The sequence below is a fragment of the Nocardioides alcanivorans genome (assembly GCF_021555175.1).
GTDB classification, from domain to species: Bacteria; Actinomycetota; Actinomycetes; order Propionibacteriales; family Nocardioidaceae; genus Nocardioides; species Nocardioides alcanivorans.
This window is the reverse complement of the sequence record NZ_JAKGRW010000049.1, coordinates 1-55182: the sequence shown is the minus strand read 5'-3', so window position 1 is coordinate 55182 and position 55182 is coordinate 1. Positions and strand designations below refer to the sequence as shown.

The 55182-nt window shown below is 65.7% G+C and carries 59 protein-coding genes and 8 pseudogenes (1 of these 67 only partly in view); 39 read left to right on the top strand and 28 right to left on the bottom strand.

Annotated elements, in window-relative coordinates:
* The 12 genes and pseudogenes from L1066_RS21195 to L1066_RS21140 all read left to right on the top strand — a co-directional run.
* Positions 1 to 1004, top strand: the 3' portion of a protein-coding gene (locus L1066_RS21195; RefSeq protein WP_207082389.1) for a CaiB/BaiF CoA transferase family protein. It extends 82 nt beyond the left edge of the window; 1004 of the gene's 1086 nt are visible here — the last part of the coding sequence; the start codon falls outside the window, past its left edge; the stop codon is at positions 1002 to 1004.
* Positions 1001 to 1741, top strand: a complete 741-nt coding sequence (locus L1066_RS21190) for an SDR family oxidoreductase (protein ID WP_006901473.1) — start codon at positions 1001 to 1003, stop codon at positions 1739 to 1741. Before L1066_RS21195 ends, L1066_RS21190 begins: the two co-directional genes overlap by 4 nt.
* Entirely contained in the window at positions 1738 to 2223 is a 486-nt protein-coding gene (locus tag L1066_RS21185; RefSeq protein ID WP_006901472.1) for a MaoC/PaaZ C-terminal domain-containing protein, read from the top strand. The genes L1066_RS21190 and L1066_RS21185 overlap by 4 nt, the downstream gene beginning before the upstream one ends.
* The gene (locus tag L1066_RS21180) at positions 2220 to 3365 is read left to right on the top strand and encodes an acyl-CoA dehydrogenase family protein (RefSeq protein WP_207082386.1); all 1146 of its coding nucleotides are present in this window, start codon (positions 2220 to 2222) and stop codon (positions 3363 to 3365) included. The genes L1066_RS21185 and L1066_RS21180 overlap by 4 nt, the downstream gene beginning before the upstream one ends.
* A gap of 21 nt (positions 3366 to 3386) precedes the next feature.
* Positions 3387 to 4553: a thiolase family protein gene (locus L1066_RS21175; RefSeq protein WP_207082385.1), complete on the top strand. Its 1167-nt coding sequence runs from the start codon at positions 3387 to 3389 to the stop codon at positions 4551 to 4553.
* A gap of 59 nt (positions 4554 to 4612) precedes the next feature.
* Positions 4613 to 4924 carry a citrate synthase family protein gene (locus tag L1066_RS21170; protein ID WP_235738372.1) on the top strand — a complete coding sequence of 104 codons (312 nt, stop codon included), beginning with the start codon at positions 4613 to 4615 and terminating at the stop codon, positions 4922 to 4924.
* Entirely contained in the window at positions 4867 to 5391 is a 525-nt protein-coding gene (locus L1066_RS21165) for a citryl-CoA lyase (RefSeq protein WP_235738362.1), read from the top strand. The genes L1066_RS21170 and L1066_RS21165 overlap by 58 nt, the downstream gene beginning before the upstream one ends.
* A gap of 2 nt (positions 5392 to 5393) precedes the next feature.
* Positions 5394 to 6161 carry an enoyl-CoA hydratase-related protein gene (locus L1066_RS21160; protein WP_204144776.1) on the top strand — a complete coding sequence of 256 codons (768 nt, stop codon included), beginning with the start codon at positions 5394 to 5396 and terminating at the stop codon, positions 6159 to 6161.
* A gap of 132 nt (positions 6162 to 6293) precedes the next feature.
* Positions 6294 to 7802 carry a class I adenylate-forming enzyme family protein gene (locus L1066_RS21155; protein ID WP_235738418.1) on the top strand — a complete coding sequence of 503 codons (1509 nt, stop codon included), beginning with the start codon at positions 6294 to 6296 and terminating at the stop codon, positions 7800 to 7802.
* A gap of 174 nt (positions 7803 to 7976) precedes the next feature.
* A pseudogene (locus L1066_RS21150) lies at positions 7977 to 8384 on the top strand (transglutaminase-like domain-containing protein); the annotation flags it as partial.
* A gap of 286 nt (positions 8385 to 8670) precedes the next feature.
* Positions 8671 to 9108, top strand: coding sequence for a TetR-type transcription factor C-terminal domain-containing protein (locus L1066_RS21145; protein ID WP_242532477.1), 438 nt, complete (start codon positions 8671 to 8673; stop codon positions 9106 to 9108).
* A gap of 5 nt (positions 9109 to 9113) precedes the next feature.
* The gene (locus L1066_RS21140; protein ID WP_051997242.1) at positions 9114 to 9593 is read left to right on the top strand and encodes a PaaI family thioesterase; all 480 of its coding nucleotides are present in this window, start codon (positions 9114 to 9116) and stop codon (positions 9591 to 9593) included.
* A gap of 363 nt (positions 9594 to 9956) precedes the next feature.
* Here L1066_RS21140 and L1066_RS21135 read toward each other — a convergent pair whose 3' ends face one another.
* The 3 genes and pseudogenes from L1066_RS21135 to L1066_RS21125 form a co-directional block, all read right to left on the bottom strand.
* Positions 9957 to 10424: an ATP-binding protein gene (locus tag L1066_RS21135; RefSeq protein ID WP_312008415.1), complete on the bottom strand. Its 468-nt coding sequence runs from the start codon at positions 10422 to 10424 to the stop codon at positions 9957 to 9959.
* Between the two features lie 288 nt (positions 10425 to 10712).
* A pseudogene (locus L1066_RS21130) lies at positions 10713 to 11782 on the bottom strand (IS110 family RNA-guided transposase).
* A 313-nt stretch (positions 11783 to 12095) separates the two neighbouring features.
* A pseudogene (locus L1066_RS21125) lies at positions 12096 to 13304 on the bottom strand (ISL3 family transposase); the annotation flags it as partial.
* A gap of 236 nt (positions 13305 to 13540) precedes the next feature.
* Between L1066_RS21125 and L1066_RS21120 the strand changes: the two are divergent.
* The 4 genes and pseudogenes from L1066_RS21120 (at position 13541) to L1066_RS21105 (ending at position 16373) form a co-directional block, all read left to right on the top strand.
* Entirely contained in the window at positions 13541 to 14974 is a 1434-nt protein-coding gene (locus L1066_RS21120; protein ID WP_207082367.1) for an IS1380 family transposase, read from the top strand.
* Positions 14934 to 15419 carry a hotdog domain-containing protein gene (locus tag L1066_RS26200; RefSeq protein ID WP_249225133.1) on the top strand — a complete coding sequence of 162 codons (486 nt, stop codon included), beginning with the start codon at positions 14934 to 14936 and terminating at the stop codon, positions 15417 to 15419. The genes L1066_RS21120 and L1066_RS26200 overlap by 41 nt, the downstream gene beginning before the upstream one ends.
* Before the next feature lie 73 nt (positions 15420 to 15492).
* Positions 15493 to 15864, top strand: a pseudogene (locus L1066_RS28070) (BtrH N-terminal domain-containing protein); the annotation flags it as partial.
* A gap of 68 nt (positions 15865 to 15932) precedes the next feature.
* Positions 15933 to 16373, top strand: coding sequence for a DUF4872 domain-containing protein (locus tag L1066_RS21105; protein WP_235738356.1), 441 nt, complete (start codon positions 15933 to 15935; stop codon positions 16371 to 16373).
* A gap of 226 nt (positions 16374 to 16599) precedes the next feature.
* Here the strand turns inward: L1066_RS21105 and L1066_RS21095 are convergent, their stop codons facing one another.
* From L1066_RS21095 to L1066_RS21085, 3 genes are all read right to left on the bottom strand, one after another.
* Positions 16600 to 17847: an IS256 family transposase gene (locus L1066_RS21095; protein ID WP_235738352.1), complete on the bottom strand. Its 1248-nt coding sequence runs from the start codon at positions 17845 to 17847 to the stop codon at positions 16600 to 16602.
* Positions 17848 to 19224: 1377 nt separating this feature from the next.
* Positions 19225 to 21285 (bottom strand): MMPL family transporter, encoded by a 2061-nt coding sequence (locus L1066_RS28065; protein ID WP_235738350.1) that lies wholly within the window; start codon positions 21283 to 21285, stop codon positions 19225 to 19227.
* Between the two features lie 253 nt (positions 21286 to 21538).
* Complete coding sequence (locus L1066_RS21085; RefSeq protein WP_166196708.1) at positions 21539 to 22141, bottom strand: TetR/AcrR family transcriptional regulator; 603 nt, start codon at positions 22139 to 22141, stop codon at positions 21539 to 21541.
* Between the two features lie 185 nt (positions 22142 to 22326).
* On the opposite strand from L1066_RS21085, the gene L1066_RS21080 reads away from it, so the two are divergent.
* Positions 22327 to 22785: a MarR family winged helix-turn-helix transcriptional regulator gene (locus tag L1066_RS21080; protein ID WP_207082368.1), complete on the top strand. Its 459-nt coding sequence runs from the start codon at positions 22327 to 22329 to the stop codon at positions 22783 to 22785.
* Here L1066_RS21080 and L1066_RS21075 read toward each other — a convergent pair.
* The 3 genes from L1066_RS21075 to L1066_RS21065 are packed head-to-tail and all read right to left on the bottom strand — an operon-like array spanning position 22757 to position 24874.
* Entirely contained in the window at positions 22757 to 23434 is a 678-nt protein-coding gene (locus L1066_RS21075; RefSeq protein WP_166196712.1) for a hypothetical protein, read from the bottom strand. The genes L1066_RS21080 and L1066_RS21075 overlap by 29 nt on opposite strands.
* Before the next feature lie 38 nt (positions 23435 to 23472).
* Positions 23473 to 24651 (bottom strand): cytochrome P450, encoded by a 1179-nt coding sequence (locus L1066_RS21070; protein WP_166196714.1) that lies wholly within the window; start codon positions 24649 to 24651, stop codon positions 23473 to 23475.
* 22 nt (positions 24652 to 24673) lie between these two features.
* Positions 24674 to 24874 carry an MMPL family transporter gene (locus tag L1066_RS21065; RefSeq protein ID WP_235738417.1) on the bottom strand — a complete coding sequence of 67 codons (201 nt, stop codon included), beginning with the start codon at positions 24872 to 24874 and terminating at the stop codon, positions 24674 to 24676.
* A 142-nt stretch (positions 24875 to 25016) separates the two neighbouring features.
* On the opposite strand from L1066_RS21065, the gene L1066_RS21060 reads away from it, so the two are divergent.
* On the top strand, positions 25017 to 25637 hold the full coding sequence (locus L1066_RS21060) for a TetR/AcrR family transcriptional regulator (RefSeq protein WP_166196716.1): 621 nt from the start codon (positions 25017 to 25019) through the stop codon (positions 25635 to 25637).
* Between the two features lie 190 nt (positions 25638 to 25827).
* Here L1066_RS21060 and L1066_RS27110 read toward each other — a convergent pair whose 3' ends face one another.
* The 4 genes from L1066_RS27110 to L1066_RS21045 are packed head-to-tail and all read right to left on the bottom strand — an operon-like array spanning position 25828 to position 28581.
* On the bottom strand, positions 25828 to 25959 hold the full coding sequence (locus L1066_RS27110) for a hypothetical protein (RefSeq protein ID WP_283095549.1): 132 nt from the start codon (positions 25957 to 25959) through the stop codon (positions 25828 to 25830).
* A complete protein-coding gene (locus tag L1066_RS21055; protein ID WP_235738345.1) occupies positions 25956 to 27257 on the bottom strand; it encodes an argonaute/piwi family protein in 1302 nt (433 codons plus the stop codon). Before L1066_RS21055 ends, L1066_RS27110 begins: the two co-directional genes overlap by 4 nt.
* On the bottom strand, positions 27254 to 27889 hold the full coding sequence (locus tag L1066_RS21050) for a hypothetical protein (protein WP_235738335.1): 636 nt from the start codon (positions 27887 to 27889) through the stop codon (positions 27254 to 27256). Before L1066_RS21050 ends, L1066_RS21055 begins: the two co-directional genes overlap by 4 nt.
* A gap of 38 nt (positions 27890 to 27927) precedes the next feature.
* Complete coding sequence (locus L1066_RS21045; RefSeq protein ID WP_235738333.1) at positions 27928 to 28581, bottom strand: DUF4365 domain-containing protein; 654 nt, start codon at positions 28579 to 28581, stop codon at positions 27928 to 27930.
* Positions 28582 to 28878: 297 nt separating this feature from the next.
* On the opposite strand from L1066_RS21045, the gene L1066_RS21040 reads away from it, so the two are divergent.
* From L1066_RS21040 to nhaA, 3 genes are all read left to right on the top strand, one after another.
* Entirely contained in the window at positions 28879 to 29319 is a 441-nt protein-coding gene (locus L1066_RS21040) for a helix-turn-helix domain-containing protein (protein WP_235738331.1), read from the top strand.
* Positions 29320 to 29643: 324 nt separating this feature from the next.
* Positions 29644 to 29991, top strand: a complete 348-nt coding sequence (locus L1066_RS21035) for an SAF domain-containing protein (protein ID WP_235738329.1) — start codon at positions 29644 to 29646, stop codon at positions 29989 to 29991.
* A 370-nt stretch (positions 29992 to 30361) separates the two neighbouring features.
* Entirely contained in the window at positions 30362 to 31720 is a 1359-nt protein-coding gene (nhaA, locus tag L1066_RS21030; RefSeq protein ID WP_235738328.1) for a Na+/H+ antiporter NhaA, read from the top strand.
* 69 nt (positions 31721 to 31789) lie between these two features.
* Here the strand turns inward: nhaA and L1066_RS21025 are convergent, their stop codons facing one another.
* On the bottom strand, positions 31790 to 33226 hold the full coding sequence (locus L1066_RS21025) for a SulP family inorganic anion transporter (RefSeq protein ID WP_235738326.1): 1437 nt from the start codon (positions 33224 to 33226) through the stop codon (positions 31790 to 31792).
* A gap of 288 nt (positions 33227 to 33514) precedes the next feature.
* Here L1066_RS21025 and L1066_RS21020 point away from each other — a divergent pair, with 288 nt between their 5' ends.
* From L1066_RS21020 to L1066_RS21000, 5 genes are all read left to right on the top strand, one after another.
* A complete protein-coding gene (locus L1066_RS21020) occupies positions 33515 to 33916 on the top strand; it encodes a helix-turn-helix domain-containing protein (protein ID WP_235738324.1) in 402 nt (133 codons plus the stop codon).
* A gap of 354 nt (positions 33917 to 34270) precedes the next feature.
* Complete coding sequence (locus L1066_RS21015; RefSeq protein WP_235738322.1) at positions 34271 to 34705, top strand: RpiB/LacA/LacB family sugar-phosphate isomerase; 435 nt, start codon at positions 34271 to 34273, stop codon at positions 34703 to 34705.
* 143 nt (positions 34706 to 34848) lie between these two features.
* Positions 34849 to 35733 carry a formate transporter FocA gene (focA, locus tag L1066_RS21010; protein WP_235738320.1) on the top strand — a complete coding sequence of 295 codons (885 nt, stop codon included), beginning with the start codon at positions 34849 to 34851 and terminating at the stop codon, positions 35731 to 35733.
* Between the two features lie 30 nt (positions 35734 to 35763).
* Positions 35764 to 37290 (top strand): molybdopterin-dependent oxidoreductase, encoded by a 1527-nt coding sequence (locus L1066_RS21005; RefSeq protein ID WP_235738299.1) that lies wholly within the window; start codon positions 35764 to 35766, stop codon positions 37288 to 37290.
* A 7-nt stretch (positions 37291 to 37297) separates the two neighbouring features.
* Entirely contained in the window at positions 37298 to 37546 is a 249-nt protein-coding gene (locus L1066_RS21000) for a hypothetical protein (RefSeq protein WP_235738297.1), read from the top strand.
* On the opposite strand, the gene L1066_RS28945 is transcribed toward L1066_RS21000, so the two are convergent.
* From L1066_RS28945 to L1066_RS20985, 4 genes and pseudogenes are all read right to left on the bottom strand, one after another.
* The gene (locus L1066_RS28945; protein WP_376707712.1) at positions 37543 to 37782 is read right to left on the bottom strand and encodes a cupin domain-containing protein; all 240 of its coding nucleotides are present in this window, start codon (positions 37780 to 37782) and stop codon (positions 37543 to 37545) included. The genes L1066_RS21000 and L1066_RS28945 overlap by 4 nt on opposite strands.
* 276 nt (positions 37783 to 38058) lie before the next feature.
* Positions 38059 to 38424, bottom strand: coding sequence for an integrase core domain-containing protein (locus tag L1066_RS20995; RefSeq protein WP_512699731.1), 366 nt, complete (start codon positions 38422 to 38424; stop codon positions 38059 to 38061).
* A complete protein-coding gene (locus L1066_RS20990) occupies positions 38409 to 39518 on the bottom strand; it encodes an IS110 family RNA-guided transposase (protein ID WP_235734917.1) in 1110 nt (369 codons plus the stop codon). The genes L1066_RS20995 and L1066_RS20990 overlap by 16 nt, the downstream gene beginning before the upstream one ends.
* 231 nt (positions 39519 to 39749) lie before the next feature.
* Positions 39750 to 39863 (bottom strand): annotated as a pseudogene (locus L1066_RS20985) (IS3-like element IS1141 family transposase); the annotation flags it as partial.
* A gap of 364 nt (positions 39864 to 40227) precedes the next feature.
* Here L1066_RS20985 and L1066_RS20980 point away from each other — a divergent pair.
* The 4 genes from L1066_RS20980 to L1066_RS20970 all read left to right on the top strand — a co-directional run bounded on the left by L1066_RS20980 (position 40228) and on the right by L1066_RS20970 (position 44245).
* Complete coding sequence (locus L1066_RS20980; protein ID WP_235738295.1) at positions 40228 to 42210, top strand: heavy metal translocating P-type ATPase; 1983 nt, start codon at positions 40228 to 40230, stop codon at positions 42208 to 42210.
* An 80-nt stretch (positions 42211 to 42290) separates the two neighbouring features.
* Positions 42291 to 42737 carry a DUF6153 family protein gene (locus L1066_RS28940; RefSeq protein ID WP_376707711.1) on the top strand — a complete coding sequence of 149 codons (447 nt, stop codon included), beginning with the start codon at positions 42291 to 42293 and terminating at the stop codon, positions 42735 to 42737.
* 86 nt (positions 42738 to 42823) lie between these two features.
* A complete protein-coding gene (locus tag L1066_RS20975) occupies positions 42824 to 43420 on the top strand; it encodes a DUF305 domain-containing protein (protein WP_067434640.1) in 597 nt (198 codons plus the stop codon).
* Between the two features lie 69 nt (positions 43421 to 43489).
* Positions 43490 to 44245, top strand: a complete 756-nt coding sequence (locus L1066_RS20970; protein ID WP_235738293.1) for a F510_1955 family glycosylhydrolase — start codon at positions 43490 to 43492, stop codon at positions 44243 to 44245.
* Positions 44246 to 44282: 37 nt separating this feature from the next.
* Here L1066_RS20970 and L1066_RS28060 read toward each other — a convergent pair whose 3' ends face one another.
* A complete protein-coding gene (locus L1066_RS28060; RefSeq protein ID WP_235738291.1) occupies positions 44283 to 44651 on the bottom strand; it encodes a hypothetical protein in 369 nt (122 codons plus the stop codon).
* A gap of 13 nt (positions 44652 to 44664) precedes the next feature.
* On the opposite strand from L1066_RS28060, the gene L1066_RS27105 reads away from it, so the two are divergent.
* Entirely contained in the window at positions 44665 to 45195 is a 531-nt protein-coding gene (locus L1066_RS27105; protein ID WP_312008399.1) for a DUF3152 domain-containing protein, read from the top strand.
* Between the two features lie 27 nt (positions 45196 to 45222).
* Positions 45223 to 45849 carry a CueP family metal-binding protein gene (locus tag L1066_RS20955; RefSeq protein ID WP_235738280.1) on the top strand — a complete coding sequence of 209 codons (627 nt, stop codon included), beginning with the start codon at positions 45223 to 45225 and terminating at the stop codon, positions 45847 to 45849.
* A gap of 318 nt (positions 45850 to 46167) precedes the next feature.
* On the opposite strand, the gene L1066_RS20950 is transcribed toward L1066_RS20955, so the two are convergent.
* Positions 46168 to 46500 (bottom strand): hypothetical protein, encoded by a 333-nt coding sequence (locus L1066_RS20950; protein ID WP_235738278.1) that lies wholly within the window; start codon positions 46498 to 46500, stop codon positions 46168 to 46170.
* 369 nt (positions 46501 to 46869) lie between these two features.
* Here L1066_RS20950 and L1066_RS20945 point away from each other — a divergent pair, with 369 nt between their 5' ends.
* Together L1066_RS20945 and L1066_RS20940 are read left to right on the top strand one after the other, a co-directional pair.
* Entirely contained in the window at positions 46870 to 47325 is a 456-nt protein-coding gene (locus L1066_RS20945) for a helix-turn-helix domain-containing protein (protein WP_235738276.1), read from the top strand.
* Between the two features lies 1 nt (position 47326).
* Entirely contained in the window at positions 47327 to 47878 is a 552-nt protein-coding gene (locus L1066_RS20940; RefSeq protein WP_235738274.1) for a PIN domain-containing protein, read from the top strand.
* Positions 47879 to 48186: 308 nt separating this feature from the next.
* Here L1066_RS20940 and L1066_RS20935 read toward each other — a convergent pair.
* From L1066_RS20935 to L1066_RS20900, 8 genes and pseudogenes are all read right to left on the bottom strand, one after another.
* Positions 48187 to 48390 (bottom strand): annotated as a pseudogene (locus L1066_RS20935) (integrase core domain-containing protein); the annotation flags it as partial.
* A gap of 26 nt (positions 48391 to 48416) precedes the next feature.
* A complete protein-coding gene (locus L1066_RS20930) occupies positions 48417 to 49562 on the bottom strand; it encodes an IS110 family RNA-guided transposase (protein WP_235735621.1) in 1146 nt (381 codons plus the stop codon).
* A 96-nt stretch (positions 49563 to 49658) separates the two neighbouring features.
* Positions 49659 to 50471, bottom strand: coding sequence for an IS3 family transposase (locus L1066_RS20925; protein ID WP_235738416.1), 813 nt, complete (start codon positions 50469 to 50471; stop codon positions 49659 to 49661).
* A pseudogene (locus L1066_RS20920) lies at positions 50468 to 50725 on the bottom strand (hypothetical protein); the annotation flags it as partial. The gene L1066_RS20925 and the pseudogene L1066_RS20920, both read right to left, overlap by 4 nt.
* A gap of 373 nt (positions 50726 to 51098) precedes the next feature.
* Complete coding sequence (locus tag L1066_RS20915; protein WP_235738266.1) at positions 51099 to 51470, bottom strand: transcriptional repressor; 372 nt, start codon at positions 51468 to 51470, stop codon at positions 51099 to 51101.
* Between the two features lie 183 nt (positions 51471 to 51653).
* Positions 51654 to 52001: an alpha/beta fold hydrolase gene (locus L1066_RS20910; RefSeq protein WP_235738264.1), complete on the bottom strand. Its 348-nt coding sequence runs from the start codon at positions 51999 to 52001 to the stop codon at positions 51654 to 51656.
* Positions 51998 to 52570 carry an alpha/beta fold hydrolase gene (locus L1066_RS20905; RefSeq protein WP_235738261.1) on the bottom strand — a complete coding sequence of 191 codons (573 nt, stop codon included), beginning with the start codon at positions 52568 to 52570 and terminating at the stop codon, positions 51998 to 52000. Before L1066_RS20905 ends, L1066_RS20910 begins: the two co-directional genes overlap by 4 nt.
* A gap of 97 nt (positions 52571 to 52667) precedes the next feature.
* A complete protein-coding gene (locus L1066_RS20900) occupies positions 52668 to 53303 on the bottom strand; it encodes a TetR/AcrR family transcriptional regulator (RefSeq protein WP_235738259.1) in 636 nt (211 codons plus the stop codon).
* A gap of 81 nt (positions 53304 to 53384) precedes the next feature.
* Here L1066_RS20900 and L1066_RS20895 point away from each other — a divergent pair, with 81 nt between their 5' ends.
* From L1066_RS20895 to L1066_RS27095, 5 genes and pseudogenes are all read left to right on the top strand, one after another.
* Positions 53385 to 53525: a hypothetical protein gene (locus tag L1066_RS20895; RefSeq protein ID WP_235738252.1), complete on the top strand. Its 141-nt coding sequence runs from the start codon at positions 53385 to 53387 to the stop codon at positions 53523 to 53525.
* Complete coding sequence (locus L1066_RS20890) at positions 53522 to 54352, top strand: amidohydrolase family protein (RefSeq protein WP_235738250.1); 831 nt, start codon at positions 53522 to 53524, stop codon at positions 54350 to 54352. The genes L1066_RS20895 and L1066_RS20890 overlap by 4 nt, the downstream gene beginning before the upstream one ends.
* Positions 54349 to 54528, top strand: coding sequence for an SDR family NAD(P)-dependent oxidoreductase (locus L1066_RS20885; RefSeq protein WP_235738249.1), 180 nt, complete (start codon positions 54349 to 54351; stop codon positions 54526 to 54528). The genes L1066_RS20890 and L1066_RS20885 overlap by 4 nt, the downstream gene beginning before the upstream one ends.
* A 154-nt stretch (positions 54529 to 54682) precedes the next feature.
* A pseudogene (locus L1066_RS28935) lies at positions 54683 to 54907 on the top strand (SDR family oxidoreductase); the annotation flags it as partial.
* On the top strand, positions 54883 to 55182 hold a 300-nt coding region (locus tag L1066_RS27095; protein WP_312008442.1), incomplete at its 3' end, for an SDR family oxidoreductase. The pseudogene L1066_RS28935 and the gene L1066_RS27095, both read left to right, overlap by 25 nt.

The following is a 55182-nucleotide window of genomic DNA, read 5'->3' as shown; positions in this document are numbered from 1 at the left end:
CCTCCATGCTCGCGGATCTCGGCGCGGATGTCGTGCACGTGCAGCCTCCCGGCGGTGACCCCCTGCAGGACATGATGCCGGGCGCCTACCGCGTCGTCGGTCGGGGGAAAAGGGTCGTGCGACTGGACCTGAAGTCGGAGGAGGGTCGTGGCCGTCTCCTCGACCTGCTCAGGGACTGCGACGTCCTCGTCGAGGGCTTCCGACCCGGAACGCTGCAACGGCTGAGGTTCGCCCCCGACTCGATAATGGCGACCTTTCCCCGGCTGATCGTGTGCTCCCTCAACGGCTATGGCAGCCAAGGCCCCTACCGCGACCGCCCCGGGCACGACCTGAACTACCTGGCAGCCAGTGGTCTGCTGTCGATGAGCGGCGAGCCGAGCGGGAGACCGTATCCGGGTGGAGGTGTACCCGTCGCGGACCTCGCGGGCAGCCTCTTCGCGACGCAGGGCATTCTGGCGGCGCTGCTGCTCCGCCAGCAGACAGGCGTCGGCTCCATGTTCGACGTGCCGCTGGCAGCCGCGGCGCTGAAGTTGTCCGAGCCGAGGATGGCCGAGTACGACGAGCGGGGCGGACCGTCCAAGGCTGAGCTGATGTCCCGGGGTGCCTATGACGTCTTCCGATGCCGAGATGGGTCCTGGCTGGCCGTGGCCTGCATGGAAGACCGCTTCTGGCGAGGCCTCTGCCGGGTGCTGGGTCGCGAGGACTGGCTGGAGCGCGAGGAGTACTCCAGCTACAGCGGCCGCTGCCACCACGCCGAGCGACTAAACGCGGACCTGGCCGACGAGTTCGCCCGGGCGGACCGTGAGACATGGGTGGAACGCTGCGTGGCCGCGGACCTGCCCGTTAACGCCGTCCTGGACTTCGGTGAGGTCGGCGACGACGTACACATGCGGCAATGGCTCGACCGGGTGCCGAACGGGAGCGGGCGGTCGGTCCGGCTTCCTTATGCCGGCCTCGTAGCCCGGCCCACAACGACGACTCAAGATGCAGGGAGAACAAGATGACGAACTCGCGTGTGGCACTGGTGACCGGTGGTGCGGGTGGTCTCGGCCGCGAGATCGGCCGGCGGCTGGCGGCCAGCGGCCACCGGGTGGTGCTGGTCGACATCGACGAGGAGGCTGTCACCACGGCGGCCCATGAGCTGGCCGCTGACGGCCTCCTAGTGGAGCCAGCCGTCGCTGACGTCACCGACCGTCGTCAGGTGGACGGACTCGTGGCCGAGATCGGTGCGAGCGGCGGAGCCGTCGACGTGCTGGTGAACAATGCAGGCTTTCCCATCGACGCGCCGTTGGTGAAGATGACCGACGAGGACTTCCGTCGAGTCGTCGACGTCTGTCTGTTCGGGACCTTCGTGTGCTCGCGAGCCGTCGTTCCGGGCATGATCGAACGCTCTCAGGGGCGCATCGTCAACGTGGCGTCTCGGGCCTACCTGGGCAATCCCGGACAGGCGAACTACGCGGCGGCCAAGGCTGGCGTCGTCGGTCTGACCCGGGCCTTGGCCAAGGAGCTGGGCAAGCGCGGGATCACCGTGAACGCCGTTGCTCCGGGTTTGATCGACACTCCTGCGGTGCAGCGCCACCCGAAGCACGACCTGCTCGTGGAGCTGGCCGGGAAGCACAACTCGGTGCCCCGGCTCGGGGTCCCCCAAGACGTGGCGTCTGCCATCGCTTTCCTTGCTTCCGACGAGGCCTCGTTCATCACCGGCGACGTGATTCACGTGTCGGGCGGGCGGTACACATGATGGAACAGGCTGGTGGCCGGTTGACCGACCTGGCTGTGGGAACCACCACGACCTCCCCGCGCCGTACGGTGACCGAGGCCGACGTCGTCGGCTTCGCCGGTCTGTCCGGCGACTTCAACGCCTTGCACACCGACGAGGTGGCAGCCTCTGCGACGCCGTTCGGCACCCGGATCGCGCACGGGCTGCTCGGTGCCGCGATCGCCTCGGGCCTGTTCACCCGAACTGCCCTGTCGACCTCCCTGCAGGAGTCGCTCGTTGCCCTGCTCGGCGTCGACTGCCGTTTCGTCAACCCCCTGCGGATCGGCGACACCGTGCACGTCGAGGCCGAGATCATCGAGCTGCGCCCGACCAGCGACCCTTGCCGAGGAGTCGTGATCGTGGAGCGTCGGCTCGTCAACCACGAGGGTGCCGTGGTCCAGGTGATCACCACCCCCATGCTCATCGACACCACCCATCCCGATCAAGGAGACACCCCCACATGACCATGCTGACTGAAGAAGAGCTGGACCTGCAGCGTTCCGTCCGTTCCTTCCTCGACGCCAAGGTCGCTCCGCTCGTCGCCGAGCACGAGCAGGCCCGGACGTTCCCTTGGGAGATCCTGCCCTCGCTGCATGAGTTCGGCTACGTCGGTGGCCTGGTGAGTCCCGACGACGGGGGCGACGACCTCAGCTACTCGATGCTCGCCATCTTGATGGAGGAGGCCGGCCGGTGCTGGGGGTCGCTGCGCACTACGCTGAACATCCTCACCATCGTTCCGTACCTGATCTCCGCGTTCGGCACCGAGGAGCAGAAGAGCCGCTTCCTGCCCGACCTCCTCTCCGGACGGCGCCGTGCGTGGTTCGCGATGACCGAGCCGGACGCAGGATCCGACGCCGGGTCGCTGCGGACCCGTGCGAGCAAGGAGGGCGACTCCTGGGTGCTGCAGGGCCGCAAAATCTACATCACGAACGCGCTCCACGCCGATGTCGGCATCGTCATGGCCACGGTCGACCCGGAGGCCGGACCCAAGGGGATCACTGCCTTCCTCGTCGACGGCACGGAGTCCGACTACGCCGTCCACGACATTCCGCACATGCCGGTCAGGGGCACGAGCAGCTGTGAGCTCGTGTTTGACGACACGCGCATCCCCGAGCACAACGTCCTGGGCGAGGTGGGCCGGGGACTGTCGACGGCCATGAAGGCGATCAACGTCGGCAGGCTGAACATGGCCATGGGCGCGGTCGGCCTGAGCCAGGCGGCCCTCGAGGAGTCGATCAAGTTCGCCACCACCCGCCAGCAGTTCGGTCGACCCCTGGGTGGGTTCCAACTGGTGCAGGAGATGGTCGTCGAGATCGCCACCCTGACGCAGACCAGCCGACTCCTCGGCATGCACGCCGCCCGCGCCCTGGACGCGGGCGACTCCGCGAGGCAGGAGTGCTCGATGGCGAAGTACTACTGCGGCGAGTCCGCGAACAAGGCCGCCTCGCTGGCACTGCAGGTGCACGGTGGAGCCGGCCTGATGGAGGAATCACCCGTGGAGCGGATCTTCCGCGACGCTCGCGAAGCGACGATCCCCGAGGGCACCTCACAGATCCAAATCCTCCAGATGGGCCGTGCCCTGCTGGGCCAGTCGGCCCTGCGATGAACGATCACCAGGAGACAGCTCATGACTGACGCCTACATCCTCGGCACGGTGCGCAGCCCCCTGGGCAGACGTGACGGCGCACTTGCCGACACCCGCCCCGACGAACTGCTGGCACTGACCCTTCGCGAGCTGGTCGACCGGCACGCGGTCGATCCTCGTGAGATAGAGGACGTCCTGGTGGGTTGCGTCAACGCTGTCGGCGAGCAAGGACGCAACGTCGGAAGGTTGGCGGTCCTCGCCGCCGGCTTCCCCGAGGAGGTCCCCGCAGTAACCATGAACCGCATGTGCGGTTCGAGTCAGCAAGCACTCAACTTCGCCGCCCAGGCCGTGATGTCTGGCCAGCAGTCGCTCGTGCTGGCAGCCGGCGTGGAATCCATGAGCCGCGTCCCGCTGGGATCGGACGCCGCCGGAGTCGACCCCTCCCCGGCCGTCACCGAGCGCTACGAGCTCGTGAACCAGGGCCTCGCGGCAGAGATGATCGCCCGCCGCTGGTCGCTCACCCGCGAGGAACTCGACGAGTTCAGCGTCGAGAGTCATCGTCGAGCCGCTCGCGCATGGGACAGTGGCGTCTTAGCGGAGGAGGTTTTCGGCGTCATGAGTCAGCCGGCCGAGCACCTGCTGGGCCGCGACGGCGGTCCGGTCGTCCTCGACCGGGACGAGGGCATCCGGCCTGACACGAGCGTCGAGGCACTCGCCCGACTCCGGCCCGCGTACACCGAGGACGGCCTCATCCACGCCGGGAACTCCAGCCAGATCACCGACGGGGCGTCGGCGGTCCTCATCGGGGACGCAGATGCGGCACAACGGCTGGGTCTGGAACCACAGGCGCGGATCCTGGCCACCCAGGTGGTCGGGGTGGACCCGGTAATGATGCTGCACGGCGTCATCGATGCAACCAGACGGGTGCTGGACCGGGTGCGCCTGGAGGCCTCCGAGATCGACCTCTACGAAGTCAACGAGGCGTTCGCCAGCGTCGTACTGGCCTGGCAGCGAGAGCTGCGGGTCCCTCTGGAGCGGGTCAACGTCAACGGCGGGGCGATCGCCCTGGGTCATCCCACCGGCTGCTCCGGCACCCGCCTGATGACCACTCTGGTGCACGAGATGCAGCGGCGAGGCGTCCGCTACGGCCTCCAGACCATGTGCATCGGACAGGGCATGGCGACGGCAACGGTCATCGAGGCCATTTGACGAGTACGCGCGAGGCCTTCGTGGCATCGCGTCCCCTGGCAACAATCCAAGGAGAAGCAGTGACAGACCCTGGCATCGGTACCCAGATCGCCACCTCAACGGTCGATCAGATCTACATCCGCGGGCGCAGCCTGGTCGACGACCTGATGGGGTCTACCGACTTCACCAGCATGGTGTTTTTCCACCTGAGGGGCCGGCTCCCCACCGAGGGCGAGAAGGCGGTGGTGAACGCATGTCTGGTTGGGGTGATGGAGCACGGGCTGACTCCCAGCTCGATCGCGGCCCGACTGATCTACTCCAGCTCCCCGAAGCGATGCAGGCGGCCGTCGCCGGTGGACTGCTCGGGGCCGGCAGCGCCTTCCTTGGGGTGATGGAGGAGTCGGCCCAGATGCTGCAGGAGGGCCGGGACCTGGTGCGGCGGGGCGAGACCACGGCCGAGGAGTTCGCCCGCGACCGGCTCTCCGAGCTGCTCGCGGCGGGCCGTCCGATCCCGGGCTTCGGCCACCACATCCATCGCCCGGACGACCCCCGCACCCCGAAGCTCCTCGAGATCGCCGAAGAGCATGGTGTGAGCGGCGAGCACGCGGAGCTCTTGAAGGCACTCAGCCGCGTCATGGACGAGCTCAAAGGCCGGCACGTCACGGTGAACGCCACGGGTGCCGTGGCAGCGGTCCTGTCCGACATCGGTTTCTCCTACCGGATCGTGCGCGGCTTTGCCCTCATCGGTCGCTGCGCCGGCCTGGTCGGCCACATCGCCGAGGAGCAGGAAACACCTCTCGGGCGGGTGCTGTGGGACATGGCTGACGAGCACGTCCCCTACCTGGGCGAGGGGGTGTGAGAATGGCCGAGGCGCTGCGCTACGAGCGCGACGAGCACGGGATCGGCTGGATCACTATCGATCGACCGGACGCCGCCAATGCATTGGACAGCACCGCGCGAGCCGCGCTGTGGACATGCTTTCGCCAGTTCCGGGACGATGAGGCTGCCGGAGTTGCCGTGATCACAGGAACCGGGGACAAGGCCTTCTGCGCCGGGGGCGACCTCAAGGAGATGTCCTCCTCTCAACTAGGTGTTCCCCCAGCGGACTTCCTCCCGCAGCTCAACCGCAACTTCCAGCTGGACAAGCCGGTCATCGCCGCAGTCAACGGCGTCGCCCTCGGTGGCGGCTTCCTCCTCGCCCAGATGGCTGACCTGTGTGTCGCGGCTGACCATGCGAAGTTCGCCATCAGCGAGGCGAAGTGGGGCCGCGGAGCACCCTGGGCTGCTCCGCTGCCATGGCTCATCCCGCCCCGTGTGGCCTTGGAGATGCTGATGACCGGAGACAGCATCTCCGCGGCGCGGGCCTACGAGTTGGGGCTGGTCAACAAGGTGGTGCCGTCCGTCGAGCTCCGAGCCACCGCGGTCGAGCTGGCCCGGTCAATCCTCGCCAACGCACCACTCACCGTGCGGGCCAGCAGACAGATGGTGCACGCGGCGGCCGAGCCCTCCCTCGCCTACAGCTTTGCGCGAGCCGAGCAGCTGTTCGAGGGCGTCTATCTCAGCGCGGACGCCCAGGAGGGTCCGCGCGCGTTCCTGGAGCGACGTCCCCCGCAGTGGTCGGGCAAGTAACAATCCCAGTTAGGAGAAACCCATGTATCAAGAAGCACTCGGTCAGACCGTCAACCGGACCTTCGACTACACATGCGACGAGGGGGAGACCGGGAGGCTCTCGTCTACCATGGCCCCGACGTTGAGGAGCGCCTGAGCTACTTCCAACTCCGGCGTAGGGTGGCCGCCCTTACCGACGGCTTGCAGCAAGCAGGGGTCCGTAAGGGCGACCGAGTGGCCTTCCTCCTGGGCGTCACCACCGAGTGGGCGACAGTCTTCTACGCAGCGATGCGCCTGGGGGCCATCGCGGTTCCGCTCAACCTCGTCTGGACCGCCCGCGAGATCGAGGAAGGACTGTCTCTCACCGAGGCGAACGTACTGATCGCCACCGACTCCTTCCGCGGTCGCAACTACCTGCACGAACTCCAGGAGCATCTGCCGGGTCTCAACGCCTCCAAGCCCGGTGAGCTGTCGATCGAGACCCTTCCGCACCTGCGCAGCGTCATCGCCGAGAGTCGCAGCGGGCAACGCTATGCATTCGCCGGCGACCTCGGCGATATCGCCCGTAGCGGTGAGAACTACTCCGCCGAGGGCTTCGCCGCCCTGAGCGCGGAAGTCCGGCCGGACGACTTCTCGATCATGCTACTGACCTCCGGCACGACCAGTTTCCCCAAACCGGTCCTGCACACCCATCAGAGCCTGATGGTGGGGGTGGCCGGGTACGCCGACGGCATCGAGACTGAGTCCGCGGACAAGATGCTGATCGTCGCGCCGAACTACCACGTCGCCGGCTATCTCACGCTGCTCATGCCGCACCTGCGGGGTGCCGCCGTGCACCTCATGGAGTTCTACGACGTCGGCCTGGCACTCAAGGTAATCGAACGTGAGCGCATCTCGATGATGTTCGGATTCGATGTCCATTACCTGATGATGAACCGGCATCCCCACTTCGCTATGCACGACATCTCCAGTCTCACCAAGACCATGATCGGGTCCTCGCCGGGGTCCTACGACGAGATCAAGAGTATGGGGATCACCCACCACGGGAACATCTACGGCTCCAGCGAGTACGTCGCCTCGCAAGCATACCTGCCCTACCGGGACCGCCACGACGAGTCAGTCATGCGACTCTCCCACGGCCGGCCGATGCTGGGCACAGACCTGGTGATCAAGGACCCGGCCACCAACCGCGTTCTCGGGCCCGACCAGCCGGGCGAGATTTGCTTCAAGGGTCCGGCGCTGTTCAGCGGTTACTACAACATGCCCGAGGAGACAGCAAAGTCGTTCGACACCGACGGCTACTTCCACAGCGGCGATTACGGTTGGGTCGACCAGCGCGGGTACGTGTACTACCGCGGTCGCTTCAAGGAAACGATCAAGAGTGGCGGGGAGAACGTCAGCGCCCAGGAGGTCGAGCTCTTCTTGCAGATGGAGCTTCCGTGGATCCTCAAGGCGATGGTGGTCGCCGTGCCCGATCCCAAGTGGGGGAGGCAGTCACGGCCGTTGTCCAACTCAAGCCGGAAGTCGACGTTGACGAGGAGGGAATTCGCGAGGCCTGCCGAGGCAAGCTGGCCGGCTACAAGATCCCGAAGCACGTCATCTTCGTCTCCGACGAGGACTGGGTGGCGACGCCGACCGGCAAGTTCGATCGCGATGCCATGACCAGCCTGGCGCTTCGCAGAATGGAAATCCAGGAGCCGTCACAATGATCGGAGGCACCGTGTCCCCTGCGGGCACAACTAAACCGTGCGTTAGGCGCCCGCCGCGGTCATCCGGTTCGGCCCGGTCTGATCGTTCCGTTCCGGTTGACGCTCTGCTGGGCATTTTGAGGCGTCGATGACGCCGACAGCGGGGTCGTGTCTGGAGCCGACCTACTTCCTCGATCACGACCACCCGACAGTCCGCGACTTCACGCACGACGTAATCGCGTCCGCGGCGAACCCACGAGAGCGTGCCACCATGCTCTTCGCCGCGGTGCGGGACCGCATCTGGTACGACCCATACTCGGTGTCCCGAGTCCCCGAACACTACCGCGCCAGCGAAGTCCTCAAGGTTGAACGCGCCTACTGCATTCCCAAGGCAGTGCTCCTGACCGCAGTACTGCGCGCTGCTGGCCTCCCTGCCCGAGTCGGCTTCGCCGACGTGCGCAACCACCTGCAGACCGACACATTGCGCGCGTTAATGGGAGGGACCGACCTGTTCGTCTACCACGGCTACTCCAGCGTCTACCTCGACGGACGATGGTGGAAGGCGACGCCCGCCTTCAACGTCGAGCTTTGTGCGCGCTTCGACGTACCCCCAATCGACTTCGACGGACGGAGCGACGCGCTCATGCACGCCTTCACCGCGGACGGCACTCGGCACATGGAGTACGTACGGGACCACGGCACCTTCGACGACCTGCCCCTGGACCGCATCCTGGCGGCGCTCGACCAGGCTTACGGACCTATCGTCACCGCCGCCGCGGGGTTGACGACGCCTTCTCCCGCCGCCAACCCGGAACCACCCGTCCACCCAAGACGGGACGCGCATGATGGTCGGGGCCGGGGGTGTTGCGGTAGCGAGCTCCGAGAACGCGCGAACCCGGCTCGAGGCGGCTGTGCTGGCGCACCTGGGCGTGATGCTCGAGCACCCGTCCTTGTGTCGGGCACTGGTCGGCGACCTCGGACGCGCGACCCGGCTGCCCGAGTTGGCGGCGGCACTGCGGACTGCCTTCTACGAACCGATCGAGCAAGTATTGGCTGAGGGTGTCTCCGACGGGTCGCTGCGCCAGGTCGCCGATCCGGGCGCCGTGGCCTTGAGCGTCTTCGGTGCCATCACCGTCGCTGGCCTCAGGGCGGCCGTGGAGGGGCCGTCCGCCGACCGATCCGCCGACGCAACGCGTTTCTCTGCCGCGGTCAGCGAGCTGGTCCTCGACGGTCTCGCGACACCTGGCAGTCGTGTTCAGCGGCGGGGTGACCCGCTGTGAGCAGCATGGAGGAGCTCCTCGCTAGCTGGAAGGAGAAGTTCCGGCCGCACGCTGATGGTGCTCAGCTTCCGCCGCACCACACCCACTGCCTCGCCTGTGGACCCGACAACCCGCACGGCCACCACCTCGCCGTCCGTCGTCGAGGCGAGGAGGTGCACGCGACCCACGTCTTCGATGAACGTCACGTGGGCGCACCCGGGATCGCCCACGGCGGTGCCGTAGCAACCGTTTTCGACGACCTCTTCGGGTTCCTGCTCTACCTCACGGGCGGTCCTGCGGTGACCCGGAAACTCGAGGTGCTCTACGACTCACCGGTCATCCTCGGCAGCACCTACGATCTCGCGGCCAGGATCACCCGGACAGAAGGGCGCAAGTTCTTCATGGAAGCCGACATGAAGCAGCTCGGTGGGTCACGTGTCGCCTCCGCCTCGGCCCTGTTCCTTTCGGTGGAGGTGACCCACTTCAACCAGGGCATGCCGCGATGACGAGGACAGCGTCGGGCGCTGTGTGCTTCCGACGCCCGTGTTCGGAAGTCCGCGGTCCCGTGTGTGCCGATCCCGGCGGCGGGTTTCCGGGAGTCTGAGCAGCGGCTGGTGCACCTGAGCGGCACGGCAGTCCGACAACGCGCCTAGCGCGGGCACGAGGGCCTGCCCCGCCTCGGTCGGGGCATACTCGACCAGAGATACTCATCCACGACGACGAACCGGGCGGCGTCGGCGCCGGCCAGCACCCACGCCTCGTCTTGCTCCACGAGCCGAAGATCAAGGGAGTGTCCGAGAAACGGTGTAAACGCTCCCCGAATGTTGGGCCGGTTCTGCTCTTTGAAAGTTAGGCCACTTCGGTGTTGGTCATTGTGCCGTGTTCTCGGCTCGTGCTGAGGGAAGTGTCGCGATGCCGGTGTCTTTGAGCCGGTAGGAGCTGCCTTTCAGGGTGAGGACGTCGGCGTGGTGGACGATGCGGACGATCATGGCTGCGGCGACGACCTGGTCGCCGAACACGTCGCCCCATCGGGCGAAGGGCAGGTTGCTGGTCAGGATCAGTGAGGCGTGTTCGTAGCGTGAGGAGACGAGCTGGAAGAAGAGGTTCGCGGCGTCTTGCTCGAAGGGGATGTAGCCGACCTCGTCGACGATGATCAGGCCGTAGCGGCGTAGCCGAGCGAGTTCGTTGCTGAGTCGTCCGGCGGCGTGTGCTTCTTGGAGTCGGGTGACCCGGTCGGTGGCTGTCGCGAACAGCACTCGGTGTCCGGCGTGGGCGGCCTTGATCCCCAGTCCGATGGCCAGGTGGGTCTTCCCGGTGCCGGGCGCGCCGAGGAGCACCAGGTTCTGGGTGAGTATGACAACCCCATTTGGCCCACTGTGCTGTTTTGATTTGGCCCCACCCTCCGGGTTGATGGTCGGTGCCCGGGTTGGCCACCGGGTCAGGTGGAGGCGGGCTCCTTTCTGGCTCGGGTGGTGGCGTTGAGGGCTCTTCACAATCCAGGGTGTAGTTGGGGTCTGAAGCCTCCGGACTCGAGCAGGCAGCGGGCGATGTAGTTGGTGAGGTTGCGGAACCCGAGGGCTGAGCCGCGGAGGTGCTCGAGTCGTCCGTTGAATCTCCTATGTTTGTCAAGCGGCTGTCGGTAGGGCTGTCGCGGCGTTGAGTTGGCGGTAGATCTGGCGGGAGAGGTAGCGCTTGAGCGAGCGTCGAATCTCGCGCAGGGTGCGTCCTTCCGCGATGCGCTTCTCGACGTAGACGCGGGTGTCGGGGTCCATGCGCATGCGGGTGATCACGGCCATGTGTAGGGCACGGTTGAGACGCCGGTCTCCTCCGCGGTTGATGCGGTGGCGAACGGTGTTGCCGGACGAGGCGGGAATCGGGTTGACACCGGCGAGGCTTGCGAACGCGGCTTCGGAGCGGACGCGTCCGGGGTGTGACCATGCGGCGAACGCGATAGCTGCTGTGACTGGCCCGATGCCGGGCTTGTCGAGCAGCCCTGCTGCGGGGCTCGTCTTGAGTAGGGCGGTCATCTGGCGAGTGACGGCGGACAGTTCCTCGTCCGCTGCGCGTACCCGCTTGGCCAGTCTGACGGCTTCGGCGCGAGCGATGCCGGTGGCAAGTTCTTCGGTACGGCTCCGCCATGCCGCGATGGCAGTGATCTGGCTGGCGTTGATGGTGCCGCGGGCGTCTACGCCAAGATCGACCACGCGGAGGAGCGCGAGAAGGGCGTTGATCGCCGCCGTGCGTTCGTTGTTGATGTGGTCGCGGGAGGCGATGAGGACACGGAGCGCAGCGCGCACGCCGTCGTCGCTACGGGGCCGACGCAGCTGAGCATCCTCGAGTGGCAAGACCGCTTGCGCGATGCGGCGCGCGTCAAGGAGGTCGGACTTGCCGATGCCGCGGTTGGCACGCGCATTCATCCTGGCGGCCTCGACCACGAAGTATCCGGCGTCGGCCGCGGCACGGGCGAGTCGGGCGCCGTAGGTGCCGACGCCTTCGATGGCCCACAGGGTGGCAAGGTCGGCTCCCGTGCGGCGGGCGACCCAGGCGATGGCACGCTGAAGCCAGCGGCCGTTGCTGGGAACTGGCCCTCGTCGAGGACCTCGCCGGTCGGGCAGGCAAGGATCGCAAGGGCATGGGTTCGGGCATGGGCATCCACGCCGATGACGAATGGACGGGTGTGCGCGACGATCGACATGGTGGTCGACGTTCCTTCCTTGTAACGGGATCTGATGTGTCGGTCGCCAAGCGGCCGGCACCGGTCCGGGTAGAGGTCACGTCGGGGCATATCTGTGATGGGTCACGACGCCGATGAGCCGTTTGGGGTCGGACAGTCTCCTGATCAGGTCACCGAGGTGGGCCGGATGGTGCCGGCCGCGCTTCCCAGCGTGGACAATTCAACGGAAGAGCACCGCAGTAGCGGGCCAATTGCTTCGAGAGTCACACGCAGGTCAGCACGACCGGAACCATCCTGACCAGCCGGTCCCGGACCAGCCATCACTAGACTCACAGATCGCCTCGGTCGGGCCGTTGGACGTGCCGGGTCGGTCGAAGTAGGCGAGCACGTCGTCGGCTCGCTTCTTCAGGGTCCGTCCCAGGGTGATGATCTCGCTCAGCGCGGCCGGGACACCGCTGGTGACCGACTCGATCAGCTTGCTCATCAGCTCGCGTGCCTTGGGGCGGTCGGGTTCGCGGTAGGCGGCGATCATCCGCTGGTAGATGCCCCAGGTGGCCTCGACCTCGACGTGCTCCTCGGCCGCGAACAGCGCGGCGAGTCGGTCCTTCTGCTTGTCTGTCAGCAACCCGGAGCCGGTGTGCAGCGTGCGACGTGCGGAGTAGAGCGGGTCGCCCTTGTGGCCACGGTGACCATGAACAGCCTGCTGGACCCGACGCCGGCAACGGTCCAGAGCGTCGCCGGCCAAGCGCACCACATGAAAAGGGTCCATCACCGCGACCGCGTCGGGGAGCTCCTCGGCAGTGGCGCTCTTGAAGCCGCTGAACCCGTCCATCGCGACGACCTCCACGCCCTGGCGCCAGGCCTCGGGACGCTCTGCGAGCCAGGTCTTGAAGACCTGCTTGGAGCGGCCCTCGACCATGTCCAACAGCCGGGCTGGGCCGGTGCCCTCACGGATCCCGGTCAGGTCGATGATCACGGTGACGTACTTGTCACCGCGGCGGGTGTGGCGCCACACCCGCTCGTCGACGCCGAGGACCTTGACGCCGTCGAACCTGGTGGTGTCGTCGATCAGGACCCGCTTGCCCTCGGCCAGGACGGCGTCGTTGGCGGTGTTCCACGCGACTCCGAGCCCTTCAGCGACCCGAGCGACGGTGAGGTGGGCGAGCACGATGCCTTCGAGTGCCCACCGCAGCCCACGACGCGAGAGCTTCGAGCGGGCCTCGGCCACGGAGGAGGTGTCTTGGCGCCACACGTGCCCGCAGTCGCCGCACCGGTAGCGGCGGATCGTGACCAACAGCGTCGTTGGGCGCCACCCGAGTGGTTCATGGGCCAGCTGCCGGGTGACGGTGTCGCGCGGGGCGCCTTCGCAGCCGCAGCGACGACACCACTGGTCGGGTGCGACGACGCGACAGGCCAGCACCGCCCGGTCGGGCTCGAGGCGCTGGCCGGTGACGACGAGGCCGAGCTCGTCGAGACGGCAGAAGGTGGACAGATCGGGGTGGGCGAACGCAACTGAGCGCTCGCCGACGGTAGCGTCGGGCACGTCGAGGTCTTCCAGATGGCTGGCGTAGGAACCGCCATCTTCGGGAGACCTCGACGCCTATCCCGGGACCGACGCGCCAACGCGACCTACACCCTCAACTGTGATGAGCCCCTTAACCCGGATCCACCGATGAACTTGGTCTGGTGAGCGCGCCGTAAACGAGAATGCCCTTGTGTAGCGGGAGAATCGGAGTTCTTGAGGCAACGATTCGACCGAACACAAGGGACATCTCTGAGGTGAAACTCTCTCACACGTCGCGGGCGACGTCGGCGGTCTTCGATGATCCGAATCTCGTGTCGGCCGGTGGTCTGGTTCCGGTGCTCGCGTTGGCCGAGTCCGCTGGGCTGCGTGATCTGGCGGATCAGCACTTGACGGTGCCGGGCGACAAGGGCGCGAACGCCGGGTTGAAGGTCGCCTCGCTGGTCGGTGGGATGGTCGCTGGTGCCGATTCGATCGATGACATGGCGCTGTTGCGTCACGGCGGCATGGGGAGGGTATTCGCCCGCGCCTACGCGCCTTCGACGTTGGGTTCCTTCCTGCGGGCGTTCACCTTCGGGCACGTGCGTCAGCTCGACGCGATCGCGTCGAGGTTCCTCATCGCGCTGGCAGGACTCACCGAGCTGTTGCGTCCGTCAGCCGAGGTGAGCCCGGATGCAGACGCGAGTGCTGACTACGCGTTGCTCGATGTCGACGACACGATCATCGAGGTCCATGGCCACGCCAAGCAGGGCGCCGGGTTCGGCTACTCAGGTGTCCGTGGCCTCAACGCCCTGCTCGCCACCCTCACCATCGCCGGCGCCGTCCCGGTGATCGTGGCCCAACGGCTCCGCAAGGGCTCGACTGGGTCACCACGCGGTGCGAAGCGACTGGTCGGCGATGCGGTGCGGACCGCCCGACGACTGCTCGACAAGTCCCACCCGGTCCTAGTGCGGATGGATTCGGCGTTCTACGGCCGCGGACCAGTTCACGCCGCCCTCAAGGGTGGGGCCGCGGTGTCGGTGACCGTGCGGATGGACAAGCGGGTCAAGGCCGCCATCGCCACCATCGACGACGATGCGTGGACCACCATCGAGTACACCGATGCCGTCTTCGACGAAGCCAGTGGCCGGTGGGTCTCACGGGCCGAGGTCGCCGAGATCGGTTTCACCGCGTTTGCCGCCCAGAAGAAGACCGACCACGTGCCGGGCCGGCTGGTGGTCCGGCGGATCCCGGACTTCAACGCCGAGAAGAACAAGGCAGCCGGCCAAGACACCCTGTTCGACACCTGGCGGTTCCATGCGTTCTTCACCACCACCGACGCCGACGTGCTCGACACCGTCGCCGCCGATGCGATCCACCGCCATCACGCGGTCATCGAGCAGGTCCACGCTGACCTCAAACACGCAGCGTTGGCGCACCTGCCGTCCGGGGTGTTCACTGCCAACGCGGCCTGGTTGGTGCTCGCCGTGATGGCGTTCAACCTCACCCGAGCCGCCGCCAGCCTCACCGACCCGCAGATCGCGAAGGCCACCACCGCCACGATCCGTCGCAAGCTGATCACCGTGCCAGCACGGGTCGCGACCTCAGCACGACGGGTCACTCTGCATCTGCCACAAGCCTGGCCCTGGGAGACCGCCTGGACTGCCTTGTTTGACCGAGTCAGCGACCCGCCACCCGCCCTCGCGGCCTGACCAACCAGCAGCCACAGCTGCGCGACGAGGAACAACGTGGAACACCCCGGACAGTGAGGTCCGGCAGATCATCGCGCCCCGGCGCCCTCACCCGGCGACGACCACCATCACCTCATCCCGGCCATGCCGATCGGTGGATCCGGGCTTAGTTGGCGGCCCGGCGGTGACTCGACGCCTCGAGATCGAGTACCTGCAGCCTGTCCTCTTGGACGTCACCTATCGGTTGGAAGCCCACCTCACCGGTCGCGATGGGCGTCGACTTCAGGTTGAAGCCACCATCACCGACCCGGAGGGGCAGAGGGTGCTCACCTCGACCGCCATGTTCGTGCTCGTTGACGTCGCCCACTTCGCTGCTGCGTACGCACGGAGCCTGGAGAGCGCCATCACCAAGACCGCCGAGGAGACCGGCGGTCCGAGAGGCGTTGAGAGAGAGCCGAGGCCGTGATCGTTCAGCGAGCAGAGGTTGACTGCTACCGATCACCGTCCGACACGCAGGCTCGGATGCGAAAGACGGCTTCATGACTACTAGTCATGCCGCCGCACAGGTGTCGCCCTACCCGCATCGGATCGGTGGGCACTGTGGGTCCGGCGCTCTGCGAGACCTGCTGGAGTGGGCCGGACTCGGATGGGACGGCCCTCCCAGCGAAGGTCTGGTGTTCGCTCTCGGCGGCGCGCTCGGTCTCTCCTATGTGCGCTCGGTAGGCCTTTTCCCACCCCTGTACCTGGTTGGCCGTGGCGGAGAGCTCGAGCTGGATCTGCCTCGTCGGCTTGGCGCAGCGGCCGAGCAGCGGGTTACTGATGATCCCGCCGAGGGGTGGAGCTGGGTACGCGCCGAGATCGAGGGCGGTCGTCCAGTCATGCTCTGGGCTGACATTGCCGAGCTGCCATATCTGCGCGTCAAACTTTCGATGAGCCGCCACGACATCGTGGTCATCGGGTTCGATGACCATGCGCTCTGGTGGTCGACAACGATCGCGAAGACGTCCAGGAGGTCCCCTACGAGGCCCTTGCGCGGGCCCGCAGTTCCACGTCGTTCCCGCAACCGACGCGACACACGCTGTATGACATCAGGTGGCCCGCCGAGCTGCCGGATCTGGCGTCCGCGGCGGCTGAGGCATTCGCCCAGTCAGCCCAAGCGGTGAGCAATCCCACCAGCGCCACCAGAGTCTTCGACGAGCTACCCTCAGAACCGGGTGACGCCGCCGGTCTGATGGTCCGCAGCGCAGGAGTCGCCGCAGCGCATGCCTTTGCCACGGACATTGCGGGCTGGGAGCGCCACGACGACGAGGAACTCGAAATCATGTTGTTCAGCCTCGGCGCGTTCATCGAGAAGGCAGGCACAGGCGGCGGCCTCTTCCGCCGGCTGCTGGCCCAGGGGCTTTCGAGATCGCCCAGATGACCGGGGATGAAGCAACCACCTCATCGGCGCGGTCAGCCAGCCGAGCCGCAGAGGCCTGGACGACGGTGGCCCGTTCGGCCACCGCCCGGGATAAGCCGGCACGCAGTCGAGTTCGCGACGCCGCGCAGTCGGCCTTGGCCCTTCCGGAGCTCGAGGCCATGCTGACCCAAGACCTCCACGGGTCAAGTCCCAGGTAGTGGTGTAGCGCTGCGTTCCTCCTGTTTGGTCATGCGGTGAGGGAGGGCAGCTGATCAGCTCCGATCTCGGTTTCGGTGTTGGGGACGACGGTGACGCGGCAGCGGGCGAGGACCTCGAGGCCGAGGTAGCGGCGGCCTTCGGCCCATTCGTCGGTCTGCTCGGCCAGGACCGCGCCGACGAGTCGCACGATGGCCTCGCGGGTGGGGAAGATGCCGACGGCGTCGGTGCGTCGGCGGATCTCGCGATTGAGGCGTTCGGCGGGGTTGTTGGACCAGATCTGGGTCCAGACGTCTTTGGGGAACTCGGTGAAGGCCAGGATGTCGGCGCGGGCGGTGTCGAGGTGGGTGTGGACCTCGGGGAGCTTGCCGTCGACGTAGTCGAGAAGCCGGTCGAACTGGGCGTGCACCGAGGGTCGGTCGGGCTGGTCGTAGACGCTGTGCAGCATCGCCTTGACCGCTGGCCACATGCTCTTGGGTGTCACGCTCATGAGGTTCGCTGAGTAGTGCGTCCGGCATCGTTGCCAGGCGGCGCCGGGCAAGTTCGCCGCGACCGCCTCGACCAGCCCGGCGTGGGCGTCGCTGGTGACCAGCCGGACCCCGGCCAGGCCGCGGGCTGTGAGGTCGGCGAAGAACTCGTTCCACGCAGCTCCGGTCTCACTGGTGGCCACTCGCATGCCGAGGACCTCGCGGTGCCCGTCGCCGTTGACCCCGGTCGCTAGGAGCACCACGGCGTTGATCACCCGTCCGCCTTCGCGGACCTTCATCGTCAATGCGTCGGCGGCCACGAACGTGAACGGTCCGACGGCGTCGAGGGGCCGGTGGCGGAACTGCTCGACGTGCTCATCGAGCTCGGCCGCCATCCGCGAGACCTGAGACTTGGACAGCGAGTCGATGCCGAGGGTCTTGACCAGCTTGTCCATCCGCCGGGTGGACACCCCGGCGAGGTAGCAGTCCGCGACCACGGTGATCAGCGCGGCCTCCGCGCGCTTGCGGCGCTCGAGCAGCCACTCGGGGAAGTAGGTGCCCTTGCGCAGCTTCGGGATCGCGACGTCGATCGAGCCGACCCGGGTGTCCAGGTCGCGATGCCGGTAGCCGTTGCGCTGCGCGGTTCGACCCGGCGAGACCCGGCCGTACTCGGCCCCCACCACAGCATCGGCGTCGGCTGAAAGCAGGGCGTTGATCATCGTCTGCAGCAGCGAACGCATCAGATCCGGACTCGCCTCAGCGAGGGCTTCGCTGAGCAGGCGTGCAGGGTCGACAATGTGTGGTGCGGTCATCGTGATGACTCCGTTCGAGGGTTCTGTGAGAGGTTCACTCGAAGGATCACGCGGTGGCCGCGTCTGCCTCTGCCGTACACGCCGGCGACGACCTCAGCGACCGCGCTACACCACTATCGGGGACTCAACTCCTCCACGGCGCTGCGGCGTCACTTCGAACCTGAGGGTGCACGGCATCAGTCGTCCAAACTTCACCTGCTCTATCTGAGGCGTCCCCATTTCTGACTCCCACTTCAGTGGGTAGCGCTCGTTTTGACGTCGAACATCAACCCGGCTCAGGCGCCGCTGCATCTGCGATGTCGAGGAGCGCATGGCCTCGATTCTGCGGGGCCAAATCGATGTTCCCGGTTGTTTGGCGCCGAGACAGCGCACGTTGGTGAGACAGCTCGACTGGGGAGTTCGTGGGGGTGGTGGGGTGGGGGGTTGAATCCTTGGTGACCTGCGGATGGAGGCCCGCCGACGAAGGCGCTCCGCCTCTCAGAGTTGGGCCACCGATGCCTGAGCTTTGTACTAGCGACGGCGCTCGCCTTGCTCCGCCAAGCGACTGCAAGGCGTCGTTCTCTCGGCGGCGGGCTCGGTCGGTCGGGGTGTTCGTCCTGGTCGATCATATTGGCGTCTGGCTCTGCTGCCTGGCAGCGGCCGTGGGTAGCGCTCAGTGCCGCCAAACTACCCTTTTCCCCCTATGTATTTCGGCGTACTCTGACCTCAACCCCTGCGTGCATGGTGATCATGAACCACCGGGTTCGGCCGCTAGGGCTGGAGGTGGGTGGAGTGAGATATTGGGATCCGAACGGGCCAGCTTGGCAACATCTGGGGAACGCCCTATGGGATGTGCTGGCAGTCGTGTGGTGGACGTTAGTGGGCGGCCTCGTCGCTGCCGGTGCATGCTGGTACGTGGGGGAGTCCATCTATGGTGAGTGGGCTCGCGTACACCCCCGGCCACGCCTCCGGTTTTTGGCCGAACGAAAGCTCCGTCGAGATCTCGCCCGGGGGCTTGCTGATCTTGAGGAATACTTGCGCGAACACGATCCAGCACAGGTGAACGGAAAGCCGGCACGTCATGGCCGGTCGCGCAATTGGAGACGCCACGGGCGGCGCCGACCTTGAGGCGGCCTCCGATATTTCGGACACTAACCGGGCCGGAAAGTCCAGGTTGTCCGCTGGGTGAAGGGTCTGTTCCCTCCGGCAGATGAGGTCGACGCGCATCACGGGGTGGCGAAGAGATCGCAGCCTCTTGCTCCGCGGCCTTCTCCGCGCAGCGGATCCTGGAGCGCGAACCCGGCCGAAGCACGACGCACCTTTGGCGGTCTGTTCTCCATCAGCCTGGGATCTTGATGTCCTATCGGTCAGTGACTCCGGCCTGCTCGTCGAGCATGGTCAGGAGCTTGTCGCCCTCGATGTCGAGGTCCGGCAGTAGCCGGTCGAGCCAGGGGGAAGCCACCATGCTCTGTCGTCGAAGACGGCCATGAGCGCCGGTACGAGGGTCAACCGGACGATGAATGCGTCGATCAGGATGCCGGCGGCGAGTGCGAAGCCGACCTGCTTGATCATGATGTCGTGGCTGAAGATGAAGCCGGAGAACACCGCGACCATGATGATGGCGGCTGCGACGACGACCCGGCTGGCGTGGTCGAAGCCGTGGACGACGCTTGGTCGCGCTGCCTGGCCGTGGATGTGTGCCTCGCGCATCGAGGAGACCAGGAAGACCTCGTAGTCCATGGCGAGTCCGTAGAGGATGCCGGTCACGATGATCGGCATGAAGCTCATGAGCGGACCGCCGGTGTCGAAGCCGAAGAGTTCGCTGACCCAGCCCCACTGGAAGACTGCGGTGGTGGCACCGAAGGTGGCCAGGATGCTGAGCAGGAAGCCGGCTGTGGCCTTGATCGGGACGACCACCGAGCGGAAAACGACCATCAGAATCAGGACGGAAAGCACGATGATGATGCCGAGGTAGAGCGGAAGCACGCTGGCGATCTTGTCGGACATGTCGATTCCGATGGCGGTGAAGCCGGTCACGCCCAACTGCACCTGGTTGTCCTGGGCGATCGCGCTGTCGCGCTCGCGAAGTGACTTCACGAGGTCGCTGGTCGCCTCGTCGCTGGGGCCTGAGGTGGGGATGATGCTGAACACGGCGAGGTCGCCGGCCTCGTTGATGCCGACGGGGGTGGCCAGCACGATGTCGTCTCGGTCCTGGAACCCAGTGATCAGTTTCGCGGTCAGCTCGGGGGTGACACGTCCTGCGGTGCCGGTGGGCTCTGCGGTGACTAGGAGGGGGCCGTTGAATCCCTCACCGAAGCCTTGGGAGACGGCCTCGTAGCTCTGCCGAGCGGCGGTGTCCTGGTTCGCGGTCGCGCCGGAGGGGATGCCCAGGTTCATGCTGGCTGCGGGGATCGCCATCACGCCGAGGATCGCGACCACGCCGGCGATGACGGGCCACCTGAACCTGATCACAGTCTTCACCCAGTGGTCGGCGACGCTGTGCGACTCCGCGTCCTCCTTGGCGCGGCGCCGGCCTCGGGCCTTGTCCGAGCAGATCCGCTCCCCGACTAGGCCTAGCAGCGCGGGCAGCAGGCTGAGGGCGATGAGCACTGCCAGGGCCACCGTGGACGCAGCGACCAGGGCCATAGTCGACAACGTCGCGATGCCGATGACGGTCAGGGCGGTCAGCGCGATGAGGACGGTCAGGCCGGCGAAGAACACGGCGCTGCCCGCAGTGCCGACTGCTCTGCCGGCTGCCTCCCGGGCGGTGAGCCCTCGGTCGAGGATCAGCCGTCGCTGCCGGTTGACGACGAAGAGCGCGTAATCGATGCCGACCGCGAGGCCGACCATGAGACCCAGGACGGGGGTGGCGGAGTTCATCTCGACGACCGTCGAGAGCGCGTAGGCGCCACCCACGCCGATTCCGACCCCGACGAGCGCTGTGATCAGGGGCAGGCCGGCCGCGATCAGGGAACCCAGGGTGAGCACCAGCACGAGGGCAGCGACGGCGAGACCGATCACCTCGCCGATGCCGACGGGGATCTCGAGTGCCTTGAGCGAGTCGCTCGGGAGAACGGTGATCCCCGTTCCCTGCTCGGCGCGCTCTACCACCTCGACCACCGAGGAGACGTCGTCATCGGTCAACGAGGTCGAGGCGACCGTGAACTGGAACTGGAACAAGGCGACCTGTCCGTCCGAGGACACCAGCACGCCAGGCACTGGGGCCCCGTCCACCACGAGCGGCTGATACGGGGGCGCCTGCTGGTCCGACCCGGCTTGGGGATCGACCGGTGCATTCTTTCGCGGAGTGTCCGCTGGGTCCTCTTCAGCGCCACCCAGCGCGGCGTCGAGGGGGTTGACGACCTTCTCGAGGTCGTAGACGTCGCCGACGGTGCCGCTGATGACCGCGAGTCGCTCTGGAGTGTCGAGGCGCTCACCGTCCGGTGCAGTGAAGACCACGCTGGCCTGACCCCCGAGGCCTCAGGGAGCTCATCGGCCACGCGGTCGAGCACGGTCTGGGCCTGGGTGCCCTCGATCTTCATCTCGGAGCTGACGCTCACGCCGTTGATTGCCACGGCACCGACGACCGCGGCGAGGACCGCGACCCAGCCCGCGATGAAGAGCCACGGCCTGCCGAACGCGGTTTGTCCGAGCCGGTACAAGATGGTGGACATGGGTCGGGTTCTCCTTGGGGGCGAGAAGCGGCGGGCGTCTAGAGGCCGTGGCGCAGGTAGTCGAAGGTGAGGTCGAGGAACGAGCTGTAGTCCATCGACGTAGGGGTGGCGTCGCTCTCGCCGTCCAGGTGCACGTCGAGAGTTCCTTCCAGGGCAGCCATGACAGCGCCGTACACGGCGCCGAACAGCAGAGGTACGTAGACGGCGGGGTACCGGTCCCCGGCTGCCGACCCCAAGAGTTCCTGGGCAGTGTGGCGCATGCGTTGCTGAACGCCTAGGACGTAGGGCTCCAGGGTCGGGTACTCCCGCGCCATCGCCATCAGCTCGCGCATCCTCACCAACGTGTCCGCAGTGAGCTGATCCTTCATGACGGCCAGGAGGGCATCGAGCAACGGCAGATCCGCGGGCAGGCCGGCCAGGATCGCGCTGGCGTCCTCGACACCACCGAACGCGACTGACGCGACTGCCTCCTCCTTGCAGGAGAAGTGGTTCGCAAACGTGCGACGCGAGTAGCCAGCACGCTGCACGAGATCCGCGGTGACGAACCCGAACAGCCCGCGCTCACGGGTCAGCTCGAAGGCGGCTTGGGCGAGCGCCCGTCCCGTCGCCTCGCGCTTGAGGTCCCGCAACCCACGATCCATGCCCTGAGTATGACGCCTGTTGCCCAATGAGCAACATTGCCTATTGAGCAGTTAGATACCCATTGTTGCCGCTGGCCCAGCAGTTGTCCGTCGAGGGCAGGCCGGTAGCGTGACGCAACATATGGTCGCCGATCGCCCTCGGCGCCGGTGTTGTCAATGAGTGGCCATGGACTACGGGAGCTCGTATGGGTGCTGGTGGTGAAGTGGTCGCCGCGGACAGCGGAAGCCAGTTTGCTGATGCGGTGCTGGCTCTGCTCGCGGTCGCGCGGCGGACCAGGGGACGCCTGCAGCCGCTCTTCGAAGACGTCACCGTGCCGCAGTTGGTCTTGCTGGATGCTGTGCAGATCTGCGGTCTTGAGGGCATCGGCGCCATTTCGACGTACACGCTGTTGAGCCAGCCGACGGTGACCCAACAGGCGGCCAGCCTGGAAAGCGCAGGTCTGCTGCGCCGCATCCCGGCTGAGGACGACCGCCGCCGGCGCGTGCTCACGCTCACCGAGCGAGGTGAGCAACTTCTGGCCGCCAAGCGCGGCCTTGTCGCCGACCGACTCTCGGTGGCCTGGAGATCTCTCACGGCTGAGGAGCAAGCCATCGCGGTTCCACTGCTGCGCCACATCACGGATCTCGTGGCGGAACTGACCTGACTGAGTCCAATGGCGACTGGGTGGGCGTCGTGTGTCGAACCGACCCAGAGTCCTGCGGGCTCGCCGTCGCTCCGGCAGAACCGGATGGGCGAGCGGAATCGGTAGAGGCTTTGGGGAGCACTCGCCCGACGAGATGAGCCATCAGTGTGCCGAGCAATGATGGCGCCAGAGACTTGTTGGCTGGGCTCTGTTCCGTGAGGTTGCGTCGTCGCGCCTCAAGTTCGAGGCGCTGGCCGACCCGAGCTCCTAGCTCGTCGATGCCGCTGGCCAGTCCGGCTGCGATGGCCATGGCAGCCCAGTCGTTACGAGCGGTGGCCAGCACGGCGTGGGCAATGACGTCGGTGGGCGGGTCCTCCGCCATCTCGTCTATGACTTTGCGTACGCCCGAGTAGGTCCGGGAGGCGTGCCGCCAGGCTTCGATGACGGCCTCCCTGCGGTCTTCAGGGTCGTCGACGAGGCCGCGTTCTAGGGATGCCACGAGACGGGTGTGCCAGCGGAGCAGGAGCGCGTTCGCGAGGTCCTCCACATTGTTGAAGTAGGTGTCGGTGCCTTCGATGTTGGTGGGGATGTGCCCATCGTTTCGGGTGAGGATGGCCTCGATCAGATTGTGGAGGACTGTTGCGCGGCTCGGCTTGGGTCGGTCCTTCACGGGTACTCCTTCGTGGGACTGGATGGTGAGTGGCTGACCTACTGAATGGGTAGCGATGCGAACCCGCGGATCGGGCCTGAGCGGAGTCGGACCGCGGAGTCGATGTCGACATCCCAGTCACGGCGGCGGGTGAGGAGTGCTCGCAGAGCGATGCGTGCTTCGAGGCGGGCCAGGGATGCGCCGAGACAGAAGTGGATGCCGCGCCCGAACGCGACTTGTCGTTCGGGGCCACGGTGGATGTCGAAGTGGTCTGCGTCGGGAAACGCGTGGTCGTCGCGGTTGGCTGAGCCGAAGAGCAGCAGCACGGTGTCGCCGGCTGCCATAGCCTGACCGTGCAGATCGACCTGTCGGGTCAGGGTGCGTGCCAGGCCCTGGACCGGTGAGTCGTAGCGAAGCAGCTCTTCGACGGCTGCTGGCACGAGTTCGGGCTCGTCGGCCAGAGCGCGTCGGTCCTCAGGGTGTTGGGCGAGGATGACAGCGCTGTTGGACAGCAGGTTGGTCGTCGTTTCGTGCCCGGCGACGAGCAGCAGCAGGCAGAACCCGAGAAGTTCTTCCTCGGTGAGGTGCTCGCCGTCCACCTCGGCTTGGACGAGCGCTGTCATGAGGTCGTCTTGTGGGTGCGCGCGTCGGTCAGCGAGGAATGCGGAGAAGTACTCGTAGAGGGCTGCAGCGGCGTCCAGCCCGGCGCCGAATTCGCCTCGCACCGGGTTGGACTGGATCAGGGTGGTGGACCAGGTCCGAAAGCGGTCGCGGTCTTCACGCGGCACGCCGAGCATGTCGGCGATCACGATCGCGGGCAGAGGTCCGGAGAACTCAGAGACGAAGTCCCAGGGGCCGGTCTCGGGGGTTGTGTCCAGGAGGTCGTCGACAAGGGTCTGGATGTGTCCTTCGAGCCCTGCGATGCGACGCGGGGTAAAGGCCTTGCTGACGAGTTGGCGCAGCTGCGTGTGCCGGGGTGGGTCGCTCATGATGAGCATGGGCAGGAACAGCTCGGTCATGTCCACGCCGGGTGGGGTGGGGAAGATGCCGGACGCCGAGGAGTACGTCGTTGGGTCGGCCAGGGCCGCCGAGACGTCCTCGTGCCTGCTGAGCACCCAGGTGCTTGCCTCCGGCGACCAGTGCGCCGGGGCGTGATCGCGAAGCTGCCGATAGACGGGGTAGGGATCCTCCATCACTGTGGGGTCGAACGGGCTGTAGGTGAGCTGCTGGCTAGTCATGACTTCTCTCTGGTCATCGGGTTCACGGGTGCCTGGGAGGTGTTGGGGCTGGCTCTACGGCTGCCGGGGCGTGAGCCGGCCGGGGGTGTGGCCACCAGCTGCCCTCCTCGAACAGCGCGGCGCAAGCCGGGACGACGAGAGTGCGCACGACGAACGTGTCGAGAAGGAGCCCGGCCGCGACAGCGAAGCCGGTCTGGGCGAGCGCCTCGACCGGTGAGAACAGCAGTCCCGGCCCGATCGTCTCGACTCACTGAACACAACCGATCGTCTAGATCACTGGTTTGTACTTCCAGTACAACATACGATGTGCACGACGTCGATACCGCACGGCCGCACCGGCGGGCGGCAGAGAACAGAGGTGCGTGATGAGGAAGCTGCCGGCGAAGCTGGCCAGCCAGTTGTACGGCGCGGCCGAGCTGATCGCGGAGCGCGGTCTGGACGGCACCAAGATCGAAGACATCGCCGAGGCCACCGGCATCCCGAAGGCCACGATCTACTACCACCTCGACGGCAAGAACGCCGTGCTGGAGTTTCTCCTCAGCGACCTGCTGGACATGATCGCCGGCGCCGTCGGCGTTGCCGTCTTGAGCGCCGAGGATGCGCGGACTCGACTCGAGGCCGCTGTCGTGGCGCAGCTGGGGGTAATGCTCGAGCACCCGTTCCTGTGTCGGGCACTGGTCGGCGACCTTGGGCGCGCGACTCGGCTGCCCGAGCTGGCGCTGGCATTGCGGGCTGCGTTCTACGAACCGATCGAGCAGTTGTTGGCCGACGGCGTGGCTGATGGGTCGCTACGCCAGGTCCCCAACCCGGGCGCCGTGGCCTTGAGCGTCTTCGGTGCCATCACGGTCGCCGGCCTCACTGCGGCGGTGGAGGGGCCATCTGACGACCCGTCCGCAGACGCAGTGCGCTTGTCTGCGTCGATCAGCGAGTTGATCTTCGACGGCCTGGCGACGCGTCCCCGTCGCGCTGACGACAAGCCCCAGTGACCAACCGGAGTGATCTCCGCACGTTATCGACAGCGGAAGCGGCTTCCGTGCGCTCCGGCCGGAAGGGCTTTCCAGGCAATGACCGGGCCTTCGTGCAGGACAGGTGCGGGCGCGCATGCTGGTCGGGGGACTTGTCCATGCGAGTCGCGGAAGCGACCAGGTCAAACCGAGCTACGAGCACCGAGCCGAGTCACATGTAGTAGGCGTATCGCGGCGCCGGGCGTTCGTTCGGGCCGAGGTGCTTCAGGATCCGGCCGGTCGAGTCAGCTGTGCGCAGCGTGATGGGCACCCGTCCGTCGAGTTGGGTGGCGTTCCAGTTCATCTTGGAGAGCGCGAGCAGCTCAGTCGCGATCTCGGCCGCGCTCGACTGCACTTCGACAAGGCGGAAGGGGAGTGCCGACGGCACGTACATCCCTGGGTAAGTCCGGTAGAACGGAACGCTCCCACGGGTGTAGAGCAGGTGCCGGGTGTCAGTGAGCGACAGGAGCGTGCCTCGTAGGGTCGTCTGCTCGCCTTGCCGAAACAGCCGGGGGAGTCCTCGCGTGGGATCCAGACGAGTTCGAGCATGGCCAGGCGCTCCGCCTCGGCGGCAGCCCGGAAGCCCTCCAACTCTTCAGGCGTGAACGAAGAGGTCTTGTGCAGCATGACGCGTGCGGGTGCCGTCTTGTGCTCGATGCGGTAACGGGCCAGCGACTGCTCAAGGAGGTCCTTGGCGTCGTCGCCGGTGAGGTGTGGCTGTCGGTCGTCCTTCGACTGAGTGGCCTGGGTGCCACGGACGATCACGCCGTCGCCGCGCTCGTTGAAAACCTGCGCCACGCTCGTCTGCAGTGTTTCGTTGTCGGTGCTCCGGTAGAAGGCGACGCCGACGTAGCAGGTCGTGAGGTCCCGGACGTGGCGGGTCATCCGCCATGGCACGCCGCCGGCCTTGTAGTACAGCGCCGTGTGCAGGTTCCAGGCCTTGGTTGCCTCGTCCTGCTGGCGTCGCCTGTCGCGGCCCTTCGGCTTGTAGGTCGGGTCCCAGGTCTCGCGCCGGATAATTTGGATGGGACGACTACCGCTCAGCGAGCGTGCCTTCAGCAGTTCGTGGAAGTCGAAGCCGATAGACGCAGCTTTTGGTTGCTCCCACGGTCGGTCAGGGTTGGTCTTCGGCTCCTCGCGTTCCGGCAGATCGTCGGGACGGCAGACGATGATCACGTCGCAGTTGGGTTCCTCATCGAGCGTTCTCAGCTCGGCCTCGTACAGTTCGACGCCCTTCTGCACAGCCTGCAGCGGACTCAGCGTTGCGATGTTCTCCAGGGCTCGTTTGTCGAGTGTGCGCTCCAGCCGCCCGTTCCAGATGATCGTCGAGCGGAAGCCGACGCTGGTGTGAAACCCAGGAAACGGCAAATAGAGGTGCGATAGCGGGCTTTCTTTGGGTGCAATTGGTTCGCGGCAGCGGTCGAGCCATGCCTTGACCCCACCGATGGCCGCCTTGGTGCCGACGATGCCGATCTGGATCGTCCGAACTCCCGTATTGCTCAGGTCGGCCGGACCGTAGTTGTTGATGCCGCTACGTGGGTCGATGTGGCGGCTGCCGTTGCCGAATTCCAGGTCCGGTTCTTCGATGAACGTGAGTTTCATGCCGTCTCCGCCAGCTCCCCGTCAGCCAGAGGATCGGTCGGGTCCGACGCCTCTGCCGCTCGCTTCCACTTCGCCTCGTCGATGCCGCGGTCGGTGTCGAAGGTGACGAGTTTGCCGAAGTCGAGGATGCGCTCGTTCTGGCTGAACAAGCTGTCATGGCCGCCCTCGCGACCGGCGAGGATGGCGGCCCACATGCGGGTCTCGCCGAGCACAGCGGGGTTACGTTCGAGCCGCTTGATGCCGCTCAGGTACTGGGCTGTGAACCGTGACTCGCGGTAGCCGTCGATCGAGTAGTAGTAGTCGGGCGTCAGGGCGCAGAACCACTCGTCGTCGAGGTTGAGGAACTGCCACTTGAGGCCGGCGTGCTTGTAGTAGCTGACCTGCAATGGGTTGGTCTTCTTGGCGTGCGGCTTGAAGACGGAGCGCCAATGGGTGCCGCTGGTGTTCCAGCTCCGTTGCGACAGGTCGTCGGTGGCGCGGAAGTAGAGCATGTGGCGCTTGCCGTGGAAGGCGCAGTCATCGCGGAGGTCTTGCCGGAAGGCGTTGTTGAGCAAGCGCACCAGTATTCGCTCGCTGTCCGGGCTGCCGTGGAGCAGTTCGCCGGTGGCCTCGATCGTCGGGTCACCGTTCACCGCGCCCGCCAGCGCGGTGTCCTCGACGGGGCTCCACGTCAGCAGCCGGCCGCCGAAGAGGGTGAAGTCGTCTCGGATGTCGAGGCTGCTCTCGCGCTGTAGGTCGTAGACCTTCCGGGGAGTGTGACCGCGGCGTCGTATGCCCAGAACACGTCGGGCATCGTCACAGGCAGCAGGTTCGACTCCAGGGTTTCATCACGCAGATCAGCGACGGGCGTGTGCGCGCGGCCGTGAGGATCCGCAACCGCGAACAGCCGGTCGGAGACGTCCCCTTCAAGGGACATGGTGATCTTGTTGAAGTCCACACGTCCGCTGGCGCGACGGGCGGGATCCGCGAAGTAGGACTGGATGTGCGCCCACCAGGCTTCGCCCCGCTTGGGGTGTGAGCAGACCAGCAGGACGGGCATTGAAGACTTCATCCAGTAGTCCAGGTCGCGCTCGTCGCAGTCGTAGTGGAACCGGTCGGCGGTTTCACCGGGGAAGTCGTTGTCGCTGGCCTTGCTTTGCACCTGGAGGTGGCAGTTGCTGACTTCGCCCGTCGCAGGGTCGCGCAGCTCGATCGTGCCATCGATCCCGGCGTCGACTGTGCGCTCGTGCCAGACGTGATCCATGGCGCTGACCCGCTGGTGGATAAGGGCAATACCAGCATCGCCGATGTGCGCGCTGCGGCTGACCTGCTTACCGCTTCCCACCCGGTCACCTCGCTTCTGCCGAGGAATCTGGAGAGCCTCGGCTCTTTGAGGGTACGAGTCGCCACCGACAGTACGAGGCAGGCGCGGTTCAGAGGCGGTGCTACCTGCGGGCGTCCGGATTTGATGAGGCCCACGCCTTTCGAGAGGACCGGTAGGCATCGTCGTTGTCTCGCTCCACCTCAAGTCAGCGGCGTGTCCCAGCGCCCTCTGCCCAGCGCGGGTATCACGTAGGTCGCTCAACTTGTAGGGAGATTCGCGGCGGGGGCTCCCGCTTGCTCCGACTAGTGTCTGTCAGCGATGGTTTCCGGAATCGACCCCTCAGTGCTGCGCGCCGCTCGCGAGAAGGCGGGCCTGACCCAGCATGAGTTGGCGCGTCTAGTTGGTGCCGCCGGTGGGGAGCGCATATCTCGTTGGGAGCTGGGCGCGTCGGTTCCTCGGCCGGGCTTCTTGGTCAAGCTTGCTAGAGCGCTCGACATCCCGACCCTTCGTCTAATTCACATGGAGGGTGAGGTTCCTGATCTCAGAGCACTGCGTTTGAAGGCGGGGCTGACGGTGCCCGAGTTGGCTGCGGCCGTCAACGTGGCTGTGCCGACCTACTACGCCTGGGAGCAAGGCCGTTGGACCCGACTCCCAGCAGCCAGGCAGCTTGAGAGTCTCGCGCGTGGGTTGGGGGACACAGTCGACGTCGTCGCCGCGGCCTTCCAGGAAGCCCGGCAGCAGCGTCTGCGGCGCGGGTAGGTCTAGCGCCGTAGACGGGCGCGCCTGGCGCCGAGTTGACCGTAATCCACAGGGAGATATTCCTCCCGAAAAGTCCGCATGATTTGTGGTCCCATTGACCTGGATGTTCGGTGCGTGCGAGCGCTCTGTCCCATCGGGGGATTGGGCCACGCAACCACTTCCGGTCAGGACTCGGGCGATGACATCTCGGAATCGGTCAGCTGTGGATAGCGATTCGCTCGATAGAAATGCACTAGTGTTTTTCTATCGAGTCGGGCTCGCGATGACCGCTCCCGGCACGTCTTGACACGTAGGTGATCGAGACAAGAGAGGACTCGGGGATCCATGTCGATGAACACTGCTCAACAAGCACGGGACGAGGTTGGCGCCAGTATCAAGGCACCTCCCGACCACAACCATTTCCCACTACTGAGGCGCCGCCGCAGGCGTTGGGTCCTGGCACTCTGCGCGGCTCTTGTCGCTGCCGGCGGCCTGGGGACCGCGTTCGCGTTCACCTCGGTTAACGACACCCAAGAGGTCCTGGTCGTCAGCAACGACATCAAGCGTGGCGAGACCATCGAGGCCGGCGACCTCGCCGTCGTGCGGGTCAGCGTCGACCCGGCGTTGACGTCCTCGGAATGGTCCTCGGCCTCGCCCGTGGCATTTACACGCTTGTCCAAGCCACTGCCGTAACCGATCGATGGGGCCCGACGGCCTACGGCAGACTCAACGGCATCCTCACCGCACCCGCTTTGGCCGCATCCGCTGTTGCACCGTTCGCGGGCGCAGCGCTGGCGCACCTACTGGGTTCGTACGCCGATGCGTTCCTGGTGCTCGCCGGGCTGGCCGCGGTGGCAGCGGTACTGATGTTCGGGGCGATGCCGAGACGACAAATTCCACGGATTCACTCGGACTACGCGGTGTAGCCTCGCCTCGGCGCGAGACCGGCGGCCACCGCCTGCCCCACAACGAGGCGACCGACGACGGGAAGGTACGGTAACTTCTTGGTGTGTCGGGAAGTCTGGTCGACGGTCCTTTTGTCGACAGTTCCCGGAGCATGCCCATGACCAGCCCCAAGAGCCATTCGCCACGTCCACGCGGCGACCGAACCTTTCCGTCACGTGGCAGTTATCGTGAGGCGTTACGGATCGGCGAGCTCCTCCGCAAGGAATCTGTGGGTGGGTTGCTCTTGGTCGCTTTGGCTGCCGTCGCGATCGTGTGGGCGAATTCTCCGTGGGCGGAGAGTTACTTCGCGTTGCGGGACTTTCAGGTCGGCTACGCCGGATGGCATCTCGATCTGAGTTTGGGTGGTTGGGCGGCCGACGGGCTGCTCGCGATCTTCTTCTTCCTGGTCGGGTTGGAACTCAAGCATGAGTTCGTCGCCGGTGACCTGCGGCAGGTGCGGACGGCGATCGTGCCGATTGCTGCGGCGGTCGGCGGCGTGGTGGTCCCTGGGTTGTTCTATCTCTTGATCGTCGGGCGCGACAGCGCACTGCGCGACGGCTGGGCGATTCCGACGGCGACCGATATTGCGTTCGCGGTGGCGGTGCTCGCGTTGATTGGCTCACACCTGCCGAGTGCGCTGCGGATCTTCCTTCTGACACTCGCGGTGGTCGATGACCTCATCGCGATCACGATCATCGCGATCTTCTACACCGACGCCATCGATTGGGTTCCCCTGGCCGTCGCCTTTGGCGCCATCATCGTTTACGGCGTCACGGCGCAACTCTCACGACGCTTCTTCAGAATCCACCCTGCGGCCGCCTGGATGATCCTGTTGCCGCTCGGTGCGATTGCCTGGGCGTTCATGCACGCCTCGGGGGTCCATGCGACTATCGCTGGAGTTCTCCTTGGATTCACCATCCCGGTCGTGCACCGCAAGGCCGATCGTGCACCCGAAGATGGGCCCGGCTTGGCGGAACTGTTCGAGCACCGCTTCCGGCCCTTGTCGACAGGTTTCGCGGTCCCGGTCTTCGCGTTCTTCTCCGCAGGGGTGGCCGTTGGCGGAATGGACGGGTTGGGTTCGGCGCTGACAGATCCGCTCACTATCGCGATCACCGCTGCGCTCGTCGCCGGCAAACCGGTGGGCATCCTCGCGACCACGTGGATCATTAGCAAGGTCATTCGGATCAACCTCGATCCCTCGCTGAAATGGATCGATCTGGTGGGCGTCGGACTGCTCGCGGGGATCGGGTTCACGGTTTCGCTGCTGGTCGCAGAACTGTCGTTCGCGCCAGGGAGCACCGCGTATGACCACGCCAAGGTCGCCATCCTCACCGCGTCAGTTCTTGCGGCGCTCCTTGCCACGGTGCTTCTGACTGCGCGCAACCGCCGATATCGAGTGATCAGCGAGCAGGAAGCAATTGATGCGGATGCCGACGGCGTCCCGGACGTTTACCAGCGGCAGGGTGCGGACGACTGACGAGTCGTCTCGGTGCGGATCTCCATCGGTCGCAGTCGGGGCCGATGCGTCGTGACTCAGGTGACTGGATCAGTGCGCGGGTAGTTGCCCCGTGAGTCGTCCGTGGCGTTCGGCGCTGGAGTTGTTGAGGCCGGTGATCTCCACGGTCTTGCCCTTGCGGTCGTACTTGGTGGCGATGGCATCGAGGGCGGCGACGGTGGAAGCGTCCCACACGTGGGATTCCGAAAGGTCGATGACGACGCGGTCGGGGTCGTCGGCGTACTCGAACTGGGTGTAGAGGTCGTTGCTGGAGGCGAAGAACAATTCACCGGTGACCCGGTAGATGGCCTTGGGGCCGTGCTCGTCCTCGATCAGGGTGCGATGGGTCTCTGTGAGGTGAGCAACGCGGCGGGCGAACAGGGTCATGGCTACCAGGACGCCGACGCCAACGCCGATGGCGAGATTGTGGGTCCACACGGTGACCACCACGGTGGACAGCATCACCAGAGTTTCCGACTTCGGCATCCGGCGCAGGGTGGCGGGCTGAATGCTGTGCCAGTCGAAGGTGCCGACCGAAACCATGATCATCACCGCGACCAGGGCAGCCATCGGGATGAGGGCGACGATGTCACCGAAGCCGACGACCAGGATGAGCAGGAACATGCCGGCCAGGAACGTCGAGATCCGGGTGCGGGCTTGGGAGGCCTTCACGTTGATCATGGTCTGGCCGATCATCGCGCAGCCGCCCATGCCGCCGAAGAACCCGGTGATCAGGTTGGCGGCGCCCTGCCCCCAAGCCTCGCGGGTCTTGTCGGAGTGGGTGTCGGTGATGTCGTCGACCAGTTTGGCCGTCAGCAGCGACTCCAGCAGGCCGACCAGGGCCATCGCCAGGGCGTAGGGGGCGATGATCTCGAGGGTCTCCAGCGTGAAGGGCACATCAGGAATGAACAGCGAGGGAAGGCTGTCGGGCAGCTCGCCTTCATCACCCACGTTCGGGACGGTGATCGCGGCCAAGATGGTGAATCCAGTCAGCGCCACGATGGCGACCAGGGGAGCGGGGATGACCTTGTTGATGCGGGGGAACGTGACCATGACCGCGATGCCGACGGCGATCATCGGGTAGACGGCCCACGGCACATCCACCATGTGTGGGATCTGGGCCATGAAGATCAAGATGGCCAGCGCGTTGACGAATCCGACCATCACCTGGCGCGGGATGAACCGCATGAGCTTGGCCACCCCGGCCAATCCGAGGACGATCTGCAAGACGCCACCGAGCAGCACGGTGGCGATGAAGTAGTCCATGCCGTGCTCACGCACCACCGGTGCAATGACCAGGGCGATGGCTCCCGTGGCTGCGGAGATCATCGCTGGGCGACCACCGAGGAACGCGATGGAGACTGCCATGGTGAAGGATGCGAATAGCCCGACACGTGGGTCGACCCCGGCGATGATGGAGAACGAGATGGCTTCGGGGATCAACGCCAACGCGACAACGAGGCCGGCCAGCACCTCGGTGCGCAACATCTTTGGAGACCTCAACGCATTGCGTACGGTGGGCTCAAGTTCAGCGGGGGGCATGGCAGTGGAATGCTTCGACAAGTGGATGATCCGTCCAGGAGATGGCGTACCCGATGGGGCACGGATATGGCGCGCCCGGGCACCATTTCGTTGAGGCGGACACCGGGGCGTACTGGCTCGGTGCCAGCAGAAGTCTGAGTACAACTCTACCCTTACGTAAGGGTAGAGTTGAGCCGCGGGTTGAGTGAGTTGGGTCACCGCGGGCAGCCGCGCGTCATTGGATTGAGGAGCAACATGGGTACGGCGTCGGGGCAAGAGCCGGTTATGCACATTGGAGAGGTCGCGACGCGAACAGACCTCTCATTGCGCAGCTTGCGTCATTGGGAAGAAGTCGGACTCGTGCAACCCTCGGGGCGCACCGTCGGCGGGTTCCGTCTCTACACCGAAGCGGACGTGGAAAAGATTCTGGTCATCCGGCGCATGAAGCCGCTAGGCTTCAGCCTCGATCAGATGAAGTCCGTCATGTCCGACATCGAGAACCTCGACCACGCAGACAGCGACCACAGCACCCGTCAAGCGGCACGTAAACACCTCGACGAGATCAAGCAGGAAGCCGCCGAACGACGCAAGAAGTTGGTGCGGCAACTGTCCATGGCTGACGAGTTCATCGACCTGATCGACGACCGTTTGGCCTGACGACGCGACCTGCGTGGACGCCCTGCTGGTTCGCACTTCGCGGAGGCGCTGGCCTCGGTATTTGATGCGTCATCGAAAAGTCATCGGAAACGATCGGCAGACGTTCCAAGGTGTTCCGATAGACTTGGGACCGTCCATTGGAGAACCTCCAGATCAACCCGAGGTTTCCCGAAGGGATCCGAAGTTTGAGGTAGCAGGATCAGGGCCTCCGATCTTGTCCCCAGGTCACAGGTTCAAATCCTGCCCGTCCGAGGGGTATGCGGGTTTCGTCCGCATCCGCACCCGCGGCCCTGTCCAGAACGAATGCTCTGTAGTAGGTTCGCGGAAGCCGAAGGGGGTCTGTAGGTGCGAGTCGTGATCGGTGCACCCGGCAACGGGGCAGCCCTGAAAGACGAGATCCGCGATTTTCTTGAGCGTGACGAGCGGGTCAGTGAGGTCATCGACCTGTCCGAGCCCGAGATCACCTATCCGGCCGTGTCCTTCCGTGCTGCTCAATCAGTCGTCGACGGTCAGGCAGACCGGGCGGTCCTGGTCTGCGGTACCGGGGTCGGCACGGCCATCGCGGCGAACAAGGTCCCGGGCGCACGCGCCGCCACGGCTCACGACCTGATCACGGTCCGTGGAGCGGTGGAGAACTACGACGCGCCGATCCTCTGCATGGGCCAGAACGTCATCGCCCCCATCCATGCTCTGGCGCTGGTCGATATGTGGCTGGACCTGCGCCACGACACAGCGAGCTTCTACGGCCCCAAGATTCGCGAGATCGACCAGTACGAAGCGCGCGGCTAGGGAAGCGCTGATTTTCGATGGTAGCGAAGGACCGGCCTCGAAGCGCGTCGCACCTCAATGAGCGGGTCGCCCCAGGAAGCATCCATTGATCAGCGATGCGCTAGAGGTGGCGCCCCAAGTCATGCGCAGGCACGGAGGCAGGCATGAGCGGTGACAGCATCCTGACGCCCGCAGAGATGGCGCGTGCCGCCGAGGACGCTGCCTTCGGCAAGGCCACGAGCCATCAGTTCAAGTCCTTCCTGCTCGCCCTCACGGCCGGTGGCTACATCGGTCTCGGCTTCGTCTTCTTCGTCACGAGCCAGGTCGGCGCCGAACAGCTGCCCTACGGCGTGGCCAAGGTCCTGGGTGGCTTCGTCTTTGCCACGGGCCTGGCTCTGGTGGTCCTGACCGGAGCTGAGTTGTTCACGTCGTCGACCCTGACCCTCACCGCACGCGCGAGCGGCCGCATCACGACCTGGCAGCTGGTGCGCAACTGGGTGATCGTGTTCGTCGGCAACTTCATCGGCGCCCTGACCATCGTGGGATTGATCTATCTCGGTCGAAGCTGGGAGCAGGCTGACGGAGCATGGGGCGCCGTGGTCCTCGACGTTTCACTGAAGAAGGTCCATCACGACTTCCTCACCGCCTTCGTGCTCGGCATCTTGTGCAACCTGATGGTCTGCCTCGCGATCTGGGCCGCCTACAGCGGCCGGACGACCGTCGACAAGGTCGTCGCGGTCACGATGCCGATCGCCCTGTTCGTCGCCACGGGCTTCGAACACTCAGTGGCCAACATGTTCATGGTGCCGCTGGGCATCCTCATCCGGACCTTCGCCGGCGATGACTTCTGGGCAATGTCCGGTCTGGACTCATCGGCTTACGGCGACCTCACGTGGACGAACTTCTTCGTCGACAACCTGTTGCCGGTCACCCTGGGCAACATCGTCGGCGGAGGAGTGATGATCGGCGTTCTCTACTGGACCATCTTCCATTTCCTCGACAAGCCGGGCAAGCCCATGCCGCAGACCAGCCTCACACCCAAGGACTGACCCGCTCGAAAACCACGAAGGAGACAGGCGATGGAAGATTTCCCGTTCTGGCTGCGGGCGCAGCACCTGCTGAATTTCGTCCTGATCGGCATGCTCATCCGCTCGGGCATCGAGATGCTCTCGTCCTTGCCGCGACTGTGGTGGCGCAATGACTGCGCTCCCGGAACGGAGTGGTTGAAGTTCACCAAGCGTGAGCTCCCCAAGGAGGAGGGGGTGTACACCTCCCTCATGGACGAGAAATCCGTCCATCCGCTCCTGTCACTGCCCGGGCGCGAGAACATCGGGCTCGGCCGCCATTGGCACGGCCTGTCGGTGATGCTCTGGGTGCTCAACGGGGTGATCTACGTGATCGTGCTCTTCGCAACCGGGCTCTGGCGGCGGCTCATCCCCACATCCTGGGACGTCTTCCCTGAAGCGTGGGAATCACTGAAGACCTACCTGAGCTTCGATGTCCCTGACATCAGCCACTTCCAGCCGTACGACGCGCTCCAGATGCTGGGCTACACCTTCGTGATCTTCATCTTGGCGCCGTTCATGATGATCACCGGTGTGGCCATGTCGCCAGCGGTCCGCAGCCGCTTCCCGCGCTTTGTGAAGATGCTCGGTGGTCACCAAGGTGCCCGCTCGCTGCACTTCATCGGGATGGTCCTGATGGGCGGATTCATCGTCATGCACGTGTCCCTGGTATTCCTCGTGCACCGCGACCGCAACCTCGTCAACATGGTCTTCGGCGGCGCCGAGACAGCGGTCTCGCCGGCGCGAGCGGCCCAGGCCACGGTCATTATGGTCGCGGTCATCGTGGCCGTGCTCGTCTTCTGGGTCGCGCTGTCGTACTGGTCGCTCGCCGACCGGCCCCGGGCCCACCGGTTTACTGCCGGCTTCACCGAGATCGGACGCAAGATCTTCCTCAACTGGCTGCGCCCTCAGGGCGCGAAGAAGAAGGGCTACACCGATGCGGACATCTCCGAGTTCCACTGGACCAATGGCCTGCCGCCGACCGCGGAGGAGTCACAGTTGTGGATCGATGCGCGAGACCGGAACTGGGAGGGTCTGACCATCACCCTCCGCGACGACATCAACGATGTCGAAAAAGTGCTGACGATTGAGGATCTCAAGAAACTGCCCCAGCACTCCTACATCGCCACCCACACGTGCATGCAGGGTTGGTCGGCGACGTCGCGCTGGACCGGAGTGCGGCTCACCGACCTGATGGACCAGCTCGGCCCGCGACCCGAGGGCGCCCACTACCTGCTGACCGAGTCCTACGGATTGGCGCAGAAGATGATCGACAACCGTCCCCGCGAACCCTTCTACGCGGCCATCGATCTGGACACGATGGCCGAAGAGGAGACGATCATGGCCTATGAGCGCAACGGCGAGGATCTCGAGGACCACTTGGGAGCGCCAGCTCGGTTGCGCGTCGAATCCAACCACGGCTACAAGCACGTCAAGTGGGTGTCGCGTGTCATGTGGGTTCGTGACTTCGCCGACTATGGTGACGGTCGCGGAGGCACTCGCGAGGACTCTGCGCTGCAGGCATTCAACGGAAGGATCTAGAGGCCCCATGACGAAGAGGATCGCGTCAACACGTTTTCTCATCGATGGGGTCAACGACGATCGGGACGCCAAGAGGGCGATGCAGTCGCTGTACGACATCTTCACCGCGCACGGCCTAGGCCAGGCGACGTTCGAGATCGTGCCAGGTGAGCCGACGCGCTTGTGGATCAAGCACAAGGTCGGCAGCACCCCCAGCCGAGAATTGATCGCCGAGGCCTTGGCCCAAGTGGGTGACTACCGGGTCGTCGATGGCTAGGTCCTCGGGCCCGAGAACGCGAAGCGAATTTCTTTCGGGATGACGTGAACGGCAGTGAAGCTCGGACTGGCCTCGACGTGGTGCCATTCGTTGGCCGTGATGACGGCAGTCTGCCCGGCGCCGACCGTCTGATCGGTTGCCGTGAATCGGATGATGCACCGCCCCTCGGTCACCACGAGCACTGATTCGGCGGAAGCGCGATGGCGGGGGAACGACTGTCCGGCTGATGCCTGCATCTGTTTGGCGACGAGTCCCGGTCCAAGGAGTCGGGACCGTTTTCCGAGCAGGCGCGGTCTCTCGTCGCTCTGGGCGGTCTGCAACCGGTGCTGCCTGTCGTTTGAGGTCCCGAGCGGCGTGCACTTGAGGGCTGCAGGGCTGAATATCGAACTGGCAGGTCTGCAGGGGACGATCCTGCGGGGCAGTCGCGGCTCCTGACCTAGCGGGCGCCGTCGAAGAAGTCGGTGAAGCCACTGGGCGCGCGGAAGATGTCAAGCAGGCTGAGACACGTCTCGTTACGCGGTCTGTATGAGGGCCTCCGGTGAGGGCTGGTTGATCCACGCGGCTGTGGGCAGCTTCGGCGCTTGGGGTCGGCGGTTGCCGAACCGGTGGGGGTGAGCAGCGTACGCAGCGTCGAGGGTGACCTGGCGTTGGGCGCGGATCTCGGTCGCGGTGCCGTGGTGGACCGATGCTGGGGTGTGTAGCCCGATCCCGGAGTGGCGGTGCTCGTGGTGGTAGTAGTTGAAGAACGCCTCGCAGAACGCCCTGGCATCTGCCAGGGACCCGAAGCTCTCGGGGAACGCCGGCGCGTACTTCAGGGTCTTGAACGCGGCCTCGCTGAACGGGTTGATGCTCCTATGTCTTGTCAAGCCGCGTCGCAGAGGTCTTCTTGAGGTGGTTTTCTGCTGCTGGTCTCAGCGATTGTGGGCAGTAGGCAGCGGTAGACCTGTCGGGCGAGGTATCGCTTCAGGCAGCGCATGATCTCGGGCTTGGTCTTGCCCTCGGCGGTGCGTCGCGCAACGTAGATCTTGGTCGGCTCGTGCCAATGCATCCGCGTGACGACGGCCCGGTGCAGGGCTGCGTTGGCTCGGCGGTCACCGCCGCGGTTGAGCCGGTAACGCGTCGTCTTTCCCGACGAGGCGGGCACGGGGTTCGTACCGCACAGGGCCGCGAACGCGGCCTCGCTGCGCAGCCGGTCGGGGTTGTCCCCCGCGGCGAGCAGCAGTGCTGCGGCCGTGTCTGGGCCGACGCCGGTGAGCTCGACGAGCGTGGGCGCGACAGCGGCTGTGAGGCGATCCAGATGCTCGCGGAGCTCCTTGGCCTCGGCTCGCAGTGTGAGGGCGCGACGAGCCAGCAGCCGTAGAGCGTGTTTGGCGGCCGACAGGGGTGTGGTGAGGTCGCCTGGTCGCAGTGCGGCGCACCGCTCCAACAATCTGGCCAGACCCAGATCGGTAAGTGATTCGCGCAGTTCGTCTGGGGCGGTGACCAGGACGGCCTTGAGCTGGTTGACCGCCTGTGTCTGCGCTTTGACCGCGGAGTCGCGGGTCATCTTGAGCATGCGGATGACCTCGACTTGGTCATCACCGTTCTTGGGGGTGCCGGTCGCGGTACCGGCCAGCACGGCCCTCGCGGCGGACTCGGCGTCGATGGGGTCGGACTTGCCCTTGCGGTGACGGGTGCTGCGGTCAGGCCGATTGACCTCGACGACACGCTCGCCGCAGCGACGCAGGTAGCGGGCGAGCCCCGCTCCGTAGGAGCCGGTGCCTTCGATTCCGAACGCTTCGACCTGTCCCAGGTCGTAGGCCCATCGGCGTAGTTGCTCATAGCCGGCAGCGGTGGCCGGGGTGGCCAGTTCGGCCACCCAGCGGCCCAGCGCATTCAGCGCTACGGCGACGTGCGAGTCCTTGTGGGTGTCGACCCCGATCGTGACGGTGTTGGCGGGCGTGGTGGTGACGTCAGTGGTGGTAGCAGGCATGCTGGTGATGGCCTTCTCTCGCTGGCAGGCGGGTATGGGTCACCGCCGGTCGGGCGGGCGGACACGACTGCGACGAGGCTCAGTAAAGCCATGCTCCTATGAGGTCACTGCCCGCCAGACCGGTGGTTTGGTCGTCCCCACCAGCCGGGTCGACAGATCAACCCAAAGGCACCCGGGGGCCGGTCGTTAGATGGGTCAGACCCGGCCGGTGGCGACACATTCATACTCGCAGTCATTCGACACCCGCGGTCGCGAGTGGGACCTGTCGACGCCGAGATCGAGGAGCAGTTGCGCCACGGGCTTCGATGTCATCGAGGTGCCCCGGTCGGCGTGGACCGCCTCTGGGATGCCGTGCACGCCCATCGCTTCCTCGAGCATCGTCTTGGCGATCTCGGAGTCCTCGACCGCACGACCACACCCTCATCTGTGAAGAGCCCCTTTCTGTCGCCGTCTGGATCTTTTCGGTGATCCCGTTCGCAGTGGCGCTTGGTGGAAGATATACCCATGGGGGGTATATCTTCATGGTATGAGTATGCATCGCGACCATCAGCACGAACACCGTAGGGATGAGGCGGGCCATCATGCTGGCCACCAGGGAGCCAGCGCAGACCTTCGGGACGCCCCTCGGGATCACGAGCATGGCTCCTCTGCGCACGAGGGCCACGGTGAGCACCACGAACACGGCGGCCACTCCGGGCACGGCGACCACGTGGGCCAGTTCCGACGACTGTTCTGGATCATGCTGGTCCTAGCGGTCCCCGTGGTGGCATCCAACGCGATGTTCGCCCACCTGGTCGGCTATCACCTACCAGATGGTGAATGGGTCCAGTGGGTCTCGCCGACCCTGGGCACAGTGCTCTACGTCTGGGGCGGCTGGCCGTTCCTGACGGGCGCGGTCTCGGAGACTCGGTCGCGCAAGCCCGGAATGATGTTGCTCATCGGGTTGGCAATCACAGTCGCGTTCGTGTCCTCATGGGGCTCCACGCTGGATGTGTTGGACGACCAACTGGACTTCTGGTGGGAGCTGGCCCTGCTGGTCGTGATCATGCTCCTTGGGCACTGGATCGAGATGCGCTCACTGGCCCAGACCACCTCCGCGTTGGACTCCCTGGCCGCGCTGTTGCCCGATGAGGCCGAGAAGGTCGACGGCGACGCCGTCGTGAAGGTTGCTCCCTCGGACCTGGCAGTGGGCGACGTGGTCATCGTTCGCCCCGGGGCAGCGGTCCCTGCCGACGGCAAAATCGTGGACGGCAGCGCGAGCATGGACGAGTCCATGGTCACCGGCGAGTCCAAGACCGTACGCCGAGAGGTGGGAGAGTCGGTGGTCGCTGGAACGGTCGCCACCGACTCCGGCTTGCGGGTGGAAGTCACCGCCATCGGCGATGACACCGCGTTGGCTGGCATCCAGAAGCTTGTCGCGGATGCGCAGGCTTCCTCCTCGCGTGCGCAACGGATCGCCGACACCGCAGCCGGCTGGCTGTTCTGGTTCGCGCTGGGCTCCGCGGTCATCACCGCCATCGTGTGGGCACTCGTCGGGCTGCCCGATGACGGCGTCGTACGCACGATCACCGTGCTGGTGATCGCGTGCCCGCATGCACTGGGCCTGGCGATCCCACTCGTGGTGTCGATCGCGACCGAACGCGCGGCTCGCGGTGGCGTGCTGATCAAGGATCGCCTGGCGTTGGAATCCATGCGCACGGTGGACGCCGTGCTCTTCGACAAGACCGGGACCTTGACCAAGGGCGAGCCGACCGTCACCGGCATCGAGCCAATCGATGGGTACTCCGAAGACGCGGTCCTGTCACTTGCTGCCGCAGCCGAGAGCGACAGCGAGCACCCGCTCGCAAGAGCGGTGACCGGCGCTGCGAAGCACCGGAGCCTGGACGTTCCGGCGTACGCGGAATTCTCGTCCTCACCGGCAGTTGGCGTCCGCGCGAGGGTCGATGGCTCCGTGGTTGAGGTCGGAGGACCGTATCTGCTGGAGCACCACGGCCTGTCGGAGTTGCCGATCGCCGACAAGTGGCGCACCGAGGGCGCCATCATCTTGCACGTCGTCGCCGACGGTGAGGTGATCGGCGCCCTGCGCCTGGCCGATGAAATCCGCCCCGAGTCACACGACGCAGTGGACGCGCTCCATGCAGTGGGCGCGCAGGTCGTGATGATCACCGGTGATGCCCAGGCGGTCGCTGAAACAGTCGCTGCTGAACTCGGCATCGACCGGGTGTTCGCCGGTGTGCGGCCCGAAGACAAGGCAGCCAAGGTTGCCGAACTCCAGCGTGAAGGCCGGAAGGTGGCCATGGTCGGCGACGGCGTCAACGACGCTCCGGCCCTGGCGCAGGCCGATGTTGGTATCGCTATCGGCGCAGGCACAGATGTGGCGATCGGCTCGGCCGGGGTGATCCTGGCCAGTTCGGATCCGCGTTCGGTGCTGTCGATCTTCGAACTGTCGAATGCGGCATACCGCAAAATGAAACAGAACCTCTGGTGGGCAGCTGGATACAACCTCATCAGCGTCCCCCTCGCCGCAGGTGTCCTGGCACCGGTCGGGTTCGTGTTGCCGATGAGCGTCGGAGCGATCTTGATGTCCGCCTCCACCGTCGTCGTGGCCCTGAACGCGCAACTCCTACGCAGATTGGACCTGACGCCTGAACAGAGCGCGGCGAGGACTCTGAACCGCACGGCGTCCAACTGAACGCCGCACCCCGTCCATCTGACCCACATCCAGTGAAGTCACCTACTGTCCCCAAAGGCAGGCCAACTAGACTGCTGGCGATGACCCGAAACGCTCGCTGGAGCGCCCCGCACCGACCTGCAGCACGCCTGCTGGTCCTTGTGGGCGTGTTCTTGGGACTGTTCGCCATGCATGGCCTCGGCGGCCACGGCACCGCGGGACACGCGGTGAGTGACACAGGCGCAACGCAGATGACGCTCATGGCTCACGCAGGAGACGTGAGCCACGCAAGCGAGACCGCTCCAGAGCAGGCCACGCTGAGTAGTGCCGCCGAGCCGGATGACGGCGGCGACGGGGCCATGACGATGGTGGGCCTGTGCCTGGCTGTCCTGCTCGTGGGGCTCTTGCTGCTGCGGCTCCTGCGCGGGCCACCCCGCGGATTGGTCTTCCTTCGAGAACGTGCTCCAAGGTCGGCCCCGATCCCGCAAGCCGCCGCGCGCGATCCAGATCCTCCTTGCATCTACAAACTGTCGGTCCTACGGAACTGATGGGCGCCCGACTCGACTGTGCCCCAGGTGCGGTCGAGTCCTTGGCATGCCCATCACGTTTCCCAACAGACCAACAAGGAGCATCAATGATCAAGAAGCTTGCAGCATTATTTACAGTCGTATTCGCCCTGGCTCTGCTCACCGCATGTGGCAGTGACGACGAACCCACACCCGAGACTCGCACTGCTTCTGACGGAAGCAAGTTCAACGACGCTGACGTCACGTTCGCCACCGACATGATGCAGCACCACGCCCAGGCACTGTCGATGGTTGACATGACTCAGGGCCGCGAGCTTGATCCTGAGGTCGCCGAGCTCGTCGAGGGCATCCGTGCGGCACAGGCCCCCGAGATTGAGCAGATGGTCGACTGGCTTACCCAGTGGGACAAGCCCATTCCCGAGACTTCGCGCGACCATGCGAACGCGCACGGCGACATGGAAATGGACGCTGACATGCCCGGAATGATGTCGGCCGACGACATGGCCAAGCTCGAGGCTGCCAGCGGCGCTGACTTCCAGCGGATGTGGCTGGAAATGATGATCGAACACCACGAAGGTGCCATCGAGATGGCCAAAACAGAACAAGAACAAGGCGTCTTTGGGCCCGCGGTCGAACTCGCAGAGTCGATCGCGACATCGCAAGACACCGAGATCACGACCATGAAGGACCTGCTCGGGTCCTGATCGCCCCTTGGGGTCGACCACCTATGTGGTCGGCCCCAACCCTTCATGCCTTGATCGACAGGAACAATCATGCTTGCCCGCAATCTGCTCGCCAGTTTCGCGATCGGCGCGCTCATCCTGACCACCGGTTGCGCCGCTGAAGAGGAGCCCGCCGCGCCCGCCACATCGGAGGTCCAGTCGCTGGGTCACGTCCACGGCCTCGGAGTCAACCCAGGTGACCAGATGCTCTATGCCGCGACCCACTTCGGAGTCATCCGCATTGGTGATGACGGTTCCCTGGCCAGGATCGCCGATCGATGGCAGGACACCATGGCGTTCACCATCATCGGGCCCGACCACTTCCTGGGAAGCGGCCACCCCGACATGAGGGAAGACCTTCCACCTCATCTCGGAATGATCGAATCGACTGACGCAGCCAGCACCTGGTCGAGCGTTTCGTTGAAGGGCGAGGCTGACTTCCACGCCCTCGACGTGGTGGGAGACCGTATCTATGCCTTCGACTCGGTGACTGGCCGGCTGCTGACTGCGACAGATCGCAAGAACTGGTCGGTCGTGGCCGAGGAACCGGTCATTGATCTCGTCATCAACCCCTCAAACACACAAGAGGTCCTCACTTCATCGCCTGAAGGGGAACTGCAACTGCGTGGAGTCGACTCGACCTCGATCACTCTCGACTCTGCACCTCCGCTGGTCTTCCTGGGATGGCCCACGTCCGATCAGCTTGCCGGACTCGCCGCTGACGGATCGGTCTACTCCAGCAACGACCAAGGGGAGACCTGGGATCGTGTTGGCCGAGTTCCGGGGACCCGGAAGCATTCGACGTAACGGGGCAGCAATGGCACGCCGCCACGGATCAGGGCATCTACCGATCCGAGGACGTCGGACGCACCTGGGTGCCCTTGATCCAGGTCATCTCGTGAACCGACAGCCAGGAGCACGCCGCGCACGCGGCGCGCGAGCCGATGTCGGCCCGGCGCCGAGCGAACAGGCCACGCGCTGTTGGCAGGCGTCGAGCAGAAAGTGCGCGGCCACACCACCGAACGACCCGAATCCTGCTCGGCCTCGCAGTTGCAACTGGCGTCATCGCGCTCACCGGCGCGCTCACGTTCTGGAACTCGTCGCAACCAGCACCCGCCAACACGACGAAATCGTCATTGGCCGACACGCCGCCATCGCCGCCTTCGCCGGCGACGTCGCCTTCGCGGCTCTCGCCCATTGCGCCACCGGTCACGCTGACACCTCAGGTGCCGCAAGCAGGGACAGGAGAGTTCATGCTCGCCACAAGCGCAGGGGCCAGCACTGGACCTGCACCATTGCGTTACTCCGTAGCCGTGGAAGAAGGGCTCGACGTTGACCCGGCCGAGTTCGCCAAAATCGTCGACCAGACGCTTGCAGACGACAGGGGATGGCGAAGCGTCGGCGACCACGAGTTCGAACGCGTTGCCAGCGGCGAAGAGATACGCATACTGCTCGCCACACCTGACACCGTCGATCAACTGTGCGCGCCCCTCGACACAAAGGGAGACGTCTCGTGCCGAAACGAGGACCGGGTGGTGATCAACGCCAAGCGGTGGTTCTTCGGCGCAGAGCCGTTCCAGCGGCCCCTTCGTGAATATCGCCAGTACGTCATCAACCATGAGACAGGACACGCGCTCGGATACCCCCACCAGTCCTGCCCGCAACCCGGGACGCCCGCCCCCGTCATGCTGCAGCAGACCCTCACGATGGAGGGTTGCTCGCCGAACCCCTGGCCCGCAGATGGCCCGCCCCACTAGCCAGCTCCCCATCAAAGGAACATGTACGTGAGAAGAAACATCAGAAACCGCGCCAGCGCCTTCGGCCTTGTAGCCGCGTTGGGCCTGACCGCCTGCTCTACTACCGACGACAGCTCTGACACCACCGCAACCGGCGCGGCCGGGTCCGCAACAGGGGCAACCGCCGCAGACGCAAGTCAATTGCTCAGCGCGCATGGAATGAGCGGGATGGATGACGTAGTCGAAATCATCGACCACCTCGACCGGCTTGGTGGATCAGAGCGGCCACAAGACCTGATCGCATCCGTGCGCCCTGACCAACTGGTGCTGTCGTCCGGTGGCGACGAGGTCAGCATCGCAATTCCAGACGACGCCTTCTACCTCTCGATCGCGCCATACGTCAATCAAACCCACGAGTGCTACAACCACTCACTGACCACCTGCACGGGAGAGCTCGCCTCCACTGAGGTCGAGGTGCAGATCGTCGACGAAACCAACGACGAGGTCCTGGTAGAGAAAACAGTCACGACGTTCGAAAATGGGTTCGTTGGCTTCTGGCTGCCCCGCGACATCAAAGGCACCATAAAGATCACCCACGACGGCAGGAGTGGCGAAGCGGACATCGCGACAGGCACAGACGATCCCACCTGCCTCACCACAGTGAGATTGGCCTGACCCAAACTTGGGCCGACCCGCTGCGCTGTCGGCGGTCCCATCGTCCGATGCCTTGCTCACGAATCGATCACCCTCCACTTACCCTCCGGATTCAGCCAGCCCGAGTACGAACTGATCGGGTATAGTCGGAGGTGTTCGAGACAGCAGACACCGCATCAATACAAGCGATTCGGCTGTTTCCCGCAACGTTCGGTAGCAGTCGGAATCGCCCTGTGTGATTCCAGAGGTCGCAGGTTCAAATCCTGCCCCCGCTACGAATGCGATGTCTCAGGACATCGCGGACACCCGAACCCACGGATGTGTGGGTTCGGGTGTTTTTCATTTCAGGGTTCGTGGTTGGTAGTCCTTGTTGGTGTCGATGGTGAGTTCGCGCAGTAGTTCGCCGGTGATGGCGTTGATGATGCGGACGTCGAGGTCTTGGATGAGCAGGATGACGTGGGTCCGGCTGTGGGTTCGTCCGATGCCGATGTGTCGGAGTTTGCCGTGCACGCGCAGGGTGACGGTGCCGCACTTCTCGCCTCCGACCTCATCGCCCGGCCCACCGAAGACCTGGACCTGTTCGCCGCCCGGCCCACGACCTCGGTTGCGCGAGCCAGGGATGCCTTCGTGTGCGCTCTGACAGAACGGGGCTGTGGCCTCGTCGTGATCCACGACAGCCCGACGTTCTGCCGGATGATCGTTGCCCGGGTGAGGGAGGAGGCCTTGGTTGACCTCGCCATCGACTCCTCGCCCCCTGAGGCAACCGACCATCGCCGTCCTCGGGTCCACCCTGGCGCCGCTCGAGCTCGCTGGCAGGAAACTGCTCGTGCTCTTCGGGCGCGCCGAGGCCCGGGGCGGCAAAGTTCCTGGTCGAACAGCATGCTCGTGCGCTACAACCGCGCCACCGCCGCCGCCGAGCGCGCTGCCGCGAAAGCTCTGTGCCTGGGGGCCTCTCGGGAACATCTGGCCGTAGGCGGACGTTCAACTGTTGCGTTGGATTCGAATATTGCGAATAATGGATGCCTTGAGGAAGGAGCCGCCATGACCGCTTTGGCACTCACGCCCGTCCAGCCCGACGAGGCCGACATCGCCGCCGCCGTCGAAGCGCTGCCGCACGTCAAGGACTACCTCGCCACCCACGCCGAGAGTGCGATCCGGCTTGTCGTCGCCGACGACCCCGGAGAACCCCTTGTCGTGCCGCGGGGCGCGGTCGAACTGCTTGCTCGGGTGCTCGCGCACATGGCGGCCGGCCAGGGCGTCTCGGTCGTGCCTGACCACGCCGAGCTCACCACGCAGCAGGCAGCCGAGCTGCTCAATGTCAGCCGACCGTTCCTGATCGGCCTGCTCGACCACGGGGACATTGAGTACCGCAGGGTCGGCAAGCACCGCCGGATCAAGGCCCAGTCCCTGATGGCCTACATGGCCCGCGACGACCAAGAGCGCCGCGAGGTCGCGGACGAGCTCACCCGGCTCAACCAAGAGATGGGCCTGCTCTGAGGTGGCCTTCGTCGTCCTGTACGACGCCAACGTGCTCTATCCGAGCACGCTCCGCGACCTGCTGATCCGCATCGCTCAAGCCGGTCTCGTTCAAGCGAAGTGGACCGACCAGATCCTCAACGAGGTGTTTCGCAACCTACTCGCGAACCGTCCCGATCTCGACCCGCAGAAGCTGGCCCGCACCCGCAGCCTGATGAACAAGGCGGTCCGCGACTGCCTCGTCGCCGGCTACGAGCCGCTGATCGACGCGCTCGAGCTGCCCGACCTCGACGACCGGCACGTGCTCGCCGCCGCGATCAAGGCTCGCGCCCAAGTCATCGTCACCAACAACCTCAAAGACTTCCCGCCTAGCGCGCTCGAACCATGGGACATGGAGGCCAAGTCGCCAGACGGCTTTGTCCTCGATCAGATCGATCTCAGCCGTGAGACGGTCTACGGAGCAGTTCAACGGATCGCAGACTCCCGCCACAACCCGCCCGCGACCTTCACTGACGTCCTCGCCATGCTCGACCGCGACGGCCTCGTTGAATCGGCAGCGGCGCTTCGCCCCTGACGCAGGACCAGATGTTCGATGGGCATGGTGGTGGAGTGACGCGTCAATTCACCCAGAATGACGCACCGACTGAGCAGCGAAAGGTCGTCAGATCAGACGCGCAGACCAGTCGATCCACAAAGCAGTCGCTACGTCGGTGGTCCGGCTTACGTCTCGGTCCCGTTCCCGCCGTTCTGTGGTGTCACACCTGTCGTCGACGCCTGCTCCTCCGCGCGGATCCCGTACCCCACAGAAGCAAGTGCGAGCAAGACGCTCACCGCGAAGAACCTGACCTGTAATCGGTTTCCCGGACGGTTTTGGTGTGGTGATCATGCCGCTGGTTGGGCGGCGGTGTGAAGGCGTTCGAACTCGACGGGTGACCTGTAGCCGAGTCCGGAGTGGCGTCGGACGGGGTTGTAGAAGGCCTCGATCCACTCGAACATCGCGTTCGCGAGCTCGGCTCGTGTGGTCCAGTAGCGGCGGTCCAACAGTTCGATCTGCATCGATCCCCAGAACGACTCCATGAGTGCGTTGATGCTCCTATAGATCGTCAAGTCGATCAGGCGGCCATTTCGAGATCCTCGCCGCCGGGGTTGGTGATGGCGTCTGGTGCTGGAAGGAGCCGGAAGAGTTCGCGAGCGAGGTAGCGCTTGAGGCAGCGGATGATCTCCCGCTTCGACATCCCCTCGGCGGTGCGACGGGCCACGTAGTCGATGGTCGGCTGGTGCCATCGCATGCGCACGATCACCACGCGATACAGCGCAGCGTTGGCCTGGCGGTTCCCGCCGCGATACAGACGGTGCCGACTGTTCGTCTTCCCGGATCCGGCTGGGATCGGGCAAGCGCCGCACATCTTCGCGAACGCGGCCTCGGACTTGATCCGGTTGGCGTTGTCGCCGGCGGTGATGAGCATCTGCGCCGCGGTGTCGTAGCCGACGCCGACGGCCTCGACGAGCTGGGGCGCGGCGGCCGCGGTGAGCGCCTTCATCGACGCGGCGTGAGCCTTGGCCTCCTCGTGCAGCGACAACCAACGCTTGGCCATCGAGGACAGCACGTGCCGCATCGCGGAGTCTGGGTCCGCAGGAACAACGACGGCCGGTGCACCACGGCGCACGGGCGGAAGCGGTGCCGGTCCGTCGAGCGCAGCGCATGCGGTGATGAGCTTGTGGTCGGTGAGTTTCTCCAGCTCTGCCCGCAGCGCTTCGCTGCCGGTAGCAAGGGTCGCCTTGAGCGTGATCATGGCGGTGGTGCGGGCCTGGACGGCGCCGTCGTAGGCGATCTTGACCAGCCTGATCGTCTCGACTGCCCCGTCGGCGTTCTTGGGCGTGGCCAGTCCCTGGCCGGCCAGCAACTGCCGTGCAGCATGTTCGGCGTCGATAGTGTCGTTCTTGCCCGCAAGTCGGCGTTCCGCAGCCCGTGCTGGCCGGGCGATCTCGTGGACGTCGTGGCCGTGGCGGCGTAGGTAGCGGGCCAGCCCGATGCCGTAGGAGCCGGTTCCCTCGATGCCGAACCCGACCAGTCGACCGGCGGACCCGACGAAGGCCAGGCAGAACGCGAGGAGTTCCTCGAACCCGGCGATGGTGGTGGGCACGACGATGTCGCCGAGTCGGCCGCCGAGGCCGTCGATCGCGACAGCTACGTGGTTGTCCTTGTGGGTGTCGACACCGACGATGACATCGTCGCGGCGAAGCTGCATGCTGGGCATCGGGCTATGGGTTCCTCTCTCGCATCTCCGGGTGGGCTGTCCATGGCTCAGCTGGCCGGAGTGGGCGGACAGGACTGCGATGAGGCCCTGGTCGAGTCAGGCTCCTATCAGGTCACTGCCCACCCGGCCAGCAGCCAGGTGCACGCCACCACCCGGGGCCGACACGTCAACGCGAGGGCACCCAGCGGGGCCGGTCGTAACAAGGGTCAGACCCCAGGTGGTGGCGCAGACACGATGCTCGCAGTCGTAGGCGCAGGCGACCTTGCCCATCGACCCCAGCAGACCGGCCTCGCGCAAGCGGTGGCCGAAGAGCCAAGAGGTGTACTGGGTGCCGCGGTCCGAGTGCAGGATCGTACCGACCGGCTTGCGCCGCAGCCTGGCCATCTCGAGGGCGTCCACGACCAGTTCGGTGCGCAGGTGGTCGGCGATCGACCAGCCCACGACCCGGCGGGAGTACACGTCGAGGACTGCGGCGCAGTAGACCCAGCCCTCACTGGTGCGGTGCTGGGTGATGTCGGTGACCCACAACCGGTCCGGATGCTCAGCGGTGAACTGACGTTGCACGTGGTCGGGCCACGTCGCCTCAGACCGCTGCTGGTGGCGCCAGCGGCGGCGGTGGACACCGGACAGGCCGTGGCAGCGCATCAGCTTGGCGATGCGACGGCGACCAACCTGGTGGGAGCGGCCCAGCACCAGCTCGGCATGCACCCGCCGCACCCCGTAGGTGGCCCGGGCAGCGGCATGGACCTCGATGATCACGTCGAGCAGGTAGGCGTCCTCGACATCGCGCTTCGACGGCGGACGTCTGGCCCACTCGTAGTAGCCCGACGTCGAGACACCCAGGACCCGGCACGTCACCGCCACAGGGAACCCCTCGGCGGCAAGCTCACGAACGAGCCGGAAACCTATTTTCCGAGCACGTTCTCCCGGGCGAAGTAGGCACTCGCCCGCTTCAAGATCTCGATCTCCATGGCCTGGGTGCGGTTCTCCCGACGCAAGCGGACCAGTTCGGCCCGCTCATCACTCGAGAGCCCCTCTCGTTTGCCCTCGTCGACGTCGGCCTGAGCCATCCAGCGACGCAAACCCGATTCAGCGATCCCCAGATCTCTCGCGATCTGTGCAATCGGCTTCTCCCGCAACCGGGCCAGCTCGACTGCACGACGACGGAACTCCGGGTCCTTGGGTGCCGGCGTAACGGACTCCTCTCCGAGACGATCATCGCCTCAACTTCGGTGTCCGGGAAACCGATTACAGGTCACAGGCGAACTCAGGCTCTTTCAGCGTGTGGAGTGCGAAGAGGACGGCGTCGCTCGGACTCGCCGTCAAGGTGGCGATCACGTCGTCGCGGTAGTCGGGCCAGGCTTTGCCGGCGGCCTTGTGCAACCGAGCCCCCGTCGTGGATGAGGGCCACTTCTGGAACACGAACAGCCGTGCTCCGAGCGCTTGGTCGGGTCGATGCTCTTCGAGGAGGCGACACCGGTAGTCCGCTGCCTTCTGGGACTGATGGCCTGGACCGAAGTCGGTGGCCCGCTTGGCTCAATCGATCGCCAGGTCCACCTCACCGATCTCCTCGAAGGCCTCGGCGGTGTCTTCGAACCATGGCGCGACCTTCCGGTCTCTGGCATGGGTGCGGATGATCGCGTCGACATCGTGATCGAACACGGCGAGCCGTTGGGCGTTCCAGTCGAGGGTGAACCATTCCACCTTGCTGGCCTCATGCATCGCCTGCAGAGTGTGGTAGATCGTGGCCAAGGCGACCTTGTCTCCGTTGGCGCGCGGTTCGTCATGGAGTTGCTGCGCGCTCATGAAGGAGTCGGTGTTGGCGAGAAGCTCTCGGAGTGTCCGTCGCTGGCGTGTGTCGCGCCGACCCGCCTCAGCGAAAGCTCGTGGTGTGGTCCGGTTCGACATGTGGTCATGTTGGGAGATGGGTGACCGAGGGCGCGGCTGCTGGAGTTGACGGGCCGAGCGGTCGATCGAAGCGACACCTGAGGACGGCAATGGGGGACACCACGGCGAGCCATGACGCCCTGGCGGTCATTCTCGGGCGCTGGGCTGCCACGTACGTCGTGAGTGGCCTGCTGCCACGAGGTCTCAGGCCGACCCGGGCCGGAAGAACTCCCGCAGTGCGGCCGACGTCTCCGCTGGCCTCTCCTCCGGGAAGAAGTGTCCGCTGTCCGCGATCTGCCAGCCGTGCAGGTCCTCGGCCCACACGTGCCAGGTCTCCAGCACGTCGAACCAGGGAGAGAGCGCTCCGTGCTCACCCCAGAGCACCAGTGTCGGGCAGGTGATCGAGCGACGTCCGCGGTCGGCCGCGTCCAGGGACCAGTCGAACCCGGCGCCGGCGCGGTAGTCCTCGCACATCGCGTGGACGACGGCTGGGTCGCTCGCTGCCGCCAGGTAGTCGGCGCGTGCTTCCGCATCGACGTAGGCCGGGTTCACGGCGCCGACCCTCTCGAGGAACGCTTGCGGATCTGCATTGATCCAGGATTCGGGCAGTGGTGCCCGCTGGGGAGGAAGGTCCAGTTCCAGATCCGCAGGGCCATCTCGGCGTCCATCCGGGCATACATGTCGCTGGTCGGCACGATGTCGAGAACACACAGCCGCTCCACGATCTCGGGATGATCCAGTGCGGCCCGGTAGGCGACACGGGCGCCGCGATCATGGCCGACCAGCCCGAAGCGCTCGAAACCGAGGCGCCGGGCCAGTGCGACGACGTCGGTCGCCATGGCGCGCTTCGAGTAGGCGGCGTGGTCCGCCCCGGAACCCGGATGTCGGCTTCCGCCGTAGCCGCGAAGGTCTGGCGCGATCACCGTGAAGTCGCGGGCGAGATCCGCGGCCACCGACTTCCACATCAGGTGGGTCTGTGGGAAGCCGTGGAGCAGCACGAGCGGTGGACCGGAACCGCCGATCCGCACGCGCAGCGACGTCGTGCCGACGTCGACCTGCTGCAGTGTGAAGTCATCGAACCCGGTCGACGGGGTGGGGCTCACGGACACTCGGCTGTTCATCTGGCGAACGTACTGGAATGCCTCCCACGTGGAGAAGTGCGAACGCGAGATCCAGGACTTCCTGCTGGAGTCGGTCGAGGACGTGGAAGGCCGTGCCTCAGTGCTTGGTCCCCACCGGCACCGGTTGGGCTCCGACCATCTGCGTCACCAGCTCGACGTGCTGGCGGGCGAGCTCTGAGGCGTCGAGCCGCCCGCGGGTGCGGAACCACTTCCCGGCGTTGATGCAGAGATCGAGGATCGACTTCGCGGTGATGTCGGGGTCGGCGCCGACGACGGCGAGGGAGAACTCGCCGTCGGCCACGCCGCGCTCAAGGCAGGTCTCGAAGAGCCGCCGGATTCGTTTCTGCAGTTCCAGGACATCGACCGCGCGTTCGGCAGGCAGATGTCGCCACTCGGTCTGGCTCACGAGCCCCTCCAACTGCCGTTCGGAGTGGAAGGTCGAGATGGCGCGCACCAGTGCGCGTAGTTGCGCCGTGGCGTTGTCGTCGGCGGATGCGAAGGCTCCTAGCAACGAATCCACGGAGTCCTGGAGGGAACTCATGAGGATCGAGTGGAGCAGGTCCTCCTTCGAGCCGAAGTGGTTGTAGAGCGACGCCGCGGTGACGTTGCACGCCTGCATGATCTGGCGCACCGACGTGGCGGGATAGCCGTTGGTGAAGAACAACTCGGTGGCCACGCGCCGGATGCGTTGGGCGGTGTCGGTCTGGCGTGCGTCGGTCTTCGTGGTCCTCACGCTTCGACCTTAGCGCAATATATGAACGTTCGTTGACTTCGCCTGTCCTGAACTGGTAAACAAACGTTCATGCATTCTGTGATGCCCGTTACCCCACCTGCCGCGGTGGTCGACATGTGCGACGTCGTGCTGCGACGCGAAGGGTGGCGCAGCTACCTCAGCGCCCTCCTCGTGCGCGCACCTCGCTACGGCGTGATGTTCGCCCCCGCTTCGCTGCGATGACCGGGCATACGCCCGGACAGATCGTGGCGTCACTGACGACGGATCGCGAGACCGCGATCGATGAGCTCGCCGAAGCGATGGCCGCATGTTTCGAGATCGAGGAGCGGGTCGCCGAACTCGAGCGTCACGACATCGTGCAGGTGATCCACGGCGGCCAGTGGCGATGTGGAACGGGGACGACGAACGACCACGTCGCGGAGATCGCCGCGCTCAGCGACCGCCTCGTGCCCTGGGCCGGTGTCTCCCTGAGTGAGCCCGAGGAGGCGATCGCCGAGGCGAAACGAGCCCTCGACGAGCTCGCCATGGCCGGCCTGTCGGTCATCCCGTTCCTGGACGGAGTCGACCCGAGCGCTCCCACTCTCGATCCGTTGTGGCGTGCCGCCGTCGAGCGTGAGGTGCCTGTCTGGATCCATAGCGGGCAGAACTTCGCGGCGCAGTCGATGGGGGTGAGCAGCCCACACGTCATCGACCGGATCGCCGTGCGTCACCCGGAGCTGCGCATCGTGTTGGGGCACGGCGGATGGCCGTGGGTGTTGGAGGCGGTCGCCCTTCTGCAGCGGCATCCGAACGTCTACCTGGAGTTCTCCTCCCACCACCCGCAGACCATGGCCGCCGCCGGATCCGGCTGGGAGCCGCTCTTCTTCCACGGTTCCCGGTCGGTCAAGCGTCGCGTGCTCTTCGGCTCGACGAGTTGGACGCATGCCCAAGGACCGGGCGCCCTGGTCCAAGCCGCCGAAGACCTCCCGATCGCTCCCGAGGTGCGCGACGCCTGGCTGCGCCACGACGCCTTGCCGCTGCTGGGCGAACGCGGAGAGGCGGCGGCATGAGTGCCCGGCCCGCAGGGCGCCGCGTCGTGGTCACCGGCGCATTGGGCGGCATCGGCGCGGCGGTGACCCAGCGGCTGCTTGCCGATGGCGCGCAGGTGCTTGCGGTCGACCGGCCCGACGTCGTACGCCGCGCCGGCGAGGCGCACGGCCCGAGCGCAGGGTCGGGGTCGACCTGAGGGACCCGGCGGCATCGACGACCATCGCCCAGCACCGCCAGGACGCGTTCGGCGGCCTGGACGCGCTGGTCAACAACGCCGGTGTCGAAGTGAGGGCCTCCCTTGCCGAGCACGACGACGTGGCGCTGGGACACGGTGCTCGACATCAACCTGCGTGCGCCGTTCCGGCTCGCCCAGCGACCTGGTCGACCTGCTCGCCGCCGGCCACACACCCGCCGTAGGTCAATGTGGCTCGATCGCGGGTGACCGGCTTCGCCGGACAGATCGCGTAGCGACGCCAGCAAGGCGGCCTGTTGACCTCACCCGTTCGCTGGCGGTCGAGCTGGGACCACGGGGAGTGCGCGCCAACGCGATCTGCCCGGGGTTCATCGACACCCCGATGCTCGACGAAGGTGCCTGCGCTCGATTGCCGAACGCGTGGCCCGCACCCTGCCGTTGCGGCGACTTGGACGACCGGCCGGCATGGCCGGCGCCATCAGTTGGCTACCCAGTGAGGACGCCGGATATGTCACCGGGCAGTCCCTTTTCGTCGATGGAGGGATGGGCCGCTCGATGGCCACCGTGAGCGAGAGAGCGCTACCTACCGCGACCCTGCGCCTCGGCGTGCCTCACCCGGGCTTCTGCTGGATGAAGCTCAGCGTGGAACTTGTGGTT

What these genes read in the sequence shown, in the direction of transcription:
- L1066_RS21190 (WP_006901473.1), top strand. Translation starts at nt 1,001, where the DNA reads ATGACGAACTCGCGTGTGGCACTGGTGACCGGTGGTGCGGGTGGTCTC.
- L1066_RS21185 (WP_006901472.1), top strand. Translation starts at nt 1,738, where the DNA reads ATGATGGAACAGGCTGGTGGCCGGTTGACCGACCTGGCTGTGGGAACC.
- L1066_RS21180 (WP_207082386.1), top strand. Translation starts at nt 2,220, where the DNA reads ATGACCATGCTGACTGAAGAAGAGCTGGACCTGCAGCGTTCCGTCCGT.
- L1066_RS21175 (WP_207082385.1), top strand. Translation starts at nt 3,387, where the DNA reads ATGACTGACGCCTACATCCTCGGCACGGTGCGCAGCCCCCTGGGCAGA.
- L1066_RS21165 (WP_235738362.1), top strand. Translation starts at nt 4,867, where the DNA reads ATGCAGGCGGCCGTCGCCGGTGGACTGCTCGGGGCCGGCAGCGCCTTC.
- L1066_RS21160 (WP_204144776.1), top strand. Translation starts at nt 5,394, where the DNA reads ATGGCCGAGGCGCTGCGCTACGAGCGCGACGAGCACGGGATCGGCTGG.
- L1066_RS21145 (WP_242532477.1), top strand. Translation starts at nt 8,671, where the DNA reads ATGATGGTCGGGGCCGGGGGTGTTGCGGTAGCGAGCTCCGAGAACGCG.
- L1066_RS21140 (WP_051997242.1), top strand. Translation starts at nt 9,114, where the DNA reads ATGGAGGAGCTCCTCGCTAGCTGGAAGGAGAAGTTCCGGCCGCACGCT.
- L1066_RS21095 (WP_235738352.1), bottom strand. Translation starts at nt 17,847, where the DNA reads ATGACCGCACCACACATTGTCGACCCTGCACGCCTGCTCAGCGAAGCC.
- L1066_RS21085 (WP_166196708.1), bottom strand. Translation starts at nt 22,141, where the DNA reads ATGGATCGTGGGTTGCGGGACCTCAAGCGCGAGGCGACGGGACGGGCG.
- L1066_RS21080 (WP_207082368.1), top strand. Translation starts at nt 22,327, where the DNA reads ATGGGTGCTGGTGGTGAAGTGGTCGCCGCGGACAGCGGAAGCCAGTTT.
- L1066_RS21070 (WP_166196714.1), bottom strand. Translation starts at nt 24,651, where the DNA reads ATGACTAGCCAGCAGCTCACCTACAGCCCGTTCGACCCCACAGTGATG.
- L1066_RS21060 (WP_166196716.1), top strand. Translation starts at nt 25,017, where the DNA reads ATGAGGAAGCTGCCGGCGAAGCTGGCCAGCCAGTTGTACGGCGCGGCC.
- L1066_RS27110 (WP_283095549.1), bottom strand. Translation starts at nt 25,959, where the DNA reads ATGAACTGGAACGCCACCCAACTCGACGGACGGGTGCCCATCACGCTG.
- L1066_RS21055 (WP_235738345.1), bottom strand. Translation starts at nt 27,257, where the DNA reads ATGAAACTCACGTTCATCGAAGAACCGGACCTGGAATTCGGCAACGGC.
- L1066_RS21040 (WP_235738331.1), top strand. Translation starts at nt 28,879, where the DNA reads ATGGTTTCCGGAATCGACCCCTCAGTGCTGCGCGCCGCTCGCGAGAAG.
- L1066_RS21035 (WP_235738329.1), top strand. Translation starts at nt 29,644, where the DNA reads ATGTCGATGAACACTGCTCAACAAGCACGGGACGAGGTTGGCGCCAGT.
- nhaA (WP_235738328.1), top strand. Translation starts at nt 30,362, where the DNA reads ATGACCAGCCCCAAGAGCCATTCGCCACGTCCACGCGGCGACCGAACC.
- L1066_RS21025 (WP_235738326.1), bottom strand. Translation starts at nt 33,226, where the DNA reads ATGTTGCGCACCGAGGTGCTGGCCGGCCTCGTTGTCGCGTTGGCGTTG.
- L1066_RS21020 (WP_235738324.1), top strand. Translation starts at nt 33,515, where the DNA reads ATGGGTACGGCGTCGGGGCAAGAGCCGGTTATGCACATTGGAGAGGTC.
- focA (WP_235738320.1), top strand. Translation starts at nt 34,849, where the DNA reads ATGAGCGGTGACAGCATCCTGACGCCCGCAGAGATGGCGCGTGCCGCC.
- L1066_RS21005 (WP_235738299.1), top strand. Translation starts at nt 35,764, where the DNA reads ATGGAAGATTTCCCGTTCTGGCTGCGGGCGCAGCACCTGCTGAATTTC.
- L1066_RS21000 (WP_235738297.1), top strand. Translation starts at nt 37,298, where the DNA reads ATGACGAAGAGGATCGCGTCAACACGTTTTCTCATCGATGGGGTCAAC.
- L1066_RS28945 (WP_376707712.1), bottom strand. Translation starts at nt 37,782, where the DNA reads ATGCAGGCATCAGCCGGACAGTCGTTCCCCCGCCATCGCGCTTCCGCC.
- L1066_RS20990 (WP_235734917.1), bottom strand. Translation starts at nt 39,518, where the DNA reads ATGCCTGCTACCACCACTGACGTCACCACCACGCCCGCCAACACCGTC.
- L1066_RS28940 (WP_376707711.1), top strand. Translation starts at nt 42,291, where the DNA reads ATGACCCGAAACGCTCGCTGGAGCGCCCCGCACCGACCTGCAGCACGC.
- L1066_RS20975 (WP_067434640.1), top strand. Translation starts at nt 42,824, where the DNA reads ATGATCAAGAAGCTTGCAGCATTATTTACAGTCGTATTCGCCCTGGCT.
- L1066_RS20970 (WP_235738293.1), top strand. Translation starts at nt 43,490, where the DNA reads ATGCTTGCCCGCAATCTGCTCGCCAGTTTCGCGATCGGCGCGCTCATC.
- L1066_RS20945 (WP_235738276.1), top strand. Translation starts at nt 46,870, where the DNA reads ATGACCGCTTTGGCACTCACGCCCGTCCAGCCCGACGAGGCCGACATC.
- L1066_RS20930 (WP_235735621.1), bottom strand. Translation starts at nt 49,562, where the DNA reads ATGCCCAGCATGCAGCTTCGCCGCGACGATGTCATCGTCGGTGTCGAC.
- L1066_RS20915 (WP_235738266.1), bottom strand. Translation starts at nt 51,470, where the DNA reads ATGTCGAACCGGACCACACCACGAGCTTTCGCTGAGGCGGGTCGGCGC.
- L1066_RS20905 (WP_235738261.1), bottom strand. Translation starts at nt 52,570, where the DNA reads ATGAACAGCCGAGTGTCCGTGAGCCCCACCCCGTCGACCGGGTTCGAT.
- L1066_RS20895 (WP_235738252.1), top strand. Translation starts at nt 53,385, where the DNA reads ATGCCCGTTACCCCACCTGCCGCGGTGGTCGACATGTGCGACGTCGTG.
- L1066_RS20890 (WP_235738250.1), top strand. Translation starts at nt 53,522, where the DNA reads ATGACCGGGCATACGCCCGGACAGATCGTGGCGTCACTGACGACGGAT.
- L1066_RS20885 (WP_235738249.1), top strand. Translation starts at nt 54,349, where the DNA reads ATGAGTGCCCGGCCCGCAGGGCGCCGCGTCGTGGTCACCGGCGCATTG.